49 protein-coding genes and 5 tRNA genes (1 of these 54 cut by a window edge) are annotated in these 56,155 nt (G+C 73.0%); 21 read left to right on the top strand and 33 right to left on the bottom strand.

From position 1 onward, the window contains the following. On the bottom strand, positions 1-2,060 hold the 5' portion of the coding sequence (locus ACFC1R_RS26655; RefSeq protein ID WP_375942733.1) for a PAS domain-containing protein. It extends 1,648 nt beyond the left edge of the window; the window shows 2,060 of its 3,708 coding nt (coding positions 1-2,060); its start codon is at positions 2,058-2,060; its stop codon lies off the left edge, out of view. A 221-nt stretch (positions 2,061-2,281) separates the two neighbouring features. Between ACFC1R_RS26655 and ACFC1R_RS26650 the strand changes: the two genes are divergently transcribed. The 3 genes from ACFC1R_RS26650 (at position 2,282) to ACFC1R_RS26640 (ending at position 2,712) form a co-directional block, all read left to right on the top strand. Then, a tRNA-Ser gene (locus ACFC1R_RS26650) sits at positions 2,282-2,372 on the top strand. A 152-nt stretch (positions 2,373-2,524) separates the two neighbouring features. Continuing rightward, a tRNA-Arg gene (locus ACFC1R_RS26645) sits at positions 2,525-2,600 on the top strand. 36 nt (positions 2,601-2,636) lie between these two features. Next, positions 2,637-2,712: transfer RNA gene (locus ACFC1R_RS26640), tRNA-Arg, on the top strand. Between the two features lie 88 nt (positions 2,713-2,800). On the opposite strand, the gene ACFC1R_RS26635 is transcribed toward ACFC1R_RS26640, so the two are convergent. Both ACFC1R_RS26635 and ACFC1R_RS26630 read right to left on the bottom strand, forming a co-directional pair. After that, positions 2,801-4,027, bottom strand: a complete 1,227-nt coding sequence (locus ACFC1R_RS26635; protein WP_375942731.1) for a globin domain-containing protein — start codon at positions 4,025-4,027, stop codon at positions 2,801-2,803. 10 nt (positions 4,028-4,037) lie between these two features. Then, on the bottom strand, positions 4,038-4,343 hold the full coding sequence (locus ACFC1R_RS26630) for a hypothetical protein (protein ID WP_375942730.1): 306 nt from the start codon (positions 4,341-4,343) through the stop codon (positions 4,038-4,040). Positions 4,344-5,123: 780 nt separating this feature from the next. Between ACFC1R_RS26630 and ACFC1R_RS26625 the strand changes: the two genes are divergently transcribed. Further along, positions 5,124-7,937 (top strand): Ig-like domain-containing protein, encoded by a 2,814-nt coding sequence (locus ACFC1R_RS26625; protein WP_375942728.1) that lies wholly within the window; start codon positions 5,124-5,126, stop codon positions 7,935-7,937. A gap of 126 nt (positions 7,938-8,063) precedes the next feature. Next, positions 8,064-9,533, top strand: a complete 1,470-nt coding sequence (locus tag ACFC1R_RS26620) for an SPFH domain-containing protein (RefSeq protein WP_375942726.1) — start codon at positions 8,064-8,066, stop codon at positions 9,531-9,533. Here the strand turns inward: ACFC1R_RS26620 and ACFC1R_RS26615 are convergent. Together ACFC1R_RS26615 and ACFC1R_RS26610 are read right to left on the bottom strand one after the other, a co-directional pair. Further along, complete coding sequence (locus ACFC1R_RS26615; protein WP_375942725.1) at positions 9,472-10,647, bottom strand: SGNH/GDSL hydrolase family protein; 1,176 nt, start codon at positions 10,645-10,647, stop codon at positions 9,472-9,474. The two genes, ACFC1R_RS26620 and ACFC1R_RS26615, sit on opposite strands and share 62 nt — an antisense overlap. A 144-nt stretch (positions 10,648-10,791) precedes the next feature. Next, entirely contained in the window at positions 10,792-11,760 is a 969-nt protein-coding gene (locus ACFC1R_RS26610; RefSeq protein WP_375942723.1) for an aldo/keto reductase, read from the bottom strand. Positions 11,761-11,934: 174 nt separating this feature from the next. Between ACFC1R_RS26610 and ACFC1R_RS26605 the strand changes: the two genes are divergently transcribed. Beyond that, on the top strand, positions 11,935-12,135 hold the full coding sequence (locus tag ACFC1R_RS26605) for a hypothetical protein (RefSeq protein WP_375942721.1): 201 nt from the start codon (positions 11,935-11,937) through the stop codon (positions 12,133-12,135). Positions 12,136-12,191: 56 nt separating this feature from the next. Here ACFC1R_RS26605 and ACFC1R_RS26600 read toward each other — a convergent pair whose 3' ends face one another. Continuing rightward, positions 12,192-12,989, bottom strand: coding sequence for an endo alpha-1,4 polygalactosaminidase (locus ACFC1R_RS26600; protein ID WP_375942719.1), 798 nt, complete (start codon positions 12,987-12,989; stop codon positions 12,192-12,194). Positions 12,990-13,214: 225 nt separating this feature from the next. Here ACFC1R_RS26600 and ACFC1R_RS26595 point away from each other — a divergent pair, with 225 nt between their 5' ends. After that, positions 13,215-14,108, top strand: a complete 894-nt coding sequence (locus ACFC1R_RS26595; RefSeq protein WP_375942717.1) for a tyrosine-protein phosphatase — start codon at positions 13,215-13,217, stop codon at positions 14,106-14,108. Positions 14,109-14,141: 33 nt separating this feature from the next. On the opposite strand, the gene ACFC1R_RS26590 is transcribed toward ACFC1R_RS26595, so the two are convergent. From ACFC1R_RS26590 to ACFC1R_RS26550, 9 genes are all read right to left on the bottom strand, one after another. After that, positions 14,142-15,050, bottom strand: coding sequence for an RNA polymerase sigma factor SigF (locus ACFC1R_RS26590; RefSeq protein WP_375942715.1), 909 nt, complete (start codon positions 15,048-15,050; stop codon positions 14,142-14,144). A 163-nt stretch (positions 15,051-15,213) separates the two neighbouring features. After that, positions 15,214-16,056, bottom strand: coding sequence for an RNA polymerase sigma factor SigF (locus ACFC1R_RS26585; RefSeq protein WP_375942713.1), 843 nt, complete (start codon positions 16,054-16,056; stop codon positions 15,214-15,216). Positions 16,057-16,312: 256 nt separating this feature from the next. Then, positions 16,313-16,606 carry a Dabb family protein gene (locus ACFC1R_RS26580; RefSeq protein ID WP_375942711.1) on the bottom strand — a complete coding sequence of 98 codons (294 nt, stop codon included), beginning with the start codon at positions 16,604-16,606 and terminating at the stop codon, positions 16,313-16,315. An 84-nt stretch (positions 16,607-16,690) separates the two neighbouring features. Continuing rightward, on the bottom strand, positions 16,691-16,879 hold the full coding sequence (locus ACFC1R_RS26575; RefSeq protein ID WP_375942709.1) for a hypothetical protein: 189 nt from the start codon (positions 16,877-16,879) through the stop codon (positions 16,691-16,693). Between the two features lie 443 nt (positions 16,880-17,322). Then, a complete protein-coding gene (locus ACFC1R_RS26570; RefSeq protein ID WP_375942707.1) occupies positions 17,323-17,499 on the bottom strand; it encodes a hypothetical protein in 177 nt (58 codons plus the stop codon). Between the two features lie 118 nt (positions 17,500-17,617). After that, positions 17,618-17,707 (bottom strand) — tRNA-Ser (locus ACFC1R_RS26565). Between the two features lie 55 nt (positions 17,708-17,762). Beyond that, positions 17,763-18,260, bottom strand: coding sequence for a tRNA adenosine(34) deaminase TadA (gene tadA / locus ACFC1R_RS26560; RefSeq protein ID WP_052681972.1), 498 nt, complete (start codon positions 18,258-18,260; stop codon positions 17,763-17,765). Positions 18,261-18,289: 29 nt separating this feature from the next. Beyond that, entirely contained in the window at positions 18,290-18,814 is a 525-nt protein-coding gene (locus tag ACFC1R_RS26555) for a hypothetical protein (RefSeq protein ID WP_375942705.1), read from the bottom strand. Between the two features lie 256 nt (positions 18,815-19,070). Continuing rightward, on the bottom strand, positions 19,071-19,274 hold the full coding sequence (locus ACFC1R_RS26550; RefSeq protein ID WP_375942703.1) for a hypothetical protein: 204 nt from the start codon (positions 19,272-19,274) through the stop codon (positions 19,071-19,073). 117 nt (positions 19,275-19,391) lie between these two features. Between ACFC1R_RS26550 and upp the strand changes: the two genes are divergently transcribed. After that, a complete protein-coding gene (upp, locus tag ACFC1R_RS26545) occupies positions 19,392-20,027 on the top strand; it encodes a uracil phosphoribosyltransferase (RefSeq protein ID WP_045304105.1) in 636 nt (211 codons plus the stop codon). Between the two features lie 113 nt (positions 20,028-20,140). On the opposite strand, the gene ACFC1R_RS26540 is transcribed toward upp, so the two are convergent. Beyond that, positions 20,141-20,887 (bottom strand): LytR C-terminal domain-containing protein, encoded by a 747-nt coding sequence (locus ACFC1R_RS26540; RefSeq protein ID WP_375942753.1) that lies wholly within the window; start codon positions 20,885-20,887, stop codon positions 20,141-20,143. A gap of 275 nt (positions 20,888-21,162) precedes the next feature. Beyond that, the gene (locus ACFC1R_RS26535; protein ID WP_045304107.1) at positions 21,163-21,459 is read right to left on the bottom strand and encodes a type II toxin-antitoxin system VapB family antitoxin; all 297 of its coding nucleotides are present in this window, start codon (positions 21,457-21,459) and stop codon (positions 21,163-21,165) included. Between the two features lie 151 nt (positions 21,460-21,610). On the opposite strand from ACFC1R_RS26535, the gene ACFC1R_RS26530 reads away from it, so the two are divergent. Then, positions 21,611-23,230: a helicase HerA-like domain-containing protein gene (locus ACFC1R_RS26530; RefSeq protein WP_375942700.1), complete on the top strand. Its 1,620-nt coding sequence runs from the start codon at positions 21,611-21,613 to the stop codon at positions 23,228-23,230. A 227-nt stretch (positions 23,231-23,457) separates the two neighbouring features. Here ACFC1R_RS26530 and ACFC1R_RS26525 read toward each other — a convergent pair whose 3' ends face one another. From ACFC1R_RS26525 to ACFC1R_RS26515, 3 genes are all read right to left on the bottom strand, one after another. Beyond that, a complete protein-coding gene (locus tag ACFC1R_RS26525) occupies positions 23,458-23,976 on the bottom strand; it encodes a hypothetical protein (RefSeq protein WP_375942698.1) in 519 nt (172 codons plus the stop codon). Positions 23,977-24,106: 130 nt separating this feature from the next. Next, positions 24,107-25,273 carry a hypothetical protein gene (locus tag ACFC1R_RS26520; RefSeq protein ID WP_375942696.1) on the bottom strand — a complete coding sequence of 389 codons (1,167 nt, stop codon included), beginning with the start codon at positions 25,271-25,273 and terminating at the stop codon, positions 24,107-24,109. Between the two features lie 140 nt (positions 25,274-25,413). After that, entirely contained in the window at positions 25,414-26,130 is a 717-nt protein-coding gene (locus ACFC1R_RS26515) for a rhomboid family intramembrane serine protease (protein WP_375942694.1), read from the bottom strand. A gap of 76 nt (positions 26,131-26,206) precedes the next feature. Between ACFC1R_RS26515 and ACFC1R_RS26510 the strand changes: the two genes are divergently transcribed. Continuing rightward, positions 26,207-26,725 carry a YbhB/YbcL family Raf kinase inhibitor-like protein gene (locus ACFC1R_RS26510; RefSeq protein ID WP_375942692.1) on the top strand — a complete coding sequence of 173 codons (519 nt, stop codon included), beginning with the start codon at positions 26,207-26,209 and terminating at the stop codon, positions 26,723-26,725. A 180-nt stretch (positions 26,726-26,905) separates the two neighbouring features. Beyond that, on the top strand, positions 26,906-27,952 hold the full coding sequence (gene pyrB / locus ACFC1R_RS26505; RefSeq protein ID WP_375942690.1) for an aspartate carbamoyltransferase: 1,047 nt from the start codon (positions 26,906-26,908) through the stop codon (positions 27,950-27,952). Between the two features lie 43 nt (positions 27,953-27,995). Here pyrB and ACFC1R_RS26500 read toward each other — a convergent pair whose 3' ends face one another. Further along, positions 27,996-28,736: a nucleotidyl transferase AbiEii/AbiGii toxin family protein gene (locus ACFC1R_RS26500; protein WP_375942688.1), complete on the bottom strand. Its 741-nt coding sequence runs from the start codon at positions 28,734-28,736 to the stop codon at positions 27,996-27,998. 38 nt (positions 28,737-28,774) lie between these two features. Here ACFC1R_RS26500 and ACFC1R_RS26495 point away from each other — a divergent pair, with 38 nt between their 5' ends. Next, a complete protein-coding gene (locus ACFC1R_RS26495) occupies positions 28,775-28,987 on the top strand; it encodes a KTSC domain-containing protein (protein WP_375942686.1) in 213 nt (70 codons plus the stop codon). 10 nt (positions 28,988-28,997) lie between these two features. On the opposite strand, the gene ACFC1R_RS26490 is transcribed toward ACFC1R_RS26495, so the two are convergent. Beyond that, positions 28,998-29,630 carry an HhH-GPD-type base excision DNA repair protein gene (locus ACFC1R_RS26490; protein WP_375942684.1) on the bottom strand — a complete coding sequence of 211 codons (633 nt, stop codon included), beginning with the start codon at positions 29,628-29,630 and terminating at the stop codon, positions 28,998-29,000. Positions 29,631-29,834: 204 nt separating this feature from the next. Here ACFC1R_RS26490 and ACFC1R_RS26485 point away from each other — a divergent pair, with 204 nt between their 5' ends. Continuing rightward, positions 29,835-31,850: a transglycosylase domain-containing protein gene (locus tag ACFC1R_RS26485; protein ID WP_375942682.1), complete on the top strand. Its 2,016-nt coding sequence runs from the start codon at positions 29,835-29,837 to the stop codon at positions 31,848-31,850. 76 nt (positions 31,851-31,926) lie between these two features. Here ACFC1R_RS26485 and ACFC1R_RS26480 read toward each other — a convergent pair whose 3' ends face one another. The 4 genes from ACFC1R_RS26480 to ACFC1R_RS26465 form a co-directional block, all read right to left on the bottom strand. After that, positions 31,927-33,141: a hypothetical protein gene (locus ACFC1R_RS26480; protein WP_375942681.1), complete on the bottom strand. Its 1,215-nt coding sequence runs from the start codon at positions 33,139-33,141 to the stop codon at positions 31,927-31,929. Between the two features lie 220 nt (positions 33,142-33,361). After that, entirely contained in the window at positions 33,362-34,183 is an 822-nt protein-coding gene (locus ACFC1R_RS26475; RefSeq protein WP_375942679.1) for a TIGR03943 family putative permease subunit, read from the bottom strand. After that, on the bottom strand, positions 34,168-35,235 hold the full coding sequence (locus ACFC1R_RS26470) for a permease (RefSeq protein WP_375942677.1): 1,068 nt from the start codon (positions 35,233-35,235) through the stop codon (positions 34,168-34,170). The genes ACFC1R_RS26475 and ACFC1R_RS26470 overlap by 16 nt, the downstream gene beginning before the upstream one ends. Before the next feature lie 261 nt (positions 35,236-35,496). Then, positions 35,497-36,786 (bottom strand): MFS transporter, encoded by a 1,290-nt coding sequence (locus ACFC1R_RS26465; RefSeq protein ID WP_375942675.1) that lies wholly within the window; start codon positions 36,784-36,786, stop codon positions 35,497-35,499. 202 nt (positions 36,787-36,988) lie between these two features. Between ACFC1R_RS26465 and ACFC1R_RS26460 the strand changes: the two genes are divergently transcribed. Next, positions 36,989-37,861, top strand: a complete 873-nt coding sequence (locus ACFC1R_RS26460; RefSeq protein ID WP_375942673.1) for a hypothetical protein — start codon at positions 36,989-36,991, stop codon at positions 37,859-37,861. 122 nt (positions 37,862-37,983) lie between these two features. Next, entirely contained in the window at positions 37,984-38,493 is a 510-nt protein-coding gene (locus ACFC1R_RS26455) for a DinB family protein (RefSeq protein ID WP_375942671.1), read from the top strand. Between the two features lie 108 nt (positions 38,494-38,601). Here the strand turns inward: ACFC1R_RS26455 and ACFC1R_RS26450 are convergent, their stop codons facing one another. Further along, positions 38,602-39,942: a hypothetical protein gene (locus ACFC1R_RS26450; RefSeq protein ID WP_375942669.1), complete on the bottom strand. Its 1,341-nt coding sequence runs from the start codon at positions 39,940-39,942 to the stop codon at positions 38,602-38,604. Positions 39,943-40,110: 168 nt separating this feature from the next. Here ACFC1R_RS26450 and ACFC1R_RS26445 point away from each other — a divergent pair, with 168 nt between their 5' ends. Next, entirely contained in the window at positions 40,111-40,698 is a 588-nt protein-coding gene (locus ACFC1R_RS26445) for a hypothetical protein (RefSeq protein WP_375942667.1), read from the top strand. A 73-nt stretch (positions 40,699-40,771) separates the two neighbouring features. Here ACFC1R_RS26445 and ACFC1R_RS26440 read toward each other — a convergent pair whose 3' ends face one another. The 4 genes from ACFC1R_RS26440 to ACFC1R_RS26425 form a co-directional block, all read right to left on the bottom strand. Beyond that, entirely contained in the window at positions 40,772-41,689 is a 918-nt protein-coding gene (locus tag ACFC1R_RS26440; protein WP_375942665.1) for a hypothetical protein, read from the bottom strand. A gap of 195 nt (positions 41,690-41,884) precedes the next feature. After that, positions 41,885-45,139 carry a bifunctional cytochrome P450/NADPH--P450 reductase gene (locus tag ACFC1R_RS26435; protein ID WP_375942663.1) on the bottom strand — a complete coding sequence of 1,085 codons (3,255 nt, stop codon included), beginning with the start codon at positions 45,137-45,139 and terminating at the stop codon, positions 41,885-41,887. A gap of 195 nt (positions 45,140-45,334) precedes the next feature. Then, positions 45,335-46,015 carry a hypothetical protein gene (locus tag ACFC1R_RS26430; RefSeq protein ID WP_375942661.1) on the bottom strand — a complete coding sequence of 227 codons (681 nt, stop codon included), beginning with the start codon at positions 46,013-46,015 and terminating at the stop codon, positions 45,335-45,337. 223 nt (positions 46,016-46,238) lie between these two features. Beyond that, a complete protein-coding gene (locus ACFC1R_RS26425) occupies positions 46,239-48,254 on the bottom strand; it encodes a glycoside hydrolase (protein ID WP_375942659.1) in 2,016 nt (671 codons plus the stop codon). A 236-nt stretch (positions 48,255-48,490) separates the two neighbouring features. On the opposite strand from ACFC1R_RS26425, the gene ACFC1R_RS26420 reads away from it, so the two are divergent. Continuing rightward, positions 48,491-49,198 carry an ABC transporter ATP-binding protein gene (locus tag ACFC1R_RS26420; RefSeq protein WP_375942657.1) on the top strand — a complete coding sequence of 236 codons (708 nt, stop codon included), beginning with the start codon at positions 48,491-48,493 and terminating at the stop codon, positions 49,196-49,198. Next, complete coding sequence (locus ACFC1R_RS26415; protein WP_375942655.1) at positions 49,195-51,543, top strand: FtsX-like permease family protein; 2,349 nt, start codon at positions 49,195-49,197, stop codon at positions 51,541-51,543. Before ACFC1R_RS26420 ends, ACFC1R_RS26415 begins: the two co-directional genes overlap by 4 nt. A 58-nt stretch (positions 51,544-51,601) precedes the next feature. Here the strand turns inward: ACFC1R_RS26415 and ACFC1R_RS26410 are convergent, their stop codons facing one another. Continuing rightward, positions 51,602-52,027 (bottom strand): CBS domain-containing protein, encoded by a 426-nt coding sequence (locus ACFC1R_RS26410; protein ID WP_375942653.1) that lies wholly within the window; start codon positions 52,025-52,027, stop codon positions 51,602-51,604. A 343-nt stretch (positions 52,028-52,370) separates the two neighbouring features. Here ACFC1R_RS26410 and ACFC1R_RS26405 point away from each other — a divergent pair, with 343 nt between their 5' ends. Beyond that, entirely contained in the window at positions 52,371-52,853 is a 483-nt protein-coding gene (locus ACFC1R_RS26405; RefSeq protein WP_375942651.1) for a DUF5994 family protein, read from the top strand. A 196-nt stretch (positions 52,854-53,049) separates the two neighbouring features. Continuing rightward, positions 53,050-53,123, top strand: a tRNA-Met gene (locus tag ACFC1R_RS26400). A gap of 288 nt (positions 53,124-53,411) precedes the next feature. On the opposite strand, the gene ACFC1R_RS26395 is transcribed toward ACFC1R_RS26400, so the two are convergent. After that, positions 53,412-54,344, bottom strand: coding sequence for a MerR family transcriptional regulator (locus ACFC1R_RS26395; protein WP_375942751.1), 933 nt, complete (start codon positions 54,342-54,344; stop codon positions 53,412-53,414). Between the two features lie 113 nt (positions 54,345-54,457). Between ACFC1R_RS26395 and ACFC1R_RS26390 the strand changes: the two genes are divergently transcribed. Continuing rightward, entirely contained in the window at positions 54,458-55,960 is a 1,503-nt protein-coding gene (locus ACFC1R_RS26390; protein WP_375942650.1) for an alpha/beta fold hydrolase, read from the top strand. Positions 55,961-56,155: the final 195 nt, after the last annotated feature.

Here is a 56,155-nt window from a genome sequence, read left to right as displayed (position 1 = left end):
GCAGGAGCCCCTGGAGCGGTGGGCGGCACCGGCGGCTCGGCCGCGGCGGGCTCACCGGAGCCGAGCGCGATCGGCCCGCGCGACCTGCCGGTCCCGGCCGTCCGGTCGGCCGAGGCACCGCCGCCGAGACTGTCACCGGCACCGCCGGCACCGCCGGCACCGCCGGCGTCGGGACCGGCCGCACCCGCCGCACCCGGCGTTCCGCCCTCGCCGCGATCGCCGCCGGAGCCGGCGCCACTGCCGGCACCGTCGGCGCTGCCGCGACCGTCACCGGAGCCGCCGCCCCGGCGCGCGCCCGGACCCGCCGCCTCGTCGTCACCGCTGCCGCCCGCCGCACCCGGCGTGCCGCCCTCGCCGCCGCCCGCCGCGCCGGGCGCGGGCGGGACGTCCGGCAGATCGGGCAGCATCGCGGTGTCGGTCTCCTTGGGGACGCTCCGGCCCCCGTCGGCCGCCGACTTGGCAGCCGCCCGGGCGACCGCCGCCGGGTCCAGCGGCAGTTCGACCACGTACGTCGTCCCGGCCCGGCCGGGCAGCTCGTGCCGCTGCAGCATGCCGCCGTGCCGCTCGACGGTGCTGCGCGCGATCGGCAGGTGCACGGGGCTGCTGGAGCGTGCGGGGCCGCGGACCTCGATCCGGGCCACCTCACCGCGCTGCGCGGCCGCCAGCACCACCATCGGCGAGTCGCCGCCCACCGGAGGCAGCGCGGGCACGCCGAGCTGCCCGACCTGACCACCTGCGGCACCGGGCTCGGCGCCCTCGCCGTCCGGGCCGGTGGAGGCGGGCCGGCCCGCCGCGTGGCCGATCCCGCTGACGTCGGCCACCAGGTGGGCCAGCGCCTGGGCGAAGCGTTCCCGGTCGGCGGTGACGTCGACGGCGGCGGCGTGCACCGAGTAGCGGACCCGTCCGGGACCGACCAGGTCGCCCGCCAGTTCGACGGCCCGTTGCACGACCTTGTCGAGGCCGACCGAGGCCCGCTCCAGCGTCCGCTTCCCGGCCTCGACCTCGCTCTCGAACTTCTGGTGCGTCAGTACCCCGTCTATCAGGGTGCCGAAGCGGCGGCACTCGTCCGCGAGCCGGCGGAGCGTCCAGTTCGCCTCGGGCCAGAGCTGCCCGGCGGGGTCGGCCGCCAGCGCGTCGATCCGGCGGTGGAGGGCGCCGAGCGCGCTGCCGAGCTCGCTCTCCAGGACCGCCGTGAGGTGCTCGTTGCGGGCGACCAGGGCGAGTTCCCTGGTCCGGTCGGTGAAGGTCATCACCGCGCCGACCAGCTGCTCGCCGTCCCGGACCGGCGCGGTGGTGAGGTCCACCGTCACCGGGGTGCCGTCCTTGCGCCAGAGCACGGCGCCGCGTACCCGGTGCTTGCGTCCGGAGACCAGGGTGTCCAGCAGCGCCGAGCCCTCCAGCGCCAGCGGGCTGCCGTCCACCTGCGAGTGCTGGATGAGCGGGTGCAGTTCGCGGCCGCCGAGCTCGCTGGCCCGGTAGTCGAGGATGTGCGCGGCGGCCGGGTTCACCAGGACGACCCGGCCGTCCAGGTCCACGCCGAGCACGCCTTCGGCGGCGGCCCGCAGGATCATCTCGGTCTGCTTGTGCTGCCGCCGCAGCTCGGCCTCGACGCCGAGCCGGCTGGAGAGGTCGCGGACCAGGAGCAGCAGCAGGTCCCGGCTGCTGGACCCGGAGTCCCGGTACGGGTCGAAACCGGCCCCGTACGAGCTGCCCGCGCCGCCGCCGGCCGCGCCGTCGTCGCTGAAGTCGTTGCCGGAGACCTCGACCGGGAAGGTGCTGCCGTCGGTCCGTCGGGCCGTCATCCGGACCGGGTGGTCCAGGCCCTCGGGCTCGCTGGTCTTCGGCCGCATCGAGCCTGGGATCCGGCTCGGGTCGAACTCGGGCAGCAGGTCGAGCACCCCGCGACCGACCAGGGAGGTGCCGGGGGCCTGCATGGCCTGCACGGCTGCCTTGTTGGCGTCCACGACGGTGCCGTTGCTGTTGACCAGCAGCAGCGCGTCGGGCAGGGCGTCGAGTATCGCGGCGAGGCGAGCAGCGCCTCGGATCGGCCTGCTGCTCACGTCGACAGGTCTCCTTACGGCTTTCGTCACGGACGGCTGTGCCGTCACGGCGTGCGACTCGCGGCTCGCGCTCTCCTCGGGAGGCTGAAGTATCTCATTCTTCTTTGCGCTCCGGATGACCCGCCTAGTAACGTTGGCGGTGGTTGGTGTCGGAGCCTCTGGCTGTGGCATCATCGCAGTCGCACGGAGTGCATCCGGTCCGCCGGTGCAGTCCATGTGGAGGAGGCTTCGCCTAGTCCGGTCTATGGCGCCGCACTGCTAATGCGGTTTGGGCCTTAAAGCCCATCGAGGGTTCAAATCCCTCAGCCTCCGCCTCGGAAGGGCCCCGTCGGCAACACGCCGACGGGGCCCTTCGTGCACTTGGCGGCAGCTCGGGGGGCCCGGCGGCAATGGATTTCGCCCCAGGTCGCAGGTCATGTAATGTTGTCCCCGCACCGCCCCGCTGGCCCCGGCCGACAGGGCGAGCGCTCATAGCTCAACGGATAGAGCACTTGACTACGGATCAAGAGGTTGCAGGTTCGAATCCTGCTGAGCGCACCACACCACCGCGAAGGCGCCCCCTCGGGGGTGTCCCTAGCGCTCATAGCTCAACGGATAGAGCACTTGACTACGGATCAAGAGGTTGCAGGTTCGAATCCTGCTGAGCGCACCAGCCGAAGGCCCCGGACGACAGTCCGGGGCCTTCGTCGTTCCCCGGCCCGTTCGACCCCGGCCGGCCCCCTCCGCCCCCGGCCGGTCGCTCAGCCCAGGTCGGTGCGGTTGATCCAGGGGACGTTGCGCTGGTCCAGGAACCAGTCGGACGAGGTCAGCGGCCGGGTCCGGTTGAACGTCGGCGGTACGGGGTCGTGGCGGATCAGTCCGGGCTCGGCCCCCAGCCCGAGCAGCAGCCGGGCGATGCCGGGCGCGAGGTCGGGCGGGCCGCTCAGGCGGATGTCGTGGCCGGCCCAGCCGCCGTACCGGCCGGGGCCGTGGCGGCTCAGCCCGTCGTGCAGCAGCCGGATCGCCTCCTCCCGGTCGGCGCCGTCGGCGGGAGCGGCCAGCACCACCTCCAGCCAGGCGTGCCCGGCCACCAGCTCGCGGACCGTGTCCAGGTCGTACTGGTCGGCGTCGTCGCGGGCGGCGAGGAAGACCGTGGCGCGGGCGGGCGGAGCGGGTCCGGCCCACGCGGCGCGCTGTTCGACCAGGGACCTGATCTGTGCCCAGCCGGTCCCGCCGGCCACGGCCAGCAGCGGACGGGGCGAGTGCGGGTCCAGGACGGCGTCGCCGACCGGCGGCCCGATCAGCAGCCGTTCGCCGGGCACCAGGTCGTTCACCAGGACGGTGCTGAGCAGCCCGTCGGGCACCCGGCGGATGTGCAGTTCCAGCGTCCCGTCACCGCGCGGGGCGTTGGCGATCGAGTACGGCCGCCAGACCCGTGGGCGCCGGGGTGAGCAGAGCGAGAGGTACTGCCCGGAGAGGAAGGGGTACGGCCGGTCGGGACGCAGCGTGAGCCGCACGACGTCGGGCGCGGACCGGTGGCGGGACGTCACCTCGGCCTCCCACCAGGCCGGGGCCTCGACGGGCACGGACCGGGCGGCCTCCAGCATCACCTGGGAGATCACCGTGTACGCCTCGGTCCAGGCCTTCTCGATCTCGGGCGTCCAGGAGTGGCCGGAGAAGTGCCGGACGGCGGCGATCAGGCTGGCGCCGACGGCCGGATAGTGCTCGGGGGCGGCCTGGAACTTGCGGTGGTCCCGGCCGAGCGCGCCCAGGTAGGCGGTGAGCTGCTCGGCGCTCTCCAGCCGGAGCACGATCTGGGTCAGCGCGGCGAACAGGCGGTCGCGCTGCTCGGAGAGTTCGGCGGGGAAGAGCGGCCGGAAGCCCGGGTTGTGGGCGAACAGGTGGGCGTAGAAGTACGTGACCAGGTGGTCGGCGCGGCGTTCGACGACGGCGAAGCTGGCGCGGATCACCGCAGGGTCGAAGGGCACCGGGCGGCCCTCAGCAGGTGACGTCGGGGTCGGCCGGCGCGGACCCTGCCGCCGTGGCCGGCAAGCCGTGCCCGGCCCGCCCGGCGCCCGGCTTGCACAGGAGGGTGGAGGGTGCCTCGGGACCCTCCGGGCGGATGACGTGGGCGTCGAGCGCGGCCCACGTCCGGTCCGGCCGGTCGGCCGAGTGCCGGGGGAGCGGTCCGCGCACCTCGGGATTCCGTTCGAACGGATGCTGGTGGAAGTACCCGGCGACCTCGGGCCCGTGCGGTTCCAGCGGGGCGAAACCGCTCTTGCTGAGAACAGGGTCGGTTGTCACGGCTGCCGACTCTACTGATCCTGCACCCAATTCGAACAGGTGAAGGTGATGCATATTCAAGCCACTTTTAAAAGCGACCCGTTGGCGGATTCCGCAGCGGCCGGAATGCGGTGGATCCAAGGGTTCCGTATCGCCCGTAGGGTGGCGGCCGATCGGGTGGCAACGGGCGCCCAACCAGGTGTCGCAGTATGACGGGCGCTCGATCGTGATTCCCTTTTGTCGGATGTTATGGGTGTGTCAAGACCGTCCCCCGTACCACCTGTTGGCGGCAGATGCCGCAAGGAGAGCCGGATGAGCCGACAGTTTCCCCGTGCCGCCGCAGTGTCCGGCCCGGACCGGCGCGGGCCGGATGTGCTCGACCGCAGGGGAGTTGGCAGGACCGGCGCCGCCGCGCTGGCCGCCACCCTGCTGCTCGGCTGGAGTTCGACGGTCGCGTCGAACTGCGCCGGGGCGCAGCAGAGTCCGGGCGCCTGGAGTGCCGAGCGCCGCGCCACGCTGCCGTCAGGTCTCACCGTGGAACTGGAATTCTCGCCCGTGCCCGGTGTGAGCGCCACGGCGGCACCCGGAGAACTCGCCGCCCGGACGCCGGCCGGAACCGGTGCTGATTCCAGTGCAACGCGGCCCGGTGGCAACGGAAATGGCGGGAAAGGCTCCGCTTACGAATCACCTGCACCCGGATCTCCCGCATCCGGCCCGGCCGCTCCGGCGCTTTCCGGGGCAGCGGCTTCCGGGGCAGCGGCCTCCGGTCCGGCCGGATCCGCGACGGAGGCGTTCGGTTATGTGGACGGCCTGCGTCCCGGGGACCCGGCCGAGACCTTCAAGATCGCCGAGGAGCGTCCGCAGGCCGACGGCTCCTGGCGCACCCTCGGCACGCTCCAGATGTCGTTCTCCCGCGCGGTGCGCAACCCGCGGCTGCACCTCAGCGGTCTGGCGGGGCTCGCCACCGGCAAGGGCGGCAGTACGTCGACCGCCACCCGGCTGACCGTCACCGGCGGTTCGCCGAGCGCCCCGAGCCTGGTCGGCCGCACCGGCTGGGCGGGCTGGACGGTCGGCGGCAACACCCTCGCCCCTGCCGGGGACGGCCAGACGGACGGCGCCACGGACGGACTCGGCACGCTCGAACTCGCCGGTACCGTCACCACCGTCACCTTCCGGGTCGAGGAGCGCAGCACCGCCCGCGGGAGCAGCACCACCGCCCCCGCCGCCCTGAAGCACGCGTACACGGTCACGTTGGACGAGGGGCTCGGCACGGCGCCGCAGGGCTACGGCAATGCCTCGCACCTGGTCTCCGACCTGTTCCTCGGCCGGGACGCGACCGGCGGCACCGGACGGACCCTGGCCGTGCCGCTCGCACGGAACGGGCAGCCGCTGGTCTCCCGGGAACGCGGCAGCGACGCTGCCGCGCTGCGGGATCCGCGCGAACTCGACGACGTGCCCTCGCCGTTGATCGATCCGAGCCGTGGTGCGAGCCGCCGCAGTCCGTTCGCCAGCCCGCTGCCGGCCAGGAGCCAGCCGGGCCGTGGCGAGTACCAGGGCACCGACCCCACCATCACCTTCCCCGGTGAGGCCGCGATCGGCCGGTACTACGAACTCACCGTCCCGGTGAACCCGGGCGGCGCCCCTGCCACCCTGGTCGGCTGGATCGACTTCGACCACAACGGGCACTTCGACGCCACCGAACGCGTGCAGGCCGAGGTCCCGGCCGCAAGCACCTCCGCCCGGCTGGAGTGGACCGTCCCCGGCAACGCCGCCTCCGGCGACACCTGGGCCCGGCTCCGGATCGCCCGCGACCCCTCGCAACTGGTCGGGCCGGGCGGCTTCGCCGACTCGGGGCAGGTCCTCGACCAGCGGGTCAAGCTGGCCGTGGGCGCAGCCAGGCCCGAGATCACCGGGCCGGTCGCCGGTGCGGCGGTCGCCGAGGCCCGGCCGGAGATCCGGGGCGACGGTGCCGTCGCGGGCGCGGCGGTGGCGGTGGTCGAGGGTGACGCCACCCTGTGCCGCGCCAAGGCCGGTTCCGACGGCGCCTGGACCTGTCGGCCGGAGCAGCCGCTCGCGCCCGGCGAGCACAGCCTCGTTCCGGTCGAGACCACCCAGGGCGGCGTGGTGCTGCGCGGCGGGCCCGTCGAGCTCGCCGTCAAGACCGCGCCGCCGGCCGCCCCGGCACTCACCCTGCCCGAGTTCACCAACGACCCCGGCCTGCTCTTCACCGGCACCGCCGACCCCGGCAGCACGGTCTCGGTCACCGAGGCGTCCGCCGCCCCGGGAGCCCCGCGCACCGGCGAACTGTGCAGTACGGCGGTCGCGGCCGACCGCACCTGGTCCTGTCTGCCGGTCGAGAACCTCGCCGACGGGCCGCACCAGGTCGTCGCCACCGCCGTGGACGCGGCCGGAAACCGCACGCCCGGCAGACCCGTGACCCTGGTGGTCGACACCGTCGCCCCCGAGCGCCCGACGCTCGCCTCGCCAGCCCCGGGCGCCCTGCTGACCACGGCCAGGCCCCACCTCATCGGGCGCGCCGAGACCGCTGCGACGATCACCGTGACGGCCCGGCTCGGCCAGGACGGCGACCGCTTCCTGCTCTGCAGCGCACAGACGGCGGCTGACGGTACGTGGGGTTGCACGGCCACCCGCGACGTCGCGGAGGGCGAGCTGACGGTGGTGGTCACCGCGACCGACCGGGCGGGCAACGGTGCGACGGGGGAGGCCGTGACGGTCCGGGTCCGCCCCCCGGCCGCGCCGGTGACGCCGAGTGCTCCCGCGACGGCGAGCGCGTCGGGCTCCCCGGCTCCGGCGGCGTCGGCACCTTCCGTACGGAGTCCGGGCGCGACGGCCGTTCAGAGGGCCGTCCGGAGGGCCGTCCGGAGGGCCGTCCGGAGCACTGCCCCGAGCGCGACCGCGACCGCGGGCGCGAGCGCCGGTGCGACGAAGCACGCCGGGGCCGGGCCGTCCGACGCGGGCGACGTCCCACTGCTGCCGATCGTGATTCCGCCCGCGTCGGTCTCCCCGGCTCCGGCGGCGCCGGCACCTTCCGTACAGAGCCCGAGTGCGACGGCCGTTCAGAGGGCCACCCCGAGCGCCGCCCCGAGCGCGAGCGCCGGCGCGACGAAGGGCTCGGGGCCCGCGCGGACGGCCCTACCTGCGGAACTCGTCGGGTCCGCCGCGCCGACCCCTGCCAGGTCCGCCGCGCCGACCCCTGCCAGGTCCGCCGCGCCGGCCCCCGCCAGGTCGGCCGCGCCGTCAGCCGCCGCGTCCACGGCCGGGGCTCTCGCGGTGCCCGCCCCCGCTTCCAGCCTGCTCCCTGCCCCGACCCCGACCCCGCCTCCTGCCCCGACCCCGACCCCGACCGCAGGACGGCCCGGGGCGGCGGTCGCCGCCACCGCCCCTGCCGCATCCCCGGCGGCCCCGCACAGGGGTGTGGCGGCGTCGGGCCGAGCGCTCGTGGCTCTGCCGGAGAGCCCGGAAGCCGTTGCCGCCCGCCACGCGGCCGCGGGCGGCTGGCGCAGTGCGCTCTGCGGCGGAGGGTTCTTCCTCGCCGCGGTGTGGCTGCTCACCCGCCGGATTGTCAGCCGCGGCCCGGGCCTGCGCAGGCGCTGACGAGGACCTGGCACTCCCCGGTGCCCGAACGCTGCATTTGACGCTTTATCGACCTGTCCGGATCCGGCGCCGCCCGTCGGATCCGGCCCGCCCGTTGCGCGACACACCGACCCCGAGGATCCGTTCATGGACATCACCCGCGATTCATCGCCGCGCCCCGATTCCCGGCCGCTGTCCAGGCCCGAACCGTCTCCGGCGGGCGCCACCCAGCTCCGCCGCGTCGTAGCCGAGGCGGTCACCAGACCGCTGCTCCGGGCGGCTCCGGCACCGGCCGAGGACGAACTGGACCTTGTTGAGACCCAGCCGCTGACTCCCTATCCGGCCGCGGCCGGCGGCGATCTGCGCAAACAGCTCGCCGGTGCCTTGGCCGCGTCGGGGTCCGCGGGCCCCGGAACCGCCGCCCCGCCGCACTCCGGCCCGCACAACGCACTCGACCCGCAGCGTGCTCACAACCCGCGCAACGCGTTCGGCCCGGACGACAGACGTGGGACGCCCGGGCCCGGCGCAGCCGATCCGGACCGGCCCGAACGGTCCGAGCCATCCGAACGGCTCGAACAGTCCGAACGGCCCGAGCCCGCCGAGGCGCCGAGCGCGACACCGAGTGAGACGCCCACGGCGCGCCGTCCGCCCAGGGCCGACCAGGCACTGCGCGAGCACCGGGCCCGTTCCCTCCCCGGCTGGGTCGCCCTGCTCACGCTGTGCGCCTCTGCTGCCGCAGTGCTCGTGCTGCTGGCCCGGTCCGGCATGCTGCCACGGCTCGCCGCACTGCCGGACCTCCGCAGCGCCGCCGTGAAGGGGACCGGACGGGCCGTGATCGACTCCGCGGCGCTGGCCGCCGCCTGTGCCGCCGCCCTGCTCGGCCTGCTCACTTTCGCCGGGCTGCTGGTGAACAGCGGAGGCCAGACCCGGGTGGTCACCCGCTGGGGCCGCTACCGGGGCACCGTCCGCCGTACCGGGCTGCTCTGGGTCAACCCGCTGCTGCACCGGCACGAGGTCGACGTACGGCTGCGCCACTGGCGCAGCGAGCCGGTCAACGTCACCGACCGGACCGGAACGCCGATCGTCGTACGGCTGCTGATCGTCTGGCGGGTGAAGGACACGGCCCGTGCCGTGCTGGCGGTCGCCGACCACGAGGAGTACCTGCGCGAGCAGGTGCACGCGGTACTCACCCGCACCGCCAGCGCGCTGCCCTGCGACAGCGACGCCGCGCCCGGTCCCGCGCTGCGCGACGGGCAGTGGTTCGCCGACGAGCTGACCCGGGCGCTGGCCGCCGAGGTCGCGCCGATCGGGCTGGAGGTGTACTCGGTCCAGCCGATCGCCCTCGACTACGCGCCCGAGGTCGCCGAGAGCATGCGCCGTCGCCGACTCGCCGAACTGGACGCGGGCCTGCGGGCGGTGCTCGTGGACGACGCGGTCGAGGCGGCCGCGCTCGCCGTCCGGGGCCTGGAGCGGGCCACCGCACACGAGTTGGACGAGGCCGCCCGCCGCTCGCTGATGGGACGGCTGCTGGTCGCCTTCGTGACCCCCGCCGGGGTCACCGCCTCGGTGCCGGGACCGGCCGCCCGGGTGGGGCGGAAGGAGGGGAGGACCGCGTGAGACCGGCCACCGGCGTCCCTGGGCCGGCCTCGGGAAGCGTTCCGGCCGCGCTGCCCGGGAGGCCGCCGAGGACGGCCGTCCCGACCTGTGCGGCGGCGTTCCGCTGACCGTCGGCATTCGGGTGGACCAGGGCGATGGCGTCCGGGTCCGGGGAGCTCAGGAGGCCGTCGACCCACCGGTCGGGGCTGCACACGTCGTGGCCCCTGCTGGAGCGGTAGAGGTCGACGAAGGCCGCCCGGTGCCTGGCGCTCTGCTCGGCGACGACGGCGTTGAGGGGTTCGAGCACGTCGTGGCGCAGCCAGTCGAGGTCCTGGAAGGTGATGGTGCCGAAGTCCAGCAGGCCCCGGGCGTCGCCGGTCCCGGCGCTGCCCCAGGTGCAGCTCGCCGCGGCGGACTCGGGGAAGATCGCCGGGTATCCGACCGAGACGACCCGGGCCCCGGGGGCCTTGCGGTGGATCCGGTCGAGCATGCGGCCGTACTCGGCGGCCACGGTGGCGAGCCGTTCGCGGATGCCGGGTTCGCCCGGCAGCCCCGAGGCGTAGTGGTCCCGGCAGGGGTGCCCGGTGTTGCCGCCGGCCAGGCCGAGCCGGTAGCAGGTGCCCAGGATGTCCACGAAGGCCAGCGTGTTGCCGCCGATCCCCACCGTCACGACGCCGGTGCCGGGGGAGACCGCGGCCAGCTGCAACGGGACCGGGGGGTACGGGTAGTCGGGGTCCTCCAGGCCCCACTGCGGGACGTGGGTGCCGATCGGCAGCTGCCGGGTCTCGGCGACGTTCGCGATGGTGGCGCCGCCGCAGGAGGCGTTGTGGAGGTCCACGAGCGGGCCGAGCCGCTCCCGCAGGATCTCGGGGTAGGAGTACTGCCGCCGCAGGCACCCGTCCTCGTCGGGTGCCCCGAGCGGGACCCGGGCGCCGGTGGCCGGGATCGCCCCGGCGGTGTACGAGTCGCCCAGCGCCGCCCAGCGGATCGGGACGTGTGCGCGGCGGAGCCCGGGGTCGGCGACGGCGTGGGACGCGACCGCGCCCAGGGCCAGGAGGGCAGCCGAGCCCAGTGCTGCGAGCCGGGCGAGGGGACGGGCGAGGGGGCGGGCGAAGAGGTGTGTCGGGCGTGTCATCGGTGGTCCTTCCCGTGGAACCCGGAAATCCACTCCGTACACGGAAGGCTACGGTCCGGGGTCGGGAAAGTCCTGTGAGGGTCCACAGGCTGTGGACAGGCCCATCGGGGGCGCTGCCCACAGCCTGCACGGCCGGGCGGAGGGTCAGGCGGAGACGGAGTCCAGCAGGGCGAGCTGCTCCGCCGTCAGCCGCAGCCGCGCCGCCGCCAGCAGCGGGGGCAACTGCTCGACCGTACGCGCGCTGGCGATCGGCGCGGCGACGGTCGGCTGCGCGGAGAGCCAGGCCAGCGCGACGGAGGCGAGCTCGGCGCCGTGCGCCTCGGCCACCTGGTCCAGGGCCGCCAGCACCTTGGGCCCGCGCGGGTCCTCCAGGTAGCGGGCTGCGCCCTGGGCGCGGGCGCTCTCCACCGCGCCGCCGTCCAGCCGGTACTTGCCGGTGAGGAAGCCCGAGGCGAGCGCGTAGTACGGGACCGAGGAGAGGCCGTGCGCGGCGACCACGTCGGCGAGCGGGCCCTCGTAGGTGGACCGGGAGACCAGGTTGTAGTGCGGCTGGACGGCGACGTACGAGGCCAGACCCTCGCGGGCGGAGAACTCCAGCGCCTCGGCCAGCCGCTCGGCGCTGATGTTGGAGGCGGCGATCTCGCGGACCTTGCCCTCGCGGACCAGTTCGTCGAGCGCGGTGACGAACTCCTCGACCGGGGTCTGCGGGTCGTCGCGGTGGGTGTAGAGCAGGTCGATCCGCTCGACGCCGAGCCGGCGCAGCGACTGCTCGGTGGCGGCCTTGATGGTGGACGCCTTCAGGCCGCTGGCATCCGGGTGCTGGCCCACCTTGGTGGCGATCACGATGTCCTCGCGGTTGCCCCGGCTGCGCAGCCAGTTGCCGATGATGGCCTCCGACTCGCCGCCGGTGTTGCCGGGCACCCAGGCGGAGTAGACGTCGGCGGTGTCGACGAAGTTGCCGCCACCGGCCGTGTAGGCGTCGAGCACGGCGAACGAGTGGGCCTCGTCCGCAGTCCAGCCGAACACGTTGCCGCCGAGCGACAGCGGGGACACGGTCAGGTCCGACGTGCCGAGGGTCACCCTGTGGGGAGCGTCACTGTGATTGTCGGTCATGACCGGATTCAACCCGATCCGCGCGCGATGGCGTTCCAACCCGGCCAAGTCTTCACGAGCTTGTCGTACGCGTGTTGTGCGAGCGGCCGTCAGCGCCCGCCCCGGGGGCCGGCCCGCTCACTCCCCGGGGTCCGGGGTGTCCTTCGGCCGCACGGGTTGGCTAGAGTCCCTGCCATGGCTGACAACGACTACGACCCCGCCGGTAGCACCCAGATGTTCCGGGCGTTCGTGGAGGAGACCCCCGCTCCCCAGGCCCCGGGTTCCGTGTCCACCTACGGCAGCGCCTCCAACAGCAACCGTACCGGTCTGATCATCGGCATCGCCGTGGTGGCAGTCGCCGTGGTCGCCGCAGTGATCTGGCTCGCCGTCAAGTAACCGCACCCGCCGTCGGGCAGGTACGACGGCTCATCACCCATGCCTGGCGGCCGGCCTCAGCAGGGCCGCCGCCAGGCATCCAGCTTCAGGTGCTTGGCCATCGAGCTGAAGCCCAGTGCCTTGGTCCGGCGGCAGAACTGCGCCGTCGTCAGGTTGTACTCGACGTGCAGCACCGGCTTGCCGGCCTTGACGAACGGGGTCAGCCGCGCGCACTCGTCGAACTCGGCGCACTGCTCGTTCACCGCGAAGTCGAACTGCCCCACCAGCTGCGGGACCTGCTCCAGGTCGTTCTTCAGCGCCACCGCCAGCCCGCGCTCGTGCGCCAGGGCGGCGATCATCCGGTTGTAGCGGAGCTGGTCGGCGCCGGTCAGCGGGAAGCCGGTCCGGTTGGTGTAGCCGTCCAGCAGGTCGGGCTCGACCGCGTCGAAACCCTTCTTCCGGCACATGTCGAAGCGCGCTGCCATCAGCGGCTTCAGCACGTCGATCCGCCGGATGTCCAGCCATCGCTCGCCGCTCCAGCCGTTGCCGAGTCCCCGGACCGCCGTCGGGAAGGCCTTGGCGTCCGGGCGGAAGTCCTCCCAGGCCCCCGAGTTGACGTAGCAGACCGCCTTGCGGCCCTTGGCGTGCAGCGAGGCCACCACGGCGGCGCCGTTCTCGAAGCCGTCGATGTCGTACACGGGCACGTTCACCGACTGGTCCACCGTGCCGTCGAGCTGCCACTGCCACTGCACACCCACCGGCGGCTGCCAGCGTCGCACCGCCGCTTCCGCCTCGCTCCCGCCGCCCGCCACCAGCAGGCTCGCCGCCACGGCGAGCACGGTGAGGACGGCCTGGTGCACCGGACGACGACGCATCGCAGGACCCCCTCGGACGGCTTGGCGCGGCAGTGGACGGGAGCCCGGCGGACCCCGCGCACGGCACGGCCCGCTCCCCCCGAAGAGGCACGCTACAGCCCGGTGCTCCCCGGCCGCCGCCCAATACACTGATCAGGTCGTACGAATTTTCGTACCCCGTCCCCGCCGACCATCGCCCGCTCTCGTACCACCCGTCCGTGCGACCGTGCCCCTGGAGGACACCCCGTGACCCAGCAGACCACCGAGACCGCCCGCAGCCTCGGCCTCAAGGGGGCGGCCAACGCCCGCGACCTCGGTGGCTACCGGACCGGGGACGGCCGCACCGTCCGCCACGGCGTCGCGCTGCGCGCCGACGCCATGAACCGGACCACCGAGCAGGACCAGGCGGTCCTGGCCGCCAGCGGCCTGCGCAGAGTCGTCGACCTGCGCAGCCCGGACGAGGTCCGCGAGGCCGGCGCCGACCGGATCATCGGCCTGGCCGTCGCCGAGCTCGACGGCAGCGGCGATGCCGCGCTGCTCGCCCCGATACCCTCGGCCCAAGCGGGCGGCCCGACCCTGCACCACGTGCCGATCTTCGCCGCCGACTTCGACATCTACATCGCCATGCGCGAGGCCCTCGCCGACCGCGACGCCGACCGGCAGCGCGCCCTCCTCGGCGACGGCAAGGCCGAGCAGATGATGATCGGCCTCTACCGCTGGTTCGTCACCTCTCCCGTCGCCCGGGAGCGCTTCGCCACCGTGCTGCGCCTGCTCGCCGCCCCCGACGGCGTGCCGATGCTCTTCCACTGCTCGGCCGGCAAGGACCGCACCGGCTGGGTCGCCGCCCTGGCGCTCACCGCCCTCGGCGTCGACCGCGAGACGGTCTTCGAGGACTACCTGCTCACCAACGAGCGCTCCGCCGCGCTGATCGAGCACATCGTGGACAGCTTCGGCACCCGCGGCCTGATGAAGGAGCCCAGCCTGCTGCTCCCGGTCTTCCTGGCCGAGCGCACCTACCTGGAGACCGCCTTCGCCGAGGTCGAGGCCGGCTGGGCGTCCTTCGAGGACTTCTGGCGGGACGGTCTGGGACTCGACGACGACGTCCTGGACGGGCTGCGCCGCAACCTCCTGACCGACTGACCCGCCGACCGGCGCACCGCCGTGCCGGGCCGGTCAGCTCTCGCTGATCAGCCCGGCGCGAAGCTGCGTCAGCGTCTTGGTCAGCAGCCGGGAGACGTGCATCTGGGAGATCCCGATCTCCTCGCCGATCTGGGACTGCGTCAGATTGCCGAAGAACCGCAGCATGATGATCCGCCGCTCCCGCGGCGGCAGCTTGGCGAGCAGCGGCTTGAGCGACTCGCGGTACTCGACCCCCTCCAGCGCCAGGTCCTCGTAGCCGAGCCGGTCCGCCAGCGGGCCCTCGCCCTCGTCCTCGCCGGGCGTCGAGTCCAGCGAACTCGCGGTGTACGCGTTCCCCACCGCCAGGCCCTCGACCACGTCCTCCTCGCTGACGCCGAGGAAGACGGCCAGCTCGGCCACGGTGGGGGAGCGGTCGAGCTTCTGGGAGAGCTCGTCGCCGGCCTTGGTCAGCGCCAGCCGCAGCTCCTGCAGGCGCCTGGGCACCCGGACCGACCAGCTGGTGTCCCGGAAGAACCGCTTGATCTCGCCGACCACCGTCGGCATCGCGAAGGTCGGGAACTCCACCCCGCGCTCCGGGTCGAACCGGTCGATCGCCTTGATCAGGCCGATGGTGCCGACCTGGACGATGTCCTCCATCGGCTCGTTGCGGCTGCGGAACCGCGCCGAGGCGTACCGCACCAGCGGCAGGTTGAGCTCGATCAGGGTGTCCCGGACGTAGGTGTGCTCGTCGCTGCCCGGCTCCAGGCCGGCCAGCCGGTGGAACAGCGAACGGGAGAGCGTCCGGGTGTCCAGCGCCCTGCTCTCGGGCGCGGCGGACACCGACTCCGGCGCCGGCTCGGATGTGACCGCCTCGGGCACCTGCGGCGTATGGCTCTGTTGCACGGGAAACTCGGCGACCGTCGTCGTGCCCTGGATCTCGGCAGCGCCCAGCTCTGCGGACATGCACCCACCCCCTCGTGACTGACTGTACAACGGGCGCTACCGAGCGGCAGTTCCCGGCTGGGCGGCCCTCCAGCTCCATACCGGAACACGTGTCTCGGCAAACCCGACCGTCGCAAGATGTCACGCCGCAGTAACGCGCAGCAACCCCCCGGCCGGGATCGGTTCACTCCTCCCAGGAGTTTCCGGTCCTCAGCCGGGTCAGGATTCTCGACAGTAGCCGGGAGACGTGCATCTGGGACATGCCGAGCTCGGTGGAGATCTGGGACTGCGTCAGATTGGCGAAGAATCGCAGCATGATGATCCGCCGCTCCCGCTCGGGGAGTTGGACCAGCAGGTGGCGGACCATGTCCCGGTGCTCGACATCGGCCAGCGCGGAGTCCTCGTAGCCGAGCCGGTCCAGCAGGGCCAGGCCGCCCTCGTGCTCCTGCGCGGCCTCCAGCGAGGCGGCGTTGTAGGCCCGCCCGGCGTCCAGGCAGGCCCGGACGTCCTCCTCGGGGATGCGCAGGTTGGCGGCGATCTCGGGCACCTTGGGCGCCCGGCCGTGCACCACCGTCAGCTCCTCCATGGCGCCGCTGACCTGGACCCACAGCTCCTGCAGGCGGCGCGGCACGTGCATGGTGCGGACGTTGTCCCGAAAGTAGCGCTTGATCTCGCCGAGGATGGTCGGCAGCGCGTACGTCGGGAACTGCACCCCCCGGGTCGGGTCGAACCGGTCGATCGCGTTGATCAGGCCGATGGTGCCGACCTGGACGATGTCCTCCATTGGCTCGTTGCGGCTGCGGAACCGGGTCGCGGCGTAGCGCACCAGGGGGACGTTGATCTCGATCAGTGCGGCCCGCACCCGCTCCCGCTCCGGCGCGTCCGGCGACAGTTCGGTCAGCCGCTCGAACAGGACCCGGGTCAGCGTCCTGACGTCGACCGAGCTGCGCCCGGCGCCCGGTCGGCCACCGGAGGGGCCTGGTGGCCCTTCCTCGCCGGCCTCCGGCGCGCTGTCCTGGGTCCGCACGGAACGTCACCCCTCCCTTGATCGGCTATTCCGGTCCGAGCCACTGCCGTGCGGTCCTTGGGTCGTCCTCACCACCTCGCCAGGTCCGGCAAAACCGGTCATAGCATCACAAGTCGTGCACAGTCCGGGCAAGCACCGCATTCAGGCGTGTTGGCGGATTGTTGCCCGGAGTACCCGCACGCAGAGGCCCCCGGGCTCATCGGGAGCCAGGGGGCCTGTGGATCGTGCGGGTACGACCGGACGTGCTGTCGGCGCGTCAGACCTCGATGTCGGCGATCACCCAGGTGGCGAACTCGCGCCACAGCGCGGCCGCGGCCTGGTGCGCCTCGTGGGTGAGGTAGGCCTGCAGGGCGTCGTGGTCCGCGACCAGGCTGTTGATCGCGTAGTCGAACGCGATGTCGCGCTCGGTGATGTTCCAGCCGCACTGCCACTCGCGCAGCTCGGGGATCAGCGTGCCGAGCCCCTCGAAGGCCTTGGCGCCGGCGAGGACGCGCTCGTCGTCCTTGCTGACGCCGTCGTTGAGCTTGAAGAGGACCAGGTGCCGGATCACAGTGCCGCTCCTAGCGGTCGGGGGTGGGGCGAACCCCGCCACCGTATCCGCCGTGGATCCGGGGCGGCCCGGCCGGGGCGCCGGTCAGTTCACCAGCCCCGTCATGAACGTCCCCACCGCCTTGGCGGCGTCCGAGATCCCCACGAACCCCGACTGCACCAGCTCCGCCACCCTGGTGGGTGACGTGATGATCGTGTAGACCACGAAGATGAGCAGGAGGTACATGCCGATCTTCTTCGCCTGCGCCATAGCCCCGGCCTGCCTCCCTGCCATGGGCCGCCGGCCCTTCCCCGGGCGCCCCTCCGCTGCTGTTCGGCAGCTTATCCACCGGACGGCCGATCGGGTGAGTGGCGCGTTCACCCGACGGGACGAAGGTCCCGGCGACAGGGGTCTTTCTCCGGATGCCCCTGTCCGGTCCGTGCAGCACGATGGACGGTGTACCGAGGGTCTGGCAGGAATCCGAGGTACATGGATCCGGAGCTCCCCGCTGTGGGACCGGGCGCCGCGGCTTCCCCCCGACGCGGTACCGGTTGTGGGACCTCCGCCGGGGGAGCGGCCTCGCCCCCCTGGAGACCGCTCCCCCTCCGAGAGACCGGTACCGGTCGCGAGAACGGCTCCGCACTCCCCGGGTCATGGTGGTACGTGCCCGGCGGGTGCGGAGCCGTTCTCGTGCCGTCCTCGGCCGGTCCGGCCGGCTCGGGTGTCGACGGGGCCGCTCAGGCGTTGGGGACGCCCTGGCCGTGCACCTGGTCCCAGGCCTCGGAAACGTAGCGCTCGCGCTCGATCAGGCTCAGCGAGGGGAAGTACTCCTTGAGTCGCTCCACCACGACCTGCTCGGGCTCGTTGCACTCGTGCAGCAGGAATGCGGCCTTGTGAACGATCTGGCTCTCCATAGCGGGTTCCTCCCGTGTGCACGCCCGCCCTGTGCCGACGATGCGGGGATCAGCATAGATCCCCTGCATGTATGACAAAGGGCCCGGACTGTCACAGTCCAGACCCTTTGTCACTTCATGGCGGTAGCGGTGGGATTCGAACCCACGGTGGAGTTGCCCCCACACACGCTTTCGAGGCGTGCTCCTTTGGCCGCTCGGACACGCTACCGAGGGGAACTCTACCGGACGGTCCCGGCGGGAACGAAATCCGTACCCCGGATCCCTCAGCGCTGGGTGTCGAAGAAGGCGCGCAGCTGCTCGGCGCAGTCCTCGGCGAGGACGCCCCAGATGACCTCGGGGCGGTGGTTGAGGCGGCGGTCGCGGACCACGTCGAAGAGCGAACCGGTCGCCCCGGCCTTCTCGTCCAGGGCCCCGTAGACCACCCGGTCGAGCCGGGAGAGCACGATGGCGCCCGCGCACATGGTGCAGGGCTCCAGGGTGACCACCAGCGTGCAACCGCTCAGCCGCCACTCCCCGACCTGCTCGGCGGCCTGCCGGATCGCCACCATCTCGGCGTGTGCGGTCGGATCGCCGATCGCCTCGCGCTCGTTGTGCCCGCGCCCGATGACCGTCCCGTCGGGTCCGAACACGAGCGCCCCGACCGGTACGTCGCCGGTGGCGGTGGCCAGTGCGGCCTCGGCGATGGCGAGGCGCATCCGGTCCGTCCAGCGGTCGCGTACCGGGTCGGGGCGTACGGGGGCCGGGAGAGGAGCGATCTGCATGGCACCAGTGTCGGACACCGGCGGTACGGTTACCGCACCGCCTCCAGGACCTCGCCGCAGCCGAGCGCCTCGGCGATCTCGGACAGCGCGTCGCCGGGAACGGCGCCCTCGCCGCTGAGGCCGAGCAGCTCGCCGGAGGCGATCCCGAGGTCGGCCAGCAGCTCGCAGTCGCCGAGCGGGCCGACCGGCACCCCGCCGGATCCCGCGGTGCCCTGGTCGTCGTCCTCCTCTTCCTCCTGGCTCGTGGCCTCGCTCTGGGCGCCCTCGTCGTCCAGCTCCGCCACCAGGGTGTCGAAGTCGTCGTCGAAGTCGCTGTCGCCGACCCGGTCCACCAGCTCGTCGGTGAGCACCGAGCCGTACGAGCTGCGGGCCGCGGCGGCGCCGTCGGAGACGAAGATCCGGGGGTCGTCCTCGCCGTCCACCCGGATGACGGCGAACCACGCGTCTTCCTGTTCGATGAAGACCAGGACGCTGTCGTCGTCCTGGGCGGCCTCGCGGGCCAGGTCGGCCAGATCGGCCAGGGTCTCGACCTCGTCTAGTTCTGTCTCGCTCACATCCCACCCGCCATCGGTGCGAGCAAGCACTGCAGCGAAGTACGCCACCGGGGACACTCCCAAGATTGGTCTCGGCTGTAGGCGATCTCGGGCGAACGCGGCCTGGCCGCCCCCGCGCCAGAGGCGGTCCGCTGTTCGGACCGTCCCTCCGGCATCGTGACAGAAAGGCCGCCGCTGCGGGGGGTGTTCGGCAGCGCGTCTTCGCAGGTCGTGTCGGAATGGTCGGCCGGAGGCCGAGCGATCGGAGCAGTCTCCGTCAGATCCGGAAGGTTCGCATCCGCATGGCTTCGCGCATCCGGCGCTCCTTCGTGCGCCGGGGCTGCACCCGCTCGCGCAGCTCGCGTGCCTCGGCGAGCTCGCGCAGGAAGACGGCGCGCCGTCTACGACGCTCCGACGGGGTCTCGGGGGCGGCCTTGGACTCGTCTGTCGAGCCGGGCCCGGTCTCCGGGTTGCTCTTCATACGGTCCGACCTTCCCAGAAGTGTTCGGTTGATACCACGGGAAAGGTCTCGGTTCGGACATTGATGGTGCTTTGTGGCGGGTCGTACGTATGTGCCGAAGCCCGTTATCGTCGGACCATGCGTCTCCACGTCGTCGACCACCCGCTGGTCGCCCACAAGCTCTCCACCCTGCGCGACGAGCGCACCGACTCCCCGACCTTCCGGCGGCTGACCGACGAGCTGGTCACCCTGCTCGCCTACGAGGCCACCCGGGACGTCCGTACCGACCAGGTGGAGATCACCACCCCGGTCGCCGTCACCACCGGCACCCGGCTGAGCTACCCGCGACCGCTGGTGGTGCCGATCCTGCGCGCCGGGCTCGGCATGCTGGACGGCATGACCCGGCTGCTGCCGACCGCCGAGGTCGGCTTCCTCGGCATGGTCCGCAACGAGGAGACCCTGGAGGCGTCCACCTACGCCACCCGGATGCCGGACGACCTCTCCGGCCGCCAGGTCTACGTCCTCGACCCGATGCTGGCCACCGGCGGCACGCTGGTCGCGGCGATCCGGATGCTGATCGACCGGGGCGCCACCGATGTCACCGCCGTGGTGCTGCTGGCCGCGCCGGAGGGCGTCGAGGTCATGGAGAAGGAGCTGGCCGGCCTGCCCGTCACCGTGGTGACGGCCGCCGTCGACGAGCGCCTCAACGAGAACGGCTACATCGTGCCGGGCCTCGGCGACGCGGGCGACCGCCTCTACGGCACGGCGGGCTGAGTCCTCCGCCGGCGTCCTGCGCCGGCCGGAAGACCGCTGCCGCACCGAATCGCGAAGGGCCGGTCGCACCACCCCACGGGGGTGGTGCGACCGGCCCTCGGCCGTACGGTCGGTCAGCAGCTGCCCTGGGACGGAGCCGGGGAGGGCTTGGTCGCGGCCTCCAGGGCGGCGGCGGCCTGGGCCGGCTCCAGCAGGGCGGCGTAGGTGTCGCCGATGACGAAGTCGACGGTGGCGTCGGTCCGGCTGTCCGTGGTGGCGGTGGAACCGGCGGCCTGGGCGCCGAGCAGGGTGGCCGCGCCCATCCCCGCCGGGCCGCTGATCACCTCGATGGTGCCGGGCAGCTTCTTGTCCAGCGCGGTCGGCGCGTTGCCGACCTTGCCGATGGTGAAGCCGCGCTTCTTCAGCTCGTCCGCCGTGCGGGCGGCCAAGCCGGACTTGTCGGTGGCGTTGTAGACGTTCACCGTGACGGCCTGCGGCTGCGGGACGGCGGTACTGGTCGCGGCGGGGCTCGCCGGGCTGCTCGCGGGACTCGCGGCCGCGCCCGAGGGGGAGCCGGAGGCGGCGGGGGAGCCCGAGGCGGCGGGCGAACCGGAAGCGGCGGGCGAACCGGAGGCGGCCGGTGCGGCGAGGGCCTTCCCGTTCGCCGAGGGCGAGGCACAGGCCTGGGCGGCGGCCGACTTGTTCTTACCGGTGAAGATCCCCACCAGCTGGACGCCGCCGAGCGCGATCAGGGCGAGCGCGAGCACCGCACCGATCACGGCCAGTACCTTGCGGCTCTTGCGGGGCGGACGCCCGAGGCGGGGGTAGGAGTTACCGGTGATCCGGTACTGCTTCCCCTTCAACCCCTGCGGAGTCAACATGCTCACAGTCAGTCTCCCCCTCGTGCCAGGGCAGGCTCGTTGAATGGGTGCGGCCGGCGACGGATCCGTACTCCGCAGATTAGTGCCAGAGTCGCTGCCAAGTACTAAATGATCATCATCTGGAGTACGAGGGCACTCGAAAGGATGTACCGGGGCCCTGAGCGCTCGCCACCTGCGGATGACCGATGATCAGGACGCGCGTGAGCGCCGTTCGGTTCGCGTCCGATTCCCGGACGCTGACGGGGTCGGCCGGGGTCGGCCGAGGCCGGTCGGGGTCAGTCCATTTCGAGCACGCGGGCGTGCAGCACCTGGCGCTGCTGCAGGGCGGCCCGCACCGCACGGTGCAGCCCGTCCTCCAGGTAGAGGTCGCCACGCCACTTCACCACGTGGGCGAACAGGTCCCCGTAGAAGGTGGAGTCCTCGGCCAGCAGGGTTTCGAGGTCCAGCTGCCCCTTGGTGGTCACCAGCTGGTCCAGCCGCACCGGACGCGGCGCGACGTCCGCCCACTGGCGGGTGCTGATCCGGCCGTGATCCGGGTACGGCCGTCCGTTGCCGATGCGCTTGAAGATCACACGGAAAGCCTACCGTCACGCCGCCCGGGGGCGCAGCAAGCGCGGCGCGGCCCTGCGGGCCGGACTGGGAGGGGATTTGATGGGATATGCCGTTTTTGTCGTCTCCGCTGTCGTCTTTTCGTCGCTCCGTGCCGCCCGGGAGGCCGCAGACATGACTGCAGAGAACCCGTCCGCCGTCGGGTCGTCCGCTGCGGGGTCGTCCGCCGCCGGGGCGTCCGGTCCGCCCGCCGAGGTCCGGCAGATCGCCGACGGCTACGCCTTCACCGGGCCCGCCCTCGACCTCGGCGCGGTGCTCCAGGGCGCTACCGCGTACCCCGGGGCCCAGGTCAGGATCCCGCTCGCGGTGCTCAACCGGCACGGGCTGGTCGCGGGCGCGACCGGGACCGGCAAGACCAAGACCCTCCAGCTGATCGCCGAGCAGCTCTCGGCCCAGGGCGTCCCGGTCTTCCTCGCCGACGTCAAGGGGGACGTCTCCGGCATCGGCGCCCCCGGTGTCCCGAGCGGGCGGGTGACCGGACGGGCCGCCGAGGTCGGACAGGACTGGACCCCGCGGGGCTGTCCCACCGAGTTCTACTCGCTCGGCGGTCAGGGTGCGGGCATCCCCGTCCGGGCCACCGTCACCAGCTTCGGCCCGCTGCTGCTCGCCAAGGTCCTCGACCTGAACGAGACCCAGGAGGCCTCGCTCGGGCTGGTCTTCCACTACGCCGACCGGAACGGCCTCGAACTGTACGACCTCAAGGACCTCACCGCCGTGATCGGCTTCCTCACCTCGCCCGAGGGCAAGGAGCAGCTGAGGAGCATCGGCGGACTCTCCGCCGCCACGGCGGGGGTCATCCTGCGTTCGCTCACCGTGCTGGACAACGAGGGCGCGGGCGCCTTCTTCGGGGAGCCGGAGTTCGACACCGCCGAGCTGCTGCGGACGGCGGGCGACGGCCGGGGCACGGTCTCGGTGCTGGAGCTTCCGGCGGTGCAGGACCGGCCCCGACTGTTCTCCACCTTCCTGATGTGGCTGCTGGCCGACCTCTACCAGGAGCTGCCCAAGGTCGGCGACCTCGACCAGCCGAAGCTGGTCTTCTTCTTCGACGAGGCGCACCTGCTCTTCAAGGGCGCCTCGAAGGCCTTCCTGGAGGCGATCACCCAGACCGTGCGGCTGATCAGGTCGAAGGGCATCGGGATCTTCTTCGTGACGCAGACCCCGAGGGACGTCCCGGCCGACGTGCTGGCCCAGCTCGGCAACCGGGTGCAGCACGCACTGCGCGCCTTCACCCCCGACGACGCCAAGGCGCTCAAGGCGACCGTCTCCACCTTCCCCAGGTCCTCGTACGACCTTGCCGAGGTGCTCACCCAGCTGGGGACGGGCGAGGCCGTGGTGACCGTGCTCTCCGAGAAGGGGGCGCCGACGCCGGTCGCGGCCACCCGGCTGCGGGCGCCGCAGTCGCTGATGGGTCCGATCGACGCCGCCGTACTGCGGGCGGCGGTGGACGCCTCCCCGCTGACCGCGCGCTACCGGGACGCGGTCGACCGGGAGTCGGCGTACGAGAAGCTGGCGGCCCGGGCCGAGCAGGCCCGGCGGGAAGCCCGGCCGCCGGCGGAGCCCGGGCCGGCCCCGGAGCGGCGGCGGGAACCGGCCGGGCGGCCGCAGGAGGTCGGGGGACTGCTCGGGGCGCTGCTCAGCAACCCGACGGTGAAGTCACTGGCACGCTCGGCCGGCACCCAGCTGGGGCGGGAGATCTCACGCAGCATCTTCGGCACCTCGAAACGGCGCAGATAGCGCGGATGCGGCGGACAGGGCCGACGGGCGGACGGGGCCGACCTGCGGACGGGGACGGGCGAAGGTGACGGTCCTCCAGGCCGGAGGCCGGGGAGGGGCGAGAGCTGCCGGCCTGCGACGCCGCCCCGTGCGCCGGCCGGTCCGGGTGCGGGGCCGGGGCACGGCAGCGCCCGGGTGCCGTGGTGGGCACCCGGGCGGCGGGAGGCTCAGGGGGCGGGGCTCTGGGATCAGGCGGTGAGCTTGCCGGCCTCGACCAGGGCGCGCAGGGCGGTCTTCTGGGTGTAGACGAGCAGGCCGACGGTCACGGCGGCCATCACCACGGCGAACAGGACGTGCACCAGGGCCGAGGTGAGGGCCACGCCGATCACGCCGAGCAGGACGTGGCTGCCGATGCGCAGGCCGAGCAGCAGGAAGGCGACCTTGCGGGTGCCCTTGCCGCGCCAGAGCATCTTCGCCAGCTTGAGCCGCTTGCGCATCATGGTGAGCGAGACGGTGATGTTGACCGCGAGCAGGACCACCAGCGCGGGCCAGGCCGAGGGGAAGGCGTGCAGGATGTCGTACGCGCCGGCCAGGACGCCCTCGAAGCCGAAGAACCAGGCGGGCAGCCGCATCTCGGCGACGGTCGGCAGCGGCTCGGCGGCGGGCAGCGGCTCGGCGGACGCGGGGTCGGCGGACGCGGGCTCGGCGGCGGTGGCGGACTGCTCGGCGTCGGTCTGCGGCAGGGCGGTGACGGCGGTGCTGCTCATGGTGTGGTCCCCCGGGGCTGTGATCCCGGCCTCGCGTCGTTCGCCCCGCCGGTGACCATGATTCTGCCGTCCGGCGGGCGGCGTGCGACAGGCCGCCGGATCACCGGATCGGCATGACGGATGTCACGGGTCAGCCGTGCAGGGCCCGGCCGATCCGGTCCATCGAGGACAGGCGCATCAGCCCGTAGTTGTAGAACTCGACCTCGGGGACACCGAGTTCACGCAGTGTGTCGATCTTTGCGGCGAGGTTGGCCGGGCCGTCGCAGTCCTCGGCCATCGGGCGGAGGATCACCGCCATGGATTCGGGCCGCACTCCGTGCAGAGCGAACGCGGCGACCTTCTCGCGGACGGCCTCCGGGGTCCTCGCGTAGCCGAGCGTCTCGATCTGGTGCGCCGCCCCGGCGAGGGCGGGCAGATCGATCCCCGACAGCCAGCCCCTTCCCGGGCCGGCGGCGTCCATGAAGCTCAGCCGCATGCCGTGCCGGTCCGCCGCCTCGGCCACCTCGGCGGCCAGCGAGGTGACCGAGCGGGCGGCCGCGTCGAGGTAGGCCGCCAGGGCGCCGTCGGCCAGCCGGTCCAGCGCGGCGGGCTCGGCGGCCCGGCGCTCGTCCGCGAGCCGGCCGCGCAGCTCGTCCTGCACGACCCGCCGGACCTCGGCCGCCGGAACGCCCGCCGAGGCCGCGGCGGCCCGGCAGTGCGGGCAGAAGCAGATGCCGAGCAGCGCCTCCGCGACCGGCCCCAGCTCCTCGAAGTACCGCTCGTGGTGGTAGCCGTGGCGCAGGCCGTGGAAGTGCAGCGACTCGGCGCGGATCGCCTCCACGCCGTACCGGGCGAACTCGGCCACCAGGGTGGTGGCGTACTCGCGGACCTCCGGGTTGGCCGGGCACAGCTCGGTCAGGTGGCGGTCGCCGAAGGCGTTGGCCGGAGCGGTGTCCGGGTGGCTGAAGCCGAGGTGGTCGTTGTGGCAGAAGACCGTCCAGGCGTGCAGCTTGAGGCCGCGCCGCTGCGCCTGTTCGGCGGCCTCGGCGAACGGGTCGCGCTCGCCGATCGCGGCGGAGGGGGTGGGGGCGAGCCGCCGTCCGGCCCAGCGGGCCGGGTCCGGGCGGAAGTACGCGGCGCCGGGCTCCAGGTAGCGGACCACCCGGCGCGGGTTGTGCGGGAAGACGTCGCGGGCCTGGTGGTAGACCGAGGCGAGGGTGACGCCGCCGACCTGGGCCCGGTCGGTGAGGTTGCCGAAGAAGGTGTCGGCGCCCTCGTCGATCAGATCGGTGGCGAAGGCGAGGACGGACGACTGCACGGGGCGGCTCCGGGCGGACGGTGCGGTGCGGACGGGCTGTCACGCTAGCCGGGTGGTCGGGTATTGGTCTATACCTGATGGGCGCCCGGCGTGTCCGGCCCGTCCGGGGTGTCCCGGCCGCCGGGAGCGTCAGGGGCGGCTCACAGGCCCAGGTCGTCGAGCTCCTTGAGCAGCCGGGCGCGGTCCGGGTCGGCGCTCGGGGCAGGTGCGCCGGGCGCGGCTCCGGTGGCGGGCGTGGCGGCGGCCGGGGCTGCGGCGCGGTCGCGGCCCCGGTCGCGGAAGATCCAGGCGCCCGCCAGGCCGCCGACCAGGCCGCCCAGGTGGCCCAGCCAGCTGACGCCCGGGGTGCCGGGCACGGCGGTGGTGAGGATGTAGGCGAAGGAGGCGCCCATCACCAGGCCGATCAGGGAGTCGATCAGGTTGCGGTCGAACAGACCGCGCAGGACGACGTAGCCGAAGTAGCCGAAGATCACCCCGCTGGCGCCGACCGTCACCACGTGGGCGCGCTCGAACACCCAGACCGCCGCGCCGCTGGTCAGTGCGACCAGCAGGGTGAGCGCGAGGAACTTCTTCACACCGCGGTACGCGGCGAGGAAGCCGAAGACGAAGAGCGGGCCGGAATTGCCCTCCAGGTGCTGCCAGTTGACGTGCAGGAAGGGGGCGACGAGGATGTCGGCGAGGCGGCCCGGGCGCTGGGCCACGATGCCGTAGTCGACGGTGAGCCGGTAGTCGTCGGCCCAGTTGGCGATCTGTATCACCCAGACCGCGCAGAGCAGGGCGAACATCACGAAGAACGCCCGCCGCGCTTCGGCGATCATCCGGGCGGGGTCGAGTGCAGGGGAGCTGTCCGTGGCCATGCCTCCGACTCTACGGGCGCCTCCTACACTGCTGCGTGGTTGATCCACTGCCCCGCCGGTCGAAGAAGGTGCTGCGATGAGCGTCCGCCCGCCCCTGCCGTACGAATTCCTGCCCCAGGTCCCGTCGTTCGAGCTGACCAGCCGTGACCTGACGGACGGTGACACGCTCGCCGACGCCTTCGTCTACTCCGGTGGCAACCAGTCGCCGCAGCTCTCCTGGTCCGGTGCCCCCGCCGGGACCCTGAGCTACGCCGTCACCTGCTACGACCCCGACGCGCCGACCGGCAGCGGCTGGTGGCACTGGCTGGCCGTGAACCTGCCCGCCGACACCACCGAACTCCCGCGCGGTGCCGGTGCCTCCGACGACACCCTGCCCGGCAAGGCGTCCTTCCACGGCCGCAACGACTTCCCCGGCCACAAGTACGACGGTGCGGCCCCGCCGCCCGGCCCGGCCCACCGGTACGTCTTCGCGGTCCACGCGCTGGACGTCCCGACCCTCGACGTCACCCCGGACACCCCGGCGTCGGCGATCGGTTTCAACATCACCTTCCACACCGTCGCGCGGGCCCTGATCACCGGGGAGTACGCCTCCTGAGGCCGCCGCCCGGCCGCCCCGGATTCCGTATTCGCCATTCGGAATTCGAATTCGGGGCGGCCGGGAATTCGACCGGCCCCGGATATCGGAATCCGCGGGAAGTGCTCGGCAGTGTCCGGGCAGGTCCGGCGAAGTAGACTGTCGGCGCCGAGCAGCACTACCGAGGAAGTCACAGCCGCCATGTCACTGACCGGGAAGCACATTCTGTCCAGCGATCTCTTCGATCGGGACGAACTGGAGCGGCTCTTCGAACTCGCCGACGCCCTGGTTCCGGTGGCCCGGGGCGAGCAGGTGACCCGGGTGCTGGAGGGCGCGGTGATGGCCAGCCTGTTCTTCGAGGCGAGCACCCGCACCCGGCTGAGCTGCGAGACCGCGTTCCTGCGGCTCGGCGGCGCCGTGACCAGCACCACCGGCTCCGAGGTGACCTCGATCTCCAAGGGCGAGTCGCTGGCCGACACCGCCCGGGTGGTCAGCGGCTACTGCGACCTGGTGGTCATGCGGCACCCCGAGGTCAGCTCGATCCACGAGTTCGCGGCGGCCACCAACGTCCCGCTGATCAACGCGGGCAACGGCGCCGGTGAGCACCCGACCCAGGCACTGCTCGACATGTTCACCCTGCACCGCGAGTTCGGCCGCCTCGGCAAGAGCATGGACGGCCGCCGGATCGCCCTGGTCGGCGACCTGCGCCACGGCCGTACCGTGCACTCCCTGATGAAGCTGCTCTCCCGCTACGAGAACCTGACCATCGCCTGCGTCTCCCCGGCCGAGCTGCGGATGCCGGCGGAACTGGTCGAACTGGCCGTGCGCCGGGGCCATCGGGTCGAGGAGACCGAGCAGCCGGGCAGCGGCCTCAAGGACGCCGACCTGGTCTACGCGACCCGGCTGCAGACCGAGCGTTTCGCGGACAAGCCGCTCCCCTACAGCGACGAGTTCCGGATCGACCGCGAGCTGGTCGACCGGGTCTGCCTCGACGACACGGTGATCATGCACCCGCTGCCGCGCGACAGCCGTCCGGGCGCCAACGACCTGAGCACCGACCTGAACCAGGACCCGCGGCTGGCGATCTTCCGGCAGACCGACGCCGGTATCCCGATGCGGATGGCGCTGTTCGCCTCGGTGCTCGGCGTGGACCAGCAGGTGCGTACGGCGATGCGTCCCTCGACCTGGTACCGCCCCGAGTACATCGGGCCCGACGACGCCCCGTTCTACCGGAACTCCGGTCGCTGACGGGCGGGTTCGAAGCGGGCCCGGGCACGGGAGCGGGGCGGGATCAGCCCGGCTCGGCCGTCGGATCACCGGCGGTCGTGCCGCCCCCGCCGCCCCCGCCGCCCTGGTCGTCCTCGTCGTCCTGGGGCGGGGCCTGTTCCATGAGGCGTTCGGCGATGTCGTCGACCCAGGACTGCGCCCAGGCGCGCAGCCCGGCCCGGTCGTCCTCGCCGAGGCCGTACGCCGCGAACTCGCGGTCGTCGATCCACTCCGCCCTGGCGAGCCGGGCCTGCAGCTCGGTGAGGTCGAACTCGCCCCGGGCGTGCCGGCGTCCGAGCTCCTCCAGCTCGGGGTGGCTCCACCGGTCCGCGGCCGCGTGCACGTCGATCAGGTCGCGGGCCAGGCCCCGGTCGGCCAGCGCGCGGACCCTGGTGCCGACCACGTCCTCGAGCGCCAGCACCGGGCCGTACCCGGTCTGCACCACAGGGCGCCAGAACACCTCCTTGAGCAGCTCGATCTCGCTGCCCTCCGCGCTCACCGGGTCCGACACGGAGAGCCGGGCCGACACCGTGCCGCACTCCAGCTGTCGCACCGTCCACCCGCACCCGGCCAGCCCCGCGCCGAGCTCCGCCGCGATCTCCGCCATCGGCACCGGGCTCTCGGTGGCCACCCCCAGGGCCTGCGCCGGACGCTCGACCAGTCCGTGCACCTGGACCGCGCAGCCGCCGCCGAGCGCGAACGCGTACGGTGCGCCGACCGCCAACACGTCGGAGAGCAGCAGCTCGTGCACCGGGCTGAGCCTCATGCCGTGCGCTCCGCGGGGAGCGGGCACAGGATGGAGGGGTGATACGCGATCATGTCGTTTCCTCATGTCTCCGGTCGGTCGGTCACGACGCTGAGGCGGACGTGCTGGAGATCGAGTTCGTGAGCGGTGCCGTCTACCGGTACACGGCGGTGCCCCGGCGGGTCCACCGGGAACTGCTCGAGGCGTCCAGCCTGGGCGGCTACTTCAACCGGGAGATCCGGGGCCGCTACGCGTACCGGAAGTCGGCCTGACCCGACCGGGTCACGCCTTCTTCCGGGCGGTGGCCGAGGTCCCCGCGATGGTCTTCTTCGCGGCCGGGGCCTCCTTGGCCTCCCGCTTGGCCTGCTGCTTGTGGGCACGGACCTTGTCCAGCGACTCCGGTCCGGTGATGTCCGCCACCGAGCGGTAGCTGCCGGCCTCCCCGTACGGGCCCGCGGCCTCGCGCCAGCCGTCCGGCGTCACACCGAACTGCTTGCCCAGCAGGGCGAGGAAGATCCGGGCCTTCTGCCGGCCGAAGCCGGGCAGTGCGGTGAGCCGGTCGAGCAGTTCCCGGCCGGACGCCGCATCGCGCCAGACGGCCTCCGCGTCACCGCCGTAGTGCTCCACCAGGTACCGGCAGAGCTGCTGGACCCGCTTGGCCATCGACCCCGGATAGCGGTGCACGGCGGGCTTCGCGGAGAGCAGGGCGGTGAAGGCCTCCGGGTCGTACGCGGCGATCCGGTGCGGGTCCAGGTCGTCCTCGCCGAGCCGCTGCGCGATCGTGTACGGGCCGGAGAACGCCCATTCCATGGGGACCTGCTGGTCCAGCAGCATCCCGACCAGTGCGGCGAGCGGGCTGCGGCCGAGCAGTTCGTCGGCCTCGGGCTGCTGCGCGAGCCGAATGGTGTTGTTCATGCCCGCGATTCTCCCCGCCCCGGCCTGCCCGCCCCCGCTCAACACGCGACCCCGCCGGACGCCCGGACGCCGGATCCGGTTCCGCCGTGCGGAACTCCGCAGTATGACGGTCATCACACCTGTGCCGGGTAACCGAGGTGCGGTCCTCATCACGTCCCTCTAATAGGGGGAGCCTGTCCCCACGAGCGAATCGGAGACCGGACTGTGCGTGCTCACCCAGGTGGCGGGACCGAGGAGGAGAAGCCCGGACGGCGGGGGCGGCGGCCGAGGCGGCCGGACTACCCGCGCCGGGGCCGGAGCGGGGTCCGCCGCTGGCTGCCGTCGTGGCGGCAGGTGCTCCTGCTGCTGGCCGCCGGGCTCGCCGTGCTGACCGGGTTCCTGACCTGGTTCTACGTGACCACCCAGGTGCCGGACGACCTGAACTCCTTCGCCACCCAGCAGAACAACGTCTACTACTGGGCCGACGGCACCGAGATGGCGCGCATCGGGGAGGTCAACCGGCAGGAGGTCCCGCTCGGCCAGGTCCCCGAGTCGGTGCAGTGGGCCGTCCTGGCCGCCGAGAACGAGACGTTCTACTCGGATCCCGGAGTCTCCTTCACGGGCATCGGCCGCGCGGTATACCGGATGGGTTCGGGCGGCGACACCCAGGGCGGTTCGACCATCACCCAGCAGTACGTCAAGAACATCTACCTGAACCAGCGCCAGGACATCTCCCGCAAGCTCAGCGAGATCGTCATAGCGGTCAAGCTGGACCAGCGGATGAGCAAGCCGGACATCCTCGCCGGCTACCTGAACACCAGCTGGTTCGGACGCGGCAGCTACGGCATCGAGCGGGCCGCCGCGGCGTACTACGGCAAGGACGTCTCGCAGCTCAACCCGAGCGAAGGGGCCTTCCTGGCGGCCCTGCTGAAGGGTGCGGGGCAGTTCGATCCGACGATCAGCCCGGAGAACCACCAGCGGGCCGTGGATCGGTGGTCCTGGATCCTGAACCGGATGGTGAAGGTCGGGAAGCTCTCCCCGGCCGAGCGCGCCAAGTACACGGTGTTCCCGGAGCCCAAGCCGGCGCCGAAGTCGGCCGGGATGAGCGGCCAGGTCGGGTACCTGGTGGACATGGCCAGGGCCTACGTGGAGAGCCACACCGACATCACGGCCGCCCAGTTCGACCTCGGTGGCCACCAGATCTACACCACCTTCGAGAAGCCGAAGGTCGCCGCGCTGAACGCCGCCGTGCAGGACGCCACCAAGAACATCGACCCCGATCAGCGCGCCGTCGACCAGTTCGTCCGGGTCGGTGCCGCCTCGGTCGCGCCCGACGGGCGGATAGTCGCGCTCTACGGCGGCCCCGACTACCTCAAACAGGGCTTCAACAACGCCAACACCTCCGCCGTGCCGATCGGTTCGGCCTTCACCCCGCTGGTGTACGCTGCCGGGCTCGGCCAGGGTGTGCAGCGCGAGCGCGAGCGCGACGGCAGCCGGAGCCCGGTGCTCCCGACCACCACCTACAACGGCAACGACGGCGTGAACGTGATGACCCCGGAGGGGCCGTACTGGGGGCGGGACGGGAAGATCGTGAAGACCGCCAACGACCCCAAGCGGGACTGGGGTTCGATCAGCCTGCGGACCGCCGTCGAACAGTCCGTCAACGGGCCGATGATGCAGCTCGGCATGGACGTCGGCCTGGACCGGGTGCAGAAGACCGCCACCGACCTGGGCCTGCTGCCGGACAGCATGGGGGAGATGGTGCCCGCCTACGCGGTCGGCAACTCGACCCCGAGCGCGGTCAGGGCCGCCGACGCCTACGCGGCCTTCGACGCCGGCGGCCGGCACACGGACCCGTACTCGGTGCTCAAGATCACCCGGAACGGCGCACCGATCGCGCTGCGCCTGCCGGCCGCCGCCCAGGCGCTCACGCCGAAGGTCGCCGGTGACGTCGACGCGGCGCTCAAGGGCGCGGTCCGTACCGGGAGCGCCAAGGCGGCCGCCGCGGCCGGTCCCGGCACGGCCGGGAAGCCCGGGACCAACCCGGACCGCACCGCGGGCTGGTTCGTCGGCTACAACGACCGGCTGTCCACCGCCGTCACGCTCTTCCGGACGGACCTGAAGGACCTGAAGCTGCTCTCGCTGGAGGGGGTCGGCGGCGCGAGCTCCGACACCCCGGACTCCGCGCTGCCGACCCAGGTCTGGACCTCGTACATGAAGGCGGTCGGCAGCGGGCGGTGACCGCAGGCGAACAGCCCCTGCCCGGAGGGAGACCTCCGGGCAGGGGCTGTTCGGGTAACGGCCGTGCCGGCAGCGGCTACTTGGTGAGGCGGGACCAGTCGGCGGGCTGACCCGGGTCCAGCTGGCGCATCTTGTCGAGCACCTTCGGGTCCTGCGCGTCCAGCCAGTCGGCGAGCTGGCGGAAGGACACGCAGCGGACGCCGTCCCGCTTGCAGACGCTCTTCATCACGTCCTCGATGGCCTGCATGTAGATGCCGCCGTTCCAGGTCTCGAAGTGGTTCCCGATGAAGAGCGGTGCCCGGCTGCCGTTGTAGACCCGCTCGAAGCCGTTGAGGTAGCCGTCGCGGGTCTCCTTCTCCCAGGCGGCGTACTTCTTCGGGTCGCCCTGGGTGTTGTCACCGGACTGGTTGGCGAGGAAGTTGAAGTCCATCGACAGGACCTGGACCGGCTTGTTGGGGTAGGGCAGCAGCTGGAGCGGGAAGTTCCAGATGCCGTCCTTCTTCGTGGGCCAGACCTGGAGTTCGCCCGGCGAGCTGGCGTCGTAGCGCCAGCCCGCCGCCTTCTCGGCCGGGAGCAGGGTCTTCTGGCCCTCCAGGCAGGGGGCGCGGCCGCCGACCAGCTCCTTGGTGTAGTCGAAGGGCAGCGGGGGGATGTCCTTGAAGCCGGTGTTGGTCTTCCAGTTGGTCACGAAGGAGACCGCCTGGTCGAGCTCGCTCTGCCACTCCTGGGTGCTCCAGTCGCCGCCGCCCTTGGCGCCGCAGAAGTGGCCGTTGAAGTGGGTGCCGATCTCGTCCCCGTCCAGCCACGCCTGGCGCACCTGCTCCAGGGTGTCCTTGATGTGGGCGTCCGTGGGGAAGTCGATGGCGGCACTGCCGACGTCGTGCTGCGGCGGGTGGTAGAGCGCGCGCTTGGAGTTCGGCACCACGTAGATGCCGCTCAGGAAGAACGTCATCTGGGCGTTGTTCTGCTCGCCCAGTTCGCGGAAGCGGGAGAACAGGTGGTCGTCGTTCTCCAGCGCGCCGTCCCAGGAGAACACCACGAACTGCGGCGGCTTCTCACCGGGCTTCAGCTTCTCGGGTTTGGGCTGCTTGGGCTGCGGCCCGGTCTCGGAGGTCGAACCGTCGCCGAGCACCTTCACCTTGCCGTCCCAGGAGGGCGACGGGCTCGGGACGCCGGACGGGGTCGCTCCCGGGGTGGCCTCCGGGTTCGGGGAAGCCGCATCCGCCGCGGTCGGTCTGTCCTGTGAGCCGGAGCCTCCTGTGGCCAGGGCAAGGGCCGCTACGACCCCCACTGCAAGCAGGATGGCCGCGCCGCGAGCAGTCCGCACCGTCGTCGCCCCCGTTTCCCCGAATAACGGTCAGATGATGTTCTGAAATTCAGTCTTACAGTGGGATTATGAGAACCCTTCGACCATTATGTGTCGAGGTGGCAACAGGGGGACGTGCGGGAGGGGGCCGGCGGACGTACGGACGGGCGTGCGGACGGCATGCGGGTGGGTGTACGTGTGCAGGTCATTCGTACGGATCCCGTGGTTCCGGAATTCGGGTCACCTGGGCCGCCGTCAGTGCCGGGATCGTGTCGTCCTGGGCCGTCTGACCGTCCGGCTGCCAGACGCCGACCACCTCCACCCAACTGCCGGGCGGCGGGACCTGGGTGGTCGCGGCGCCGCCCCGGATCTCCACCTTGGAGGTCAGCGCGTCGGCGGCGCAGCAGCTGATGGTCAGCCTGGTCAGGTACCAGCCGCCGCCCTTCCTGGACGTGGCGAACCCGACGAGCTTCACCCGGCGGCCGCGCAGCGGCGCGGCGGTGTCCCAGACCGCGCGGACGTCGAACGAGGCCAGCGTCATGCTCAGCGGGTCCCCGGCGGGCAGCGGCGGGAACGTCGGCTCGGTACCGGCGGGCTTGACCGTGGTGCTCTCCGACCGCTGTGCGGTGTACGAGCCCAGGGCCGGGGGCGCGACCAGCACGATGGCCAGCACCGGGAGCGTCAGCAGCCAGGCGATCCGGGGGCCGCCGTGGTGGCTGTGGCCGTGGTGGTCGTGGCCGTGGTGGTCGTCGGGGGCCGCCTGGTGGTCGGGATGGTCGGGGCGGCTGCTCTCCGCGGGGCCGGGGCCGAAGCCGCCGCCCGGGCTGGTGCGCAGGGCCCGTACGGTCGCGACCGCGCTCGCCACGCCGAGCAGCACCAGCACCACCCCGGTCGCGACCAGGTACGGCTGCAGTGCCGCCCGGACGTACCTGAGGTAGCTGTCGCTGAAGAGCGAGATGCGCAGCAGCGCGGTACCCAGCAGCACCAGCAGGATCGCCTGGACCTCGCGCCTCACAGCAGCCACCATCCGAGCAGGGTCGAGGCCGCCACCGCGACCAGGAAGGTGGCGGCCGAGAAGCGCCACGCGAACGCCCGCCCGAAGGTGCCCGCCTGGAGGGCGATCAGTTTGGTGTCCACCATCGGGCCCACCACCATGAAGGCCAGCCGGGCGGCGGGTGGGAAGACGCTCAGACTGGCGGCGACGAAGGCGTCCGCCTCCGAGCAGACCGCCAGCACCACCGCGAGCAGCGCGAGGACCAGGACGGACACCCCGGGCACGCCTGCCGCACCCTTCAGCACGTCGCGGGGGACCAGCACGTTGAGGGTGGCTGCCGTGATCCCGCCGATCACCAGGAACCCGCCCGCGTGCAGCAGGTCGTGCTCCAGGGTCGAGCGGAACACCGCGAACCGGCCGGACCCCGACGGCACTTCCCGCCGGGTCCGGGGCCGGAGCCACTCCGGCCGTCCGAACCGGGCCCAGAGCAGCCCCATGACCACCGCCGTCGCCAGCGAGGCGAGGAACCGGGCCAGCACCATCTCCGGATGCCCCCGGAAGGCGACCGCGGTCGCGGCGAGCACCACCGGGTTGATCGCGGGCGAGGAGAGCAGGAAGGCCAGCGCCGCCGCCGGGGCCACTCCGCGGGCGATCAGCCGGTCCGCCACCGGCACCGAGGCGCACTCGCAGCCCGGCAGCACCACTCCGGCCACGCCCGCGACCGGCACCGCGAGCAGCGGGTTGCGCGGCAGGGCCCGTTGCAGGAACGAGGCCGGGACGAAGGCCGCGATGACGGCCGACAGCACCGTGCCGAACAGCAGGAACGGCAGCGCCTGGACGCAGATCGCGACGAACACCGTGGTCCACGCCTGCAGCCACGGAGGTCCCGTCCAGCCGCCCGAGAGCCGCTGCGCGAGCAGCAGTCCCGCCAGCCCGACGACCATCAGCTCCAGCGAGCCGACGCGCCGTCCGCCGCCCGCCGCCCGCGGTGCGGACCCGCCCTCGGGCGGGTGCTCGGGCGGGTGCCCGGGCGGGTGCCCGGGCGCGACGGTCGGATCGGCAGCTCGGCTGTCCGGGGTAAGCACGCGCCGAGTGTAGAGGGGGAGTCCTCACGGCGATCGGCGGGGCTGCGGTGCGACGTCAGCCGTGCAGGTCCAGGGGCGGGAGACGGGTGCGGGGTGCACGGGGACGGGGTGCGCGGGGGCCCGCCCGGACGGAACTCCGGCCCGTCGGCAGTGCGGTGGGTCCTCGGGGACTGCGCCGGGCTGTCCTCCCGACGGGCCCTCCCATCGGGTCCGGCCGTCGGGTCCGGCTGACGGGCCAGGCCGTGGAGCCGGGTCGCCTGGTCAGACCGATGCGCCGGGTCGGCTCCGGGCGTCGGCGCCGCGCATCCTGCGTACGGACGGGACCGCCAGGACGGCGGCGGCTGCCGCCAGTTGCCACAGGGCGCCGAAGCCGAGCACCGCCGAGGTGCTGCTGTGGGCGGCGATCGGGCCGGCGAGTGCCAGACCGACCGGGCCGAGGACGAACGCCCCCAGGGCGCCGAAGGAGTTGATCCGGGCCCGCACGTCCGGTGGGACGTTCTGCTGGGTCGTCGTGGTGAAGAGCGTGTCGACGACCGCAGCGGTGCAGCCCGCCAGCAGTGCGGCGAAGGCCGTCCAGAGCAGCGGGAGGCGGGCGGCCAGCGCCGCCGACGGCAGGGCCCAGCCCAGGGTGCCGAGCACGGCCGCCACCAGGGGACGGCGCGGCCGGCGGCCGAGCATGGCCAGCCCGCCGAGGACCGCCCCGGCACCGTAGAGGGCCATGACCAGGCCCCAGGACCGCGCGCCGCCCAGGCGCTGCTGCGCGGTGAGGGGACCGAGGATCAGGAAGGGCGCCCAGACCAGCAGATTGAACAGCCCCATCTGGACCGTGGTGGTCCAGAGCCAGGTCCGCGAGCGGAACTCCGACCAGCCCTCCCTGAGTTCGGCCAGCACGGAGTGCGGTTCCGCCCCGGTCTCCGCCCTGCGCGGCGGAACGGCGAGCCGGGCCAGGGCCAGGGCACCGACCGCGTAGGTGACCGCGTCCACGGCCAGGACCGAGGCGGGCCCCTGGGTGGCCGTCAGGACTCCGGCGACCGCAGGTCCGGCGACGGTACTCGCCGATCTGGCCAGTCCCAGCAGTGTGTTGGCGTCGGCGAGACCGCGCTCGCGGCTGACCAGGTCCGGGACCAGCGCGCCCAGCGCGGGGAGGAAGAACCCCTCCCCGACACCCCAGACGCCGACCAGCGCCACCATGGCCCACAGCGGCGGACGCCCGGCCATCAGGACGGCGGCGAACGCTGCCTGGGTGACGAGTCGGAGCAGGTCGGCCGCGAGCATCACGCGCCTGCTGCCCAGCCGGTCGGCGACCACTCCGCCCGCCAGCAGCACCAGCACGATCGGCAGGATCCTGGACGCCATCACCCAGCCGAGTTCGGAGCCGCCGCCCCCGCTGTCGAGGACGGCGAAGGCCACCGCGACGGGCGCCATCGACGACCCGAACAGCGAGGTCGCGTAGCCGACGAAGAACCAGCAGAAGTTCCGTTCGGACAGCACTGACAACCGGTCCCGGAGAGTCGGTTTCGGCTCCTGGACCGGCTTCGTTTCCGTTGCCATGAGCGGCAGTCTGCCGTCGGCGCTCCGGGCGGCACAAGGTTTTCGGCCAAAAAGTTGAGCCTTTCTGAGGCAATTTCCCGGATGAGGGTGATTGCCGCAGTAAATAGCTTGTAGAAATGCCTCTGAACAGTGACTTTCTCTCGATCCGAGGAGACTCTGCGGTGTACTTCCGGAAGGTTTTTACTGCGGGAAAGAGGGGCTGATGCAGCCGGTCGAATACGCGGTCGCCGTCGAGCGGTACCTCGCCGCCGCCGAGCTCGGCGAGGGCTCCCGACGGATCTATCGGATCGCCCTGACCAGCTGGGCCTGGCTGCTGGTGGAGCGACCGGTCCCGGCCGGCCGCGAACGGCGCCGGGCGCGGCCGCCGGTCGTCCCGCTGGCCCTGCTCGACCACCCCGAGGCCGTCGGCCGGCTCGCGGACGCGCTCGCGCGGCGCGCCGTGGACGCGGATCCGCGCACGCTCAACCGCGAACTGTCCATCCTGCGCGGCGCCGTGGCCTGGTGGCGCACCCAGGGCTGGCTCCGCGCCGACCCGATGGCCGGCCTGCGCCCACCGGCGCTGCCCCGGCACGCCGTGCCGCCGCTCGGCCCCGAGGAGCTCCGGGCGCTGTTCGCGCTCCGCGCTCCGCTGCGCGAGCAGGTCACCTGGCACCTGCTGCACGAGACCGGCGGCACCGTCGAGGACGTCCTCGCCCTCGACGTCGACGACCTCGACCTGCTCCACCGCCGCACCCACCGGCGTCCGGGACGGCCGCTGTTGCAGTGGCGCGCCGGAGCCGCCCGCCTGCTGCCGCTCCTGGTCATCGGCCGCACCGGCGGCCCGCTGCTGCTCACCGACCGCCGGGCCGCCGCGGGCACGCCCGCCGCCGACCTCTGCCCGCACAGCGGCCGCGGCCGGCTCTCCTACCGCCGGGCCGCCGAACTGTTCACCGCCACCACCCGCTCCGTGGACCCCGGGGGCGGCGGCTGGACCCTGCGCCGGCTGCGCCCCGCCGTCCGGCCGGTTCGGGAGCCGCGCTCCCGGGCCGGGCGGGAGGTCGACACGGACCGTCCGGAGTGCCGGGGAGGGGCGTGAATTCGGCTGTGCCGGGGCAGGATGGCCGGAAGCGGGGACCGCTGGGCGCCGCCCCTGCACTGCGCAGGGCCGGCCGGCGGATCTCCGGCCGATCCCCTCGGAGCATCCAGGAGACCGAAGCCGTGGCAGCCGAGCAGAATCCGCACAGCAGTGAACGCGCCGACCTGCTGGAGGCGTTGGCGAAGCACCGGGACCTCCTCCGCCGCACGGTCCGCGACCTCACCGACGAGCAGGCGGCCCGGCGCACCACGGTGAGCGAACTCTGTCTGGGCGGCCTGATCAAGCACGTGGCCGGTGTCGAGGAACGCTGGATGCGCTTCGTGGCCGGGGGAGCCGAGGCGATGCGGGGTGACACGGGCGCCTGGGCGGACCAGTTCCGGATGTTCGACGGTGAGACGCTGTCCGGCCTGCTCGACCGGTACGGCGAAGTGGCGAAGGGGACCGAGGAGTTGGTGACGGCCCTGCCGGACCTCGAGCAGTCCCGTCCGCTGCCAAAGGCGCCCTGGTTCGAGCCGGGCGCCAGGTGGTCCGTGCGACGGGTGCTGCTGCACGTCATCGCCGAGACCGCGCAGCACGCCGGGCACGCCGACATCATCCGCGAAGCCCTCGACGGGGCACGGACCATGGGCTGAACCCCGGGCGTTCCGGGCCGGGGCCTTCGGGGCCGTCGGGGCTCACAGGGGCGGTCCGGCAGGCGCGGTGGCTCAGGCCGCAGTTGCGACGGCGGCTCGGGCGGCGGCTCAGGCGGGCGGGGACCCGGGCGGCGGTGATCCCACCTTTGCCCGGTCGAGCAGGTGGTGCATCCCGGCGACGGGTACGGCGGGGTTCGCGGCGGCGCTGCGGGCGGTCTCCGTGCCGTGCAGGAGAGAGGTCAGTACGCGGGCCGGAAGACGGGCGTCACCGGCGGCGGCGTTCCGGATCCACTCCTGCGGGTCGTCGAGCAGCCGCACCACCGAGGCGGGTGAGAGCCGGGCGTCCCGCAGGGCCCGGTAGCGGACCTCGGGGTCCTGGTCCCGGCTGCGGAGTTCGACCGTCTCGGTGGTCGACTCCGCCGCCGAGCAGTCCGGTTCGTCCGTGGAACGGCTCGGCCGAGGACGCGGGTGGGCCCGGGTCGCGGCCCTGCTGCGGACCAGCGAGTCGGGGTCGGCGGCCAGCGCGCCCAGCAGTTGCACGGGCAGGTCGGGATGGCGTGCCATCTCCGCCCGGACGCGGGGATCCCGGTCGGCCGCGAGGGCGGCGTACCCGGCCTCGGTGAGCGGTTCGCCCATGGTCGCGGTGAGCATGGCGAGCACGGTCCGGTCCTCGGGGGCGGCGTCCGCCAGCAGCTGCGTCCGGTCGGGGGCGGAGAGGTGCCGGCTCTCGACGAGCCGACGCCGTACCGTCCACTCGGGGTGGGCGAGCCAGGCCGCGACCACCTCGGGGGGCAGCTCCCGGTCGAGCAGGGCCGACCACACCCGCTCGGCCGGGTCCACGGTCAGCAGCCGCCGCAGTACGGAGACGGGTGCGGCCGGGTTCCCGGCCAAGCCCTCCAGCCAGGCACGGCGCAGCCGTTCGGGGGCGCTCGTGAAGCGCCGGAAGGACTGCCAGCAGGCCGCGTGCTCCTCCGGGCTCTCGGCGGCCCTGGCCCGTGCCTGTGCCTCCAGCCGCTCACCGAGCCGGTCCACGGCGATCAGCCAGACCGAGTACTCCTCGGTCGTCACGCCCAGCAGGCTGTCGCCGTCGGCCGAGAGCGTGACGAACTCGGGTCGGCCGGGCCGTGGGCCCAGGACCCCGGCCAGGTCCCAGTGTTCGGTGAGGCGCACCCTGAGCCAGCCCCGTGGCGAGGTGAGTGCGTCGAGGAGGAACTCCCCGTCGGTGCCGAGCACGCCGTACTCGGTCGCGAGCCGGCGCCACTGCGCGTTGAGCTCCGCGACGAGATCCGGGTGGTCGTCGCGGACCTCGGCCGTCGGCCGCGTCGATGCGGCGGCCACCGGTCGCCAAGCCGCCTTGGGGGGAAGCACGTTCACGGCTTCGCCGTCGCCCACGATCTCCAGCCCGGCCCGCCGCAGCAGGTCCGCCAGCTCACCGTTCCCAGCCGTCATGTGGCCATCCTGCACCAGAGGCGGCCGGGAGCGGGTCCGATTCGGCACTGCCTACGAAGGTCTGACGCGGTGCCGACTCCGGCCGCTGTGCCGGCCGCTGTGCCGACTGCTGTGCCGGCCCGGGGCCCGGTGGTGCGGCGGTCCCGGTCCGCCTGGTAGGCATGGCCCGTGCGCTTTGACACCGTTCCGATGCCGCCCACCGTCGACTCCAGGCCCCGCGACACCCGCGGTTACCCCGTTCCGGCCATCACGCCGTGGCAGGGGGACGAGCCGCAGTTCGCGCTCACCGACTACGGGCGCAGTGCCGACTGCGCGCGGGGCAGGCTGTGTTCGGTCTGCAACACGCTGATGCCGCGCGGCCCGGTGTGGCGCGTGGTGGGTGCCGCCGAGAGCGACGCGATCGGTGCGGCGCTGGCCGCCGGGCGGCCGTACCGGAACCTCGCCCCGACCCTGGAGGGTCCGGGGCACCGTGCCTGCATGCTGTACGCCTCGATGGTCTGCCCCTACCTGGCCCGGCCCAACGCGCGGCGCGGGCTCTCCGCCGACCGGCCGGACGAGATGACCGAGCACGTGGTCCGGGGGGCGGTCCGCGGGGCGATGGGCGCGGTGGTGGGGTTCGGCGACTACGAGTACGCGGTCACCGACTCCCAGGTGCTGTTCCGTTTCCTGGACGTGGTCGAGTTCCTGCCGCACGACACCGCCGACGCCCATCTGGACGAGCTGAAGGCCGAGTTGGACCGCCTGGCCGGGAACTGACCCGGACCGGCGACCCGACTCGGCCTCCTCGGACTGCCGTTCTGTCGCTGACTGCCTGCCCCCCCGGGAGCGGTCAGCGGCGGAAGGCGGGCATGCCGGTGCTGGTGGAGACCAGCGTCGGCTTGGCGGAGCCGTCGGCCGGGACGGTGGCGATGCCGCCGGTGGTGCGGGCCGCGATGGTCTTGCCGTCCGGGGACCAGGTGGGCTGGACGTAGTTGGCGGTGGCGCCCGGGGTGAGGTCCTTGGCGGTGTGCTGCTGGCTGTGGATGTCCATCTCGAAGAGGTGGTTGTGCCCGTCGACCGAGCGGACGAAGACGATCTCGTCGCCGTCGGGCGACAGGGCGGGCTGGGAGCCCTTGGTCGTCGCAGCACCCTGCTGGCGCAGGTAGTCGTCCCGGATGAAGACCTCGCCCGTGTTGCTGTTCGCGTAGACGGCGCTGCCGTAGCTGCCGCCGGCGCTGGGCCACACGTTGCCGGTCTGCGGCAGCGGCTTGGCGTCGTCGTCGGAGTAGGTGTTCAGCGAGAGCACGGCCGGCTTGCTGTCGTGTGCGGTGGCCACCACCCGCAGCAGGGTGGAGACGCCGCCCTTGTCCGCGCTGAAGATGATGTTGTTCTTGGCCGGGAGCCGGTACTCCGGCGTGGCGGCCGCCACCTGCCAGGTCGGGTGGGACCAGATCTGCCCGCCGGGGTTCCTGGCGACGACGACCTTGCCGCTGCCGTCCGCCTTGGAGACGACCAGGCTGCCGTTGGTGCCGTCGATGAAGGCGGCCTTGGAACCGTCCGGGGACCAGGAGAGGTCACGGAGCGGGGTGCCGAAGTCGACCGACTTGCCGTTGATCACCACGTACTTGGTGCCGTTGCTGATCGTCAGGCCCTTGGGGGCGGTGGCGGCGCTCGCCGAGCCGGCCGTGAGCAGGGCGACACTGGTGGTGGTGACGACGGTGGTGAGGGCGATGGAGGCTGCGCTGCGGAGCCGGGTACGAGCGGACATGGCTTTCCCCCCAGGGAAGTCGGCGGTGCGGTGTTCAGCGTTCGCGGGAGCCGCGTCCACCGTCCTCCGGGGTTCCGCCCGTTCGACCGGCTGCTGCTCTGTGCGATGTGAAGATCCTGTCAGTCCGAGATCCAGGTTCCGTGTGTGCAGTGTCTTCGCCGTGTAACGGCGTTCGGCACGCCGTGGGCCCGGTGCTCAGCCGCCGCCCCAGATGTCCTCCAGGTAGCGGTCGGCCTCGCGCAGGCCCGAGAGCCAGGCTTCGCCGTCGGCGGCCGTGGTGCCGGTCTTGCGGCTGAAGACCTCGGCGAAGGCGCGGCGCACGTCCGGGGCCATCCGGCTGGCGTCTCCGCAGACGAAGACCACCGCACTGTGCTGGAGGAGGTCCCAGACCTCGTCCTGGTGCTCGGCGATGGCCTGCTGGACGTACGTCTTGGGGTGGCCGGGCCGGCGGGAGAAGGCGGGGCGCAGCCGGACGATCCCGGCGTCCTCGAAGCCGCGCAGCTCCTGCTCGTAGAGGAAGTCCTGTTCGGGGTTGCGGCAGCCGAAGAAGAGCATGGACTCCGCGACCGGGACGCCCTGTGCCTGCTGTGCGCCCCGTTCCTGCAGGAACCCCCGGAACGGGGCGAGGCCGGTGCCGCAGCCGACCATGATCATCGGGGTGTGCGGGTTCTCGGGCGGCCGGAACGGGATGGTGGGCTTGCGGACGAACGCGAACACCGTGCTGTCCGGACCGCTGTCGGCCAGGTGGCTGGAGCAGACGCCGTGGAACCGCCCCCGGCCGGACCTGGCGGGGGCGTCCACCACGCCGGTCGTGATGCTGCAGGTCTCCGGGGAGACCAGCGGCGAGGAGGAGATCGAGTAGTACCGGGGGCGCAGCGGCGGCAGCAGGTCCAGGAAGTCCGCCAACGGCAGTTCGCAGGAAGGGAATTCGCCGAGCAGGTCGAGCACCGACCGGCGCGGCGTGAAGACCCGCTCCTGGTACGCCGAGCGGCCCGCCTCGTCGTCGGCGGCCAGCGCGAGCAGCTCCGCGCGCTGGGCGGAGTCCGCGGTGTGGGCGGCCATCGTCTCCAGGTCCGAGCGGGTGGCCACGTCCTGCAGTTCGACGCAGCTCGCCAGCACGCCGATCAGTGGCACGCTCTCACCGGTCGGCAGGTGGGTGGGCGCACCGGGGCCCGGAGTGATGGTGACGTACGTGCCGAGGTCCAGCTTGAACTGCTGTACCGCCCGCAGGACCTGGTCGGCGCTGTTGCGCGGCAGCACCCCGAGGTGGTCGCCGGCCTGGTAGGCCGTCCCGCTGGGCAGGGCGATCTCGACGTGCCGGGTGGAGCGCTCGGGCGGCCGGCCGTCGCAGCGCTGCAGCTCGCGGTTGGCCCGGACGGACGCCGGCTGCGCCCGGTAGGAGACCACCACGGGATTGGTCTCCCGCTTGTTGACCATGGAGACCGCCAGCCGGGGCCCGGCCTTGGCCTGCGCGCCCACCTCGGCGGGCAGGCCGAGGGCCTCGGCGAGGGCGGACCACAGGCCCGCGTGCCAGGCCCGGTACTGGCCGTCGAAGTCGCCCCGGGCGTCACCCTCGCCACGCGGGTGGATCCGGGTGGCGCCGTGGGCCGCGAGCTCGGCGTCGAGCAGTTTGGGTACGGCCTGGTAGGTCGCCGCCCAGTCGCTGTGCCCGCAGCCGAACACGCCGTACCGGACGCCCGCACAGCTGTCCGGGGCGGTGTCCGCGGCCCGCAGCCAGTTGCAGAAGGCGGTGGCGTTGTCGGGCGGAGTGCCGTTGTAGGAGGAGCTGACCACCACGACCGCGCCCTCGCGGGGGAGCCCGCCCGTCCGGTCGTCCAGGGGTGCGAGGGAGACGGTGAAGCCGCGCTCGGTCCCCTCCCGCGCCAGCTGGGTGGCGATGCCCTCGGCGGTGCCGAGGTTCGAACCGAACAGCACCAGCAGCGGGGTGCCGTGGCCCTCCACCGCGGGCGCCTCGGACACCGCCGGCCGGGCCGTCGGCCGGGCCGCCGGGGCCGCCGCGAGCACCGGCGCGGTGAGGGTGCGTCCCGCGCGCGGTGCGACCCGGATCCGCAGGCCGACCGGCTTGATGGTCAGGGTCTGCTTGACGCTCAGCCGGTAGTCGAGGTGATCGATCAGCTCGAACCGCTGCAGCAGCATGCCCAGCACCAGTTGGGCCTCCTGCATGGCGAACTGCCGCCCGATGCAGGCCCGTTGACCGGTGCCGAAGGGCTTGTACGCGTTCGGCGGGAGCTTCGCCCGGCGCTCGGGGCTGAGGCGGTCGGGGTCGAACTCCTCCGCGTCGGCGCCCCAGACCGCCCTGTCCCGGTGCAGCGCGGGGATCAGCACCGTCAGCGGCTCGCCGTGCGCGACCGCGTACCGGCCGCCGATGACCGTGTCCTCGAACGGCGACCGGGTGAACGCCGGAGCGGTCGGCCACAACCGCAGCGTCTCCTCCAGGATCTGCCTGACGTAGGTCAGCCGGTGCACCTGCTCGTACGTGGGCGGGACGCTCGGGTCCGTGCCGAGCACCTCGTCCACCTCGGCCCGGGCGCGCTCGACCACCTCGGGGTGCTTCAGCAGGAAGTACACCGTGAAGGAGAGCAGACCGCTGGTGGTCTCGTGGCCGGCGATCAGGAAGGTGATGCACTGCGCCCGGATGTTCTCGTCCGGCAGGCCCTGTCCCGACTGCTTGTCGACACCGGCCAGCATGCAGCCGAGCAGGTCCCGGGTCCCGGTGTCCCCGGACTCGCGGCGCTCCCGGATGATCCGGTCGACCGTCCCGTTCATGTACGCGACGTCCTGCTGGAACCTGTGCTGCGCCCCCTTGCGCAGCGGGGCGACGAGGTCGGGCACCCGGGCCCGGTGCTGCGCCTCCAGCAGGGTCCGGACCATCGCGTCCACGAAGGGGTGCGGCGTCTCGCGGTAGAAGGAGTTGAACCGGTAGTCGAAGCCGCACAGCGCGATGGTGTCCAGGGTCAGCCGGGTCATGTCCGCGGCGACGTCGGCCTCCTCGTCCGGGTTGAGTCGGGCCCACTTGTCCATCAGCTGCCCGGCCAGGTCCAGCATCATCGGCAGGTAGTCGCGCATCGCCTGCATGCCGAAGGGCGGCATCAGGATGTTGTGCGCCCGGTGCCACAGCGGGTCGTCGGTGTCGGCGCTGAACAGCCCGGCGTCGATGGCACCGCGCAGGTTCGCCAGTCCGCCGCCGACCAGCTTGTCGAACCGGCTGTCGTCGCAGACCTCGTCCACCAGGTCGATGCCGGAGAGGATCACCCGGTCGCCGGCGGGCGTCTGCAACCGGTAGATCGGGCCGTACTCCCGGGCCAGCTCCACCATGTTCTCGACGGGGTTCCCGTGCGAGAGCTCGCGGATGTTGCCGAGCACCGGGAGCCCGTGCGGGCCGGGGATCTCCTGCAGGTCCTGGGCCTCGGGGCCGGTCGACGTCGTCATGGCAAGTCCTCCGGGGGCACCTCGGGTGTCGGTCCGTCGTCCGGACGCGCGCGGCCGGGAGGCTCGGCGACGGAACCGAACGGCGGGCCCTGGCCGCCACTCCGAGCATGCGCCCGCCCCCCACCGGCCGCAAGATCGGCCACGGCGGGGGCGGGCGCGACCGGGCGGACCGGCCGCCGAAGGCGCCGGCCGTCGTCAGCGGTCGGTGCGCGCCTGCTCGAAGCGCGAGGCGGTCGCCAGGATGTGGATGCTGGCCACCAGGGTCCAGACCGGGAAGGCCAGTTCGAACCAGGCGACGCTGCTGACCATGACGAGCAGGACCAGGGCGGTCAGGTAGCCGAGGTGGGCCAGCCAGCGCGGGGTGATGCCCAGGCGCCGCCCGATCGTCGAGACGGACAGGGTGAAGACCGCGGCCATCCGCATCGAGTACGTGGTCAGCAACTGGTACGCGGTGCGCCCGAACTGCCACAGCTGTTCCTGGTAGCCGGTCACCGCCGTGCCGGACGGCCCGGACATGGCCAGCAGGCCGCCGGCGAAGGCGGCGTCGGCGAAGATGGCCGCCACCAGCAGCAGACCGCTGCCGAGGAAGACGGTCGCGAAGAACCTGTCCTCCAGGGGACCGATCCGGTTGCGGATGACGGCCATGAACCAGAGGAAGGAGATCCCCGAGAACGGGACGAGGTTCAGCGCCACCTGGAGCGAGTTCCGCCGGGTGGGCTCGGTGAGCCACTGGCCCGCGTCCGAGACGTGCGGTGGCACCGCGCTGCGGACCAGGACGATCACCGTTCCCAGCAGCAGCGAGAACACGATCCCCGCCACCGCCGCGGCCCGGGGCGCCCGCAGTGCCTGCTCCGCCGTAGTGGCATCCGCCCGCATCGCGTGCTCCGTCTCTTCCGCTGCCCCGCAGCTGCCCGGCTCGGCGCCCCGCTCGCTGCCCGCCGGGTGCCCGTCGGCTGTTCGTCGGGTGTCCGCCGGGTGTCCGCGCTCTCCCGCGAACACCAGCAAGCCGCCACCCACCCGCCACCGCCAGCCGGGCCACCCGCCGGGGTGACGCGGTCCTCGGAGTGGCCGCCTCCGGGAGGCGGGGGCGGGGGCGGGGCTAGCGGGCCGGCAGGGTGGTCGGGCAGAGCCGCTGCGGCTGCTTCCCGCCGAGCTTCGCGTCCACGCAGCCGGGCGGCAGCGAGCCGTACGCGGTGGTGCCGAAGTTGGCCGTGACCTGGAGTACGCCGCTGCCGAACGTGGTCCGCTGGACCTGGTGGTCCGGCGTGAGCCAGCGGAAGTCGGTCATCGGCTGGGTGCCCGCGGCCTGGTGCAGCGGCGCGAAGTAGTGCTGCAGCTCGTCCAGTTGCCTGCCCTGTGCGGTGAGGGTCGGGCCGTCGAGCACCAGGTTCAGCGGGGTGTTGTAGAGCATGGCGAGCAGTGCCCGGTCGGTCTGCAGCGCGGGGAGCTTGCTGTACGACAGTTCCCACCGGTCGAGGTTGACCTGGGAGTCGTGCAGCGCGGTCTCGTACAGCGGGATGCGGTACGCCGGGTCGAACATGGCCTTGGTGAGGTCGGGCGGCAGCGTGACCGGCTTGAAGAAGGTGCCCGGCGCCCCGGCGGGTGCGTACCCGCCCCAGGCCGCCTTGTCCCGCTCCAGGGGCCACAGGCCGTCGGCCACCGGGGTGGACGAGCCGTGGCTGAAGGCGAGGACGGGACTGGCCCAGCTGCCGGCGCTCTCCGAACCGAGGACCAGCTTGTCGGGGCCGGACAGCCGGCGCATCCGGGTGAGCCGGTCGGCCTGGTCCTGCAGCTGGTTCATGGGGTGGGCGGAGCTGTAGTCGTCGTACAGCTCGCCCGCCGCGTCGACGTCCAGGAAGTAGCTGGTGGCGCCGTTCGCGGTCATCTGCTCGGTGCGGTCGGCCAGGTACTGCCGGCCCGCCGCGCTCTGCTCGAAGGCGTGCGAGCCGAGGTAGCAGCCGCGGTCGTGGAAGCCCGCCTTCACCGTGCCGTCCTGGTTGCGGACGCAGTAGTCCGGATAGACCGGGGACGGCCAGCTGGAGGTCGGCGCGTCGGAGGTCTTCGGGTCCTGCCCGTTGGCGAAGGAGTCGTACGGTCCGACCAGGTAGCCCGCCCGCTTGGCCGCGGCCACCGCCTGGGCGTCCATGGGCTGCCCGTCGGCGTCGTAGCCGAGCCACATCCGGCTCAGCCCCAGTGCCTGCATCCGTGCGACGCCCTGGGCGGTCCGGGCGGCACCCCAGGTGTAGGCGTGGAACGCGCCGAGGAGCTTGCCGACCTCCGGGTTGGCGGCGATCTTGCTCTTCAGGGTGACCAGCTGTCCGTGGTCGGCGAGCCAGCGCCGGTAGTCCAGCGCGGGCGCGACCGGGGACGGGTCGGTGAGGGCGAAGGTGACGGTGTAGTCCGTGGTGGCCGCCCGCGCGGAGAAGGTGTGCACGCCGGTGCCGTGCAGCCGCTTGCCGTCGGACGCGAAGCCGAGCGAGGTGCCGATCGGCTGCGGGACCAGGTAGCTGACGCCGCGGCCGCCCAGGGTGTAGCCCCACAGCGGCATGGTGAGGTCGGCGGTGAGGTCGTAGCTGTGCCCCGCCAGGCCGGTGGAGTCCGAGTTCCACCACTGGTCCGCGACCGGCACCCCGAGCCCCTCGCCGCGCGGGAGCTGCACCTGCGAGGCGGCCGGGTCGGTCCCGGTGACCGGCCAGGACAGCGTCGAGCCGTCCTTCGCGCCGTGCACGGTGACCCGCAGCCGGCCCTGCTCGGCCGCCGCGGTCACGGTCAGTCCGCGCTCGGGCAGGGTCCAGCTCGCCCGGTCCCGGCCGACCTCGACGGGACCGGGGCGGCCGAGCGGCTCCGCGGCCGGTGCCGACAGCGTCAGCTCGCCGCCGTCGGCCGCGCGCACGCCCACGGCCAGCGAATCGGTCCGGACCTCGGCCGTTCCCCCGGCGACGGGTATGCCGACGTACCCGTCGTGCAGCCGGATCTCGGGCCGGGCGCTCGCCCCGGAGGCGGGGGAGAACCCCACGCCGCACAGCGTGCCCGCGCCGGTCACCACGAGCGCGGCCGCCACCGCGGCGCGGCGCCGCCGGGGCCGCGCGAACTGACGGAATGTCATGGAATCCATGCCTGGATCGTGGCGGCCCCGTCTAAGAGCGCTCCTTATGACCGGCGCAGGCCGGGGCTCGAACCCCGACCCCGAACCCCGAACCCCGAACTCCGAGGCCCGAGGCCCGAGGCCCGGCCGGTGCCCGCCGTCCCGGCCCTCGGCAGCGCCGCCCTACATCCGCAGGATGACCCGCCCGACCGGTTACCTCGCCGGGCTGATGACCGGCCCGGCCGTGGCCCCGTAGTTTTCAGACCATGATCAGTGAAGACGGTTCGGGGCAGGTGATCGTGCGCCTGGACGGCGTGCGGAAGGAGTACGGCGACTCCGTCGCGCTCGACGGCGTGTCGTTGGAGATCCGGGCGGGGGAGGCGGTCGCGGTGATGGGACCGTCGGGCTGCGGCAAGTCCACCCTGCTCAACATGATCGCCGGGCTGGACCGCCCGACGGCCGGATCGGTGGTCGTCGGCGGCGAGGACCTGGCGCAGCTGAACGAGACCGGGCTGGCGCTGTACCGGCGCCGCCGGATCGGCATGGTCTTCCAGTTCTTCAACCTGATCGACGACCTGCCCGCGCTGGACAACGTCGCGCTGGCCGCCCAGCTGACCGGCACCTCCGCCGGGCAGGCCCGCAAGCGCGCGCTGGAGCTCCTCGACGAGCTCGGCATCGCCGACCGCCGGAACACCTACCCGGCCGCGCTGAGCGGCGGCGAGCGCCAGCGGGTGGCCGTCGCCCGGGCCCTGATGAACCGTCCGGCCCTGCTGCTGGCGGACGAGCCGACTGGCGCCCTGGACAGCCACGCCGGCGAACAGGTGATGGACCTGCTGATCGACCTCAACCAGATCGGCCAGACGCTGCTGATGGTCACCCACGACCCGCGCCTGGCCACCCGCTGCGCCAGCCGCCTGATCGAGGTCGCCGACGGCCGGCTGGTCCGCGAGAGCGCTCTGGAGCGCACCCCGTGAGCGGCGCCGTCTGGCGGGCCTCGCGCGCGGCGGTGCGCCGCCGCCGGTTGCAGACCTTCGTCATCGGTCTCGTCGTCCTCACCTCCACCGTCGCGCTCGTGGTCGCCCTCGGTCTGCTCGACGCCGCCTCGGCCCCGTTCGACCGCACGTTCGACCAGCAGCGCGGCGCCCACCTCGTCGCCACCTTCGACCCGGCCAAGGCCACGGACGCCCAGCTGGCGCAGGCCGCCCACCAGCCGGGGGTCACGGACGTCGCCGGGCCGTTCGCCCAGGTCGTCCTCACCGCCCCGCCCGACCGGTCCGCCCCCGCGGCGGGCGTGGAGACCCCGCCGCCCGGACCGATCACGGTCGTCGGCCGCGCCGACCCGGGCGGGCCGGTGGACCGCGTCGACGTCTGGAGCGGCCGCTGGGTCACCAAGCCCGGCGAGGTCGTCATCATGCGGCCGCCCGGCGAGAACTGGGGACCGAACGAAGCGGTCGGCAACCGGCTCGTCCTCCCCGGCGCCCCGCCGCTGACCATCGTGGGCTTCGCCTCCAGCCTGAGCCAGACCGCGGGCGCCTGGGTCTCCCCCGACCAGATGCCCGCCCTGCACCCGACGGCCACCCAGCTGCTGCTCCGGTTCGCCCGCGCGGGCTCGGACGGCCAGGTCCGGGACGGCCTGACGGCGGTCACGGCCGGGCTGCCGCAGGGCTCGCTGCTCGGCTCGCTGTCGTACCTCGCCGTCAAGCAGGACATGACCAGCACGGCCAACGCGTACGTCCCGTTCCTGATGGCCTTCGGTGTCCTCGGGCTGGTGGTGGCGGTGCTGATCGTCGCCAACGTGGTCAGCGGCGCCGTCGTGTCGGGGGCCCGGCACATCGGGGTGCTCAAGGCCATCGGGTTCACCCCGAACCAGGTCGTCGCGGTGTACCTGGTGATGGTCCTGGTCCCCGGGGTCGTGGGGTGCGTGCTCGGCGCCGTCCTCGGTGCCCTCGCGGCCCATCCCCTGCTGCACATGGTCTTCACCGGGTTCGACTACGGGTACTTCACCGCCACCCTCAGCCCCTGGGTGGTGGTGCTGACCCTGCTGGGCATGCCCGTCGTCGTCCTGCTCGCCGCGCTCGTCCCCGCGCTGCGCGCGCACCGGCTGTCGGCCGCCCGGGCGATCAGCGCCGGCAGTGCCCCGGGCACCGGACGCGGGCTGCGCGTTCAGCGCCGGCTCAGCGGCACCCGGCTGCCGCGTGCGGTCAGCCTGGGCCTCGGCCTGCCGTTCGCCCGGCCGGGCCGCACCGCCATGACGCTCACGGCACTCGTGCTGGGCGTGACCACGGTGACGTTCGCCGGCGGACTGTCCTCCTCGGTCGCCGCGTTCGTGGACGCCGGCCGGGACCACATCCAGTCCGTGAGCTACGTGGGCGACGCCGCGGTCGGACAGGTCGAACCGAAGCTGACCGACGCCCAGATCGAGGCGAAGCTGAGCTCCCTGCCCGGCGCGGTGCACGTGATCGCCGCCGCACCGGTCCAGCTCCGCATGGCGGGGGGTGCGCAGTCCGTCCGGGCCTGGTTCCTGCGCGGGGACTCGGCGAGCATGAGCTCGGCGCTGGTCAGGGGCCGCTGGATGAAGGGAGCCGGCGAGGTCGTGGTCGGGACGCCGTTCGTGCGCAAGCACCACCTGGCGGTCGGCGACCACTTCACGCTGGCCCTGGACGGCAGGCAGCAGTCCGTCACCATCGTCGGCGAGACCCTGGCCGGCGACGCGGACCGGGTGGAAGCCACCTGGGAGACGCTGACCGCGTTCGCCCCCGACCGGGACAACAGCCGGTACGTCAACCAGTACTGGGTCCAGCTCGCCCACGGTGCGGATGTCGGGGCCTTCGACAACGCGGTCAAGGCGGCCGAACCCGGCCTCTACCCGTCGGAGACGAGCGACCTGAGCTCGGTCACCGTCACCATCGTCGGTTCCTCCTCGGTGCTGACCCTGCTGCTGACCACGGTCGCGGCGCTCGGGGTCTTCAACACCGCCGTCCTCAACACCCGTGAGCGCCGCCGCGATCTGGGCGTGCTGAAGTCGATCGGGATGACGCCGCGTCAGGTGACGGCCATGGTGGTGACCTCGATGGCCGCCCTGGGCCTGGCCGGCGGACTGCTCGGCGTCCCCCTCGGGATCGTCGCGCACCGCCTGATCGTCCCGGCCATGGTCGAGGCGGTGGGCAGCTCCCTCCCGCCCGCCCTGATGCAGGTCTGGCACGCCCCGACCCTCGTCCTGCTGGTGCTGGCGGGCGTGGCCATCGCGGTCCTCGGGGCCCTCGTCCCGGCCCGCTCGGCGGCCCGGCTGACCATTGCGGAGGTGCTGCGCAGCGAGTGACCGGCCGTCGGCCGGTGGCCGTCGGCGGGCCTCCGCCGCTGTGAGCCGCGACCGCCGGTCACCGCGCGACGGTCTCCAACATGCCGGTGACCCGGTCCGCGGTGATGATGCCGAGGACGTAGCCGTCGTCGTCGATGACCGGCCAGACCGCCAGGCGCTTGATCCTCATCGTGATCGCGGCCATGGCCAGGGCCATGGTCGGCCAGGCGAACGGCCCGCGCTGGTGCCTGGTGTCGCGGAGCGGGGTGCGCTCGGTGTACCAGGCGTCGGCCAGGAACGGGTGGAGCCCGACCCGGGTCACCACGCCCTCGCAGCGGCCGTTGTGGTCGCGGACGACCAGGTAACCGACGTGGGCGCTCCGGAAGATGTCGTTGGCCTGGTCGACGGTGCTGTCGTCGGCGATCTGGTACTCGAACGGTTCCATGGCGTCGGCGACCGTGAGGCCGGGCCCCTGGCCTGTGGACCGGATCGGGTGGGTGGTCATGGTGTCACCGAGCCTGCTCCCGGGCCGTCCCCCGTCTGCCCGGCGTCGTGCCTCACCCAGAACGAAGCCGGAACGGTGACCGGGATGCGAAGTGCCCTGGATGGCTCCAGGCTACTCCGGACGGGGTCGGACCGGGGTCGGACCGGGGTCGGACCGGGGTCGGACCGGGGGCAGGCCGCGACGCGCCCGCGCGGTCCGGGCGGAGTGGGTCAGGGCGGAGCACCGCTGGGGCGGAGTACCTTGGGAAGCAGCCGAGGACATGTCGAATACCGGTATCCACGCCGGTGTCGCCCTGGGTCGAGAGCGGTCCCCCACCGGGGACCGGACGGGCGGCCTACCGATGATGCCGATTCCTCTTCCCTCCCCCTCCTCACCGGGCCCGTGGTCCGTACCCGGCGCCCCGCTGCTGCCGAGGCTGATGCTGGAGCCGACCCTGCTGCGCACCGGCATGTTCGACGGTGCCTGGTGGCCCCGCTCGAACGACGTGCGTGCCGAACTGCCGGACCTGATCACCGCGCTCAGTGCCCATCTGGGCCCGATCTTCCGGGTCGGACTCGACACTGCGGCGTGGGGCGACGTCCCGCGCCGGGTGATGTCGAGCGGCGCTCCGGTCAAGGTCAACTGGTTCACCGCCAGCGGGGACACCATCAGCCTCGTCCGAGGCATGCAGGACGATTTCCTGCTCCTGGTCGTGCCACCCGGTACCGATCCGAGGACGGCCGCCGCCGCGATGGCCGGTGCCGCCGCCACGGGCAACCACACCCCGGCGGCCCAACTGCTCGCCGTCGTCGGGCGCTGGGAAAGGGATGCCGTTGAGCCGGGTTGAGCGGGCGGCCGCACGGTTTTCGGCGCCCGGTACTTACCCGATGCCGCGCCCGGTACATCGGCTGCGAAATGCTTTTGAGCGGTTATGGCGGTCTTCTGCGGCAGTCTCCGGGAACCCGCGATACCCGCTCTCGTCCACTCCCGAATTCCCGGGATTTCCCAGGGCCGTCCGAGTGCTGTAGAGTCTGGTTTACCGACGCGGGGTGGAGCAGCTCGGTAGCTCGCTGGGCTCATAACCCAGAGGTCGCAGGTTCAAATCCTGTCCCCGCTACTCAGTAGCCAGAAGGCCCGGCAGATTCGTCTGCCGGGCCTTCTGCGTTCCCCGGTGTTTTCCCCGGGGGATCGGGATCGGGATCGGTCGGCTGCGGATTTCCGGCGGGTGGACGGCGGAGCGCGCGCGGACCCGGCCGCTCCCGTCGCCGCTCGCCGTCCTGCCACTCGTACCGTCCGACGCTGCTGCCGCGCTGCAGCGGTACCGTCACGGAGGTCTGCCCCGACTCGTGCACGACCGACACGGATGCGACGCAGGCCGGCGCGACCACCACGGAGGGTCGGCGGCTCAGTGGGCCCCGGGCGCGGTCTGGGCGTCCAGGGCGGTGCGGAGCCAGTCGTGGGCGGCGCCCATCGTGGGTTCCGGCGGGCCGGACGGCGGGGCGGTGAGTTCGGCGGTCAGCTGCCAGTAGCGGCCGACCAGGGGATCGGCCGTCAGGGCGAGTACGCCGCTGAGCTCGCGGCGGAAGGCGGGGGTGTCCCGTAGGCCGCGCGAGGCGGCGTGGGCGGCGACGAAGCAGTCGAGTGCGTCGCCCTCGTACGGCGACCGCCGGGCCCGCAGGTCCGCCGAGGCCAGCGCGTACGCCTCGCCGAGGCCGTCGTAGAGCACGTCCGGACGGTAGGTCCCGTCGGGCCGGCGGGACTCGGGCCGGCAGCGGTCGCCGGTGAGGCGGGGGTCGGAGGCGAGGGCGTGCAGCCGGGCGAAGGCCAGGACCTGGGCCGGGGTCGGATCGGCGGGGGGTTGCGGAACCGCCTGTTCGAGGATGGCCGTGACCAGCCGGGCCGGCAGCCGGGCGGGCAGCGCGCACCGCCAGAAGCGTGCCAGGGCGGTCGTGTCGGGCGGGGTGGACACGGCGCCGACCAGGCGCAGGCGGTCGGCGCGCTCCTCGGGGCCGCAGTCCCGAAGCAGCCGGAGGGCGGCCTCCCGCCAGCGCAGGGCGGCCAACTGGGTTCCCAGATCGCTTAGTTGGCGCGCGATGGCGTCCTCCAGCGCGCCCTCCAGCGGATCCTCGTGGTCGAGGATCCGGCTCACCTCCGGCACCGGCAGGTCGAGAGTGCGCAGCGAGCGGATCAGGCGGAGCCGGTCGAGTGCCCGGGGGCCGTACCTGCGGTGGCCGCCGGTGCTGCGGGCGGCCTCGGGCAGCAGGCCGCGGTCGGAGTAGAAGCGGACGGTCTTGACGGTGACGCCCGCGTGCTCGGCGAGCTCCCCGATGCTCCACATGTCGTCAGGGGACAAGACTTGAACCTCCCTCAGGGGGAGTTCCTACCGTACCGGTGAGCGCGGACGGCCCGGAGACCGACCGTGCGGACCAAGTGGCGTGCGAGGAGGCAGCGATGACGGCGTTCGTACTGGTGTCGGGCAGCTACACCGGTGGCTGGGTGTGGCGGGAGACGGCCGACCGGCTGCGGGAGTCGGGTGCCGAGGTGCACCCGGTGACGCTCGCCGGGATGGGGGAGGACCGTCATGCGGCGGGGCCCGGAACCGACCTGGAGACCCACATCGAGGACCTGGTGCAGCTGATCGATCAGGTGGACGCGCCGCAGGTGGTGATGGTCGGTCACGACTACGGCATCCACCCGGTGCTGGGCGCGGCCGACCGGCGCCCGGAGCGGATCGCCCGGATCGTCTACCTGGACGCGGGCCTGCCCCGGAACGGCGACGCCGTGCTCGACCTGCTGCCCGACCCTTCGGTCCGGGAGCGGCTGCTGCACCGCGCCGAGCAGTCCGAGGACGGCCGGCGGATCGCCCCGCCGTCCCTCGACGAGCCGGAGCTCTGGGGCAGCCTGGCCGGCCTGACCGAGGAGGCGCGGGACCGGCTGGTCCGCCTCGCCGCACCGCAGCCACTGGCCACCCTCACCCAGCCGCTGCGGCTGTCGGGGGCGGTCGCCGGGGTGCCGACGTCCGGCATCCTCTGCACCGCCAGCGGCGTGAGCATCGACCTCCTCGAAACCCTGCTGCGGATGGGGGAACCGCGCCTGCAGGCACTCGTCGACCCCCGGGTGGGCTTCTTCGACCTCGACACCGGGCACTGGCCGATGCTCTCCGTCCCCGGCGAACTGGCCGAGGTGCTGCTCCGGGCCGCTGCCGGGGAGGGGCACCGGCTGGTCGCGCCCGAGCGGCCCGGGCATCTCGGACCGTTCCTGCTGGAGGTGCCGGAGCGGCCTCGTGAGCGGGTGGGACGGGTGGATCTCCATCTGCCCGATGCCGACGGGCCCCGTCCGGCGGTGGTGTTCGTCCACGGCGGCCCGGTTCCCGCCGACGCGCAGCCCACGCCGCGGGACTGGCCGAGCTTCGTCGGCTACGGCCGGTACGTGGCCGGCCTGGGCGCGGTCGGGGTGACGGTGGATCACCGGCTGCACGACGTCGCCGACTACGGGCGTGCCGCCGAGGACGTCGCTGCGGCGGTCGAGCTGGCCCGGGCCGATCCGCGGGTGGACGGGGACCGCGTCGCGCTGTGGTTCTTCTCCGGCGGCGGGCTGCTGTCGGCGGAGTGGCTCTCGGCGCCCCCGCCGTGGCTGCGGTGCGTGGCGGCGACCTATCCCGTGCTCGCGCCGATGCCGAACTGGGGGTTCGCGGATTCCCGGTTCAGTCCCGCGGCCGCGGTGAGCGGTGCGGGGGACCTGCCGATCGTGGTGACCCGGGTGGAACTGGAGATCGCGGAGATCGCGGGGACGATCGAGGAGTTCCTGACCGCCGCGAGGGACTGCAAGGCCGATGTCGAGGTGATCGACGTGCCGCTCGGTCACCACGGGTTCGAGACGATCGACCACACCGAACCGGCGCGCGAAGCGGTGGAGCGCGCGGTCCGATCCGTGCTGGGCCACCTCGGGGGCTGACGCCGCCACGGACACCTGCCGGGGCCCCGCGGCGGCTCGGGCCCCGGCAGGGCGGGGGCTTCGCGGGCGGATCGGAGAGCGGCCCCTGGCGCGGGGGCGACGGTCCGACCCCGATCGCTGACGTGCCGCGCGCCGCGCTCGGCACGGTCCTGGCTGCCGAGGCCCGCGTACGAGCGCGGCGCGCGGCACGTCAGC

Origin of the sequence: Kitasatospora sp. NPDC056138 (genome assembly GCF_042264695.1) — a bacterium.
In the GTDB taxonomy this organism is placed as follows: Bacteria; Actinomycetota; Actinomycetes; order Streptomycetales; family Streptomycetaceae; genus Kitasatospora.
This window is presented reverse-complemented; position numbering and strand designations above follow the sequence as displayed.

Coding starts and splice junctions, on each gene's coding strand:
- ACFC1R_RS26620 (WP_375942726.1), top strand. CDS start 8,064: ATGGACATCACCCGCGATTCATCGCCGCGCCCCGATTCCCGGCCGCTG.
- ACFC1R_RS26615 (WP_375942725.1), bottom strand. CDS start 10,647: ATGACACGCCCGACACACCTCTTCGCCCGCCCCCTCGCCCGTCCCCTC.
- ACFC1R_RS26610 (WP_375942723.1), bottom strand. CDS start 11,760: ATGACCGACAATCACAGTGACGCTCCCCACAGGGTGACCCTCGGCACG.
- ACFC1R_RS26605 (WP_375942721.1), top strand. CDS start 11,935: ATGGCTGACAACGACTACGACCCCGCCGGTAGCACCCAGATGTTCCGG.
- ACFC1R_RS26600 (WP_375942719.1), bottom strand. CDS start 12,989: ATGCGTCGTCGTCCGGTGCACCAGGCCGTCCTCACCGTGCTCGCCGTG.
- ACFC1R_RS26590 (WP_375942715.1), bottom strand. CDS start 15,050: ATGTCCGCAGAGCTGGGCGCTGCCGAGATCCAGGGCACGACGACGGTC.
- ACFC1R_RS26575 (WP_375942709.1), bottom strand. CDS start 16,879: ATGGCAGGGAGGCAGGCCGGGGCTATGGCGCAGGCGAAGAAGATCGGC.
- ACFC1R_RS26570 (WP_375942707.1), bottom strand. CDS start 17,499: ATGGAGAGCCAGATCGTTCACAAGGCCGCATTCCTGCTGCACGAGTGC.
- tadA (WP_052681972.1), bottom strand. CDS start 18,260: ATGCAGATCGCTCCTCTCCCGGCCCCCGTACGCCCCGACCCGGTACGC.
- ACFC1R_RS26550 (WP_375942703.1), bottom strand. CDS start 19,274: ATGAAGAGCAACCCGGAGACCGGGCCCGGCTCGACAGACGAGTCCAAG.
- upp (WP_045304105.1), top strand. CDS start 19,392: ATGCGTCTCCACGTCGTCGACCACCCGCTGGTCGCCCACAAGCTCTCC.
- ACFC1R_RS26540 (WP_375942753.1), bottom strand. CDS start 20,887: ATGTTGACTCCGCAGGGGTTGAAGGGGAAGCAGTACCGGATCACCGGT.
- ACFC1R_RS26530 (WP_375942700.1), top strand. CDS start 21,611: ATGACTGCAGAGAACCCGTCCGCCGTCGGGTCGTCCGCTGCGGGGTCG.
- ACFC1R_RS26525 (WP_375942698.1), bottom strand. CDS start 23,976: ATGAGCAGCACCGCCGTCACCGCCCTGCCGCAGACCGACGCCGAGCAG.
- ACFC1R_RS26515 (WP_375942694.1), bottom strand. CDS start 26,130: ATGGCCACGGACAGCTCCCCTGCACTCGACCCCGCCCGGATGATCGCC.
- ACFC1R_RS26510 (WP_375942692.1), top strand. CDS start 26,207: ATGAGCGTCCGCCCGCCCCTGCCGTACGAATTCCTGCCCCAGGTCCCG.
- pyrB (WP_375942690.1), top strand. CDS start 26,906: ATGTCACTGACCGGGAAGCACATTCTGTCCAGCGATCTCTTCGATCGG.
- ACFC1R_RS26500 (WP_375942688.1), bottom strand. CDS start 28,736: ATGAGGCTCAGCCCGGTGCACGAGCTGCTGCTCTCCGACGTGTTGGCG.
- ACFC1R_RS26490 (WP_375942684.1), bottom strand. CDS start 29,630: ATGAACAACACCATTCGGCTCGCGCAGCAGCCCGAGGCCGACGAACTG.
- ACFC1R_RS26475 (WP_375942679.1), bottom strand. CDS start 34,183: ATGGTGGCTGCTGTGAGGCGCGAGGTCCAGGCGATCCTGCTGGTGCTG.
- ACFC1R_RS26465 (WP_375942675.1), bottom strand. CDS start 36,786: ATGGCAACGGAAACGAAGCCGGTCCAGGAGCCGAAACCGACTCTCCGG.
- ACFC1R_RS26460 (WP_375942673.1), top strand. CDS start 36,989: ATGCAGCCGGTCGAATACGCGGTCGCCGTCGAGCGGTACCTCGCCGCC.
- ACFC1R_RS26450 (WP_375942669.1), bottom strand. CDS start 39,942: ATGACGGCTGGGAACGGTGAGCTGGCGGACCTGCTGCGGCGGGCCGGG.
- ACFC1R_RS26440 (WP_375942665.1), bottom strand. CDS start 41,689: ATGTCCGCTCGTACCCGGCTCCGCAGCGCAGCCTCCATCGCCCTCACC.
- ACFC1R_RS26435 (WP_375942663.1), bottom strand. CDS start 45,139: ATGACGACGTCGACCGGCCCCGAGGCCCAGGACCTGCAGGAGATCCCC.
- ACFC1R_RS26430 (WP_375942661.1), bottom strand. CDS start 46,015: ATGCGGGCGGATGCCACTACGGCGGAGCAGGCACTGCGGGCGCCCCGG.
- ACFC1R_RS26425 (WP_375942659.1), bottom strand. CDS start 48,254: ATGGATTCCATGACATTCCGTCAGTTCGCGCGGCCCCGGCGGCGCCGC.
- ACFC1R_RS26420 (WP_375942657.1), top strand. CDS start 48,491: ATGATCAGTGAAGACGGTTCGGGGCAGGTGATCGTGCGCCTGGACGGC.
- ACFC1R_RS26410 (WP_375942653.1), bottom strand. CDS start 52,027: ATGACCACCCACCCGATCCGGTCCACAGGCCAGGGGCCCGGCCTCACG.
- ACFC1R_RS26405 (WP_375942651.1), top strand. CDS start 52,371: ATGCCGATTCCTCTTCCCTCCCCCTCCTCACCGGGCCCGTGGTCCGTA.
- ACFC1R_RS26395 (WP_375942751.1), bottom strand. CDS start 54,344: ATGTGGAGCATCGGGGAGCTCGCCGAGCACGCGGGCGTCACCGTCAAG.
- ACFC1R_RS26390 (WP_375942650.1), top strand. CDS start 54,458: ATGACGGCGTTCGTACTGGTGTCGGGCAGCTACACCGGTGGCTGGGTG.